A 43,822-nucleotide genomic window follows, 5' to 3' on the forward strand; every position below is an offset into this window, starting at 1 on the left:
TGGTATTTAGTTGTGAGTGTGGTAACTTCAACCGTATCAGGGGGTTTTTAATTTGTCAATCGCTCCAAACCCTTGGCTGGAGCCGAATTTAGCTCTATTTACTCCCTCACGTTATCCCTTATTCCTTCAAGTGAAGGCGGAAAATTAAACAAATCCACTCGTGTAGCCCTGACGAACTGAAAGATCGCTTCGCTCGATTAGGCGGTGGCTCTTACGGGCAGAAAAATTGTCGTGAGGATAACTAGTTCTCGCAAGCCCGCAAGAGCCACTCCGGCAACGCCCGCCTAATCGCTTCCAGTTCTCAGATCCTGGTTCATAAAAACAAAATTACTTGTCCTTGGAAGTCCACGGACAAAGAAAAATAATCAAAAGCTGTCAATACAGCTTGCCAGCAAAATATAAAATTCGATAACACTGATAACAACGTGATAAAAGTATAGATTTTAATCGAAAGTACTGTTATTATAACGTTATCGCTACATGATAACAATATGGTATCTAACCGCTTTTTTTCAGGCAGAATCCCCAATGAGCTATATGAACAAGCAGAAAAACATTGTGGAGAAACTGGGGATAGTAAAACCGAAGTATTAATTAAGGCTCTATCTACTTACCTAAACTTTCCAATAACAGTTCCTGGAAAAAATCTAATTGCTCCTGCCCCAGAAGTTACCAAAGAAATGTTTGAGACTCTAGAAGAGAAAATAAGAATTTTAGAGGATGCACTAAAAACTTTATCTGTAAATGTTATCAACAATAATAACGATGATAACAAAAGCAAAGATACTGAAGAAATTGGGGAAACTAATAATGATAACAATACAGAAACTTCTAATAACAAAACTGATAACCTCGATGTGGAAAGTAAAAGTCAAGATGTTATCATTTATGATAACAAAATTGATAATCAAGAAAGAAACGAAAGTGATAACACTTTAGAAAGTATTAATAACAAAAATGATAACAATAAGCCAAAAACGAACAAGCCCATTATCAGGCTTAATAACAAAAATAATAACAAGCCTTTACAAGCAGAAGTAAATAAAATTATAAGTGAGTCTAAAGTTTCGGAAGACTTACAAGAACTTCCAAAATTTGAGGAAATAATTACTGCTGAAGTTGTTAAAAAGACTAACTTATCACGAAGTCAAGTTGACTATTTAATGAGTAAAGCTATAGAAAAAATAAAACAGCAAGGTAAAGTGATAAAACCTAGAAAACTTTTAGAAGATCCTGTCGAAGTGATCAACAAATCTGGTATACAAATTGAGGGAAATCTTTATAGACTTTTTTATGCTGGAGAAAACTTTAAGGAGAAAGCCGTTTGGAATTTAATACCAGATAACATTAATTATCAGCAATTGATAACAGAACTTAATTATAAAGACAAAGTAAATGATAACATTAATTATCACAATGATAACAATATTATTCTTCAAGAAGATAACGATTAGCTATAGCCTCTCTAGAAGCTAGAAAAACTTCGTACATCTCTTCTTGCTTAGGGCTAATACGTTTTTCATTAGTAATTTCCAAAATATACTCGTTTAACTTTCCTTGTTCTTCATAAATTTGGCGAACTGCTCGTTTCCCAAATTTATCAACTAGATATTTAGGTAAGTTTTGAGGGATATATTTGTCTCTTAACCAAGCTTTAAAAACAGGAATTTCAATATATTCATAAGCATTACAAGGGCGCGGCCCTCTACGATCTCGAAATTTATGTATATACTCGCCTGATTGTTTTGCCCAATTTTTTAGCTCACCTTTACCTATAGATTCTTCAGTCCAACGATATTGCCCCCAGTGATGCCCAATACTTCCATCACACAAATCCATTTCATCTACAGGAACTTTATACTGTTTCTCAACTAAAAGTAATATCTCTGCCCCTTCTCGAAAAGTTGTCCATAAATTATCAGGAACCTGATGGTCAGCCATATTTTCCAAACGCCTGATATAAACACTAGTGTGTTGATGTACAACACCTCTTTGCCTAAGTAACTTTTTAGCTAAAGAAAACTTACGGACTAGCTCTAACTTAAGCTGAACTACCTCTGGAGTATTTCTACTAAGAGTCATGTAGAAAGTAGCTTGTTCTTCATTTAGCAAAACCCATTCAGGCTGAGTACCACCTTTATTACCGTCTTCTCGCGCTCCGATTTGAAATCGGAGCGCACCAAATGCTTGCTCCGCCTGGTTTCTATATTTATTAATAGTTCTCATAAAACTTTCATGCTGAATGTTTAAACCCTCGGCAATAATCCGAGAATCAACCACTAAGGCACCATCTTCATATTCAAAAACTACAATTTCAGACATTATCTTTAAAATCCTTACGCAGTATGACTTTGAACATTTTACCTAAACGTTCTGGCAATATCTCATAACCTAACTTTGCAACATCTTCTAAGTAAACAGCAGACTTACCATTGCAAACTCTAATACTTGTTCCAGATAAATCTAACACTTTTGATTGCGTTTCGTGTTCTATAATAACTCCACTATCTAGTTTCTGTGCATAATCCAAAATTTGCTCAACTAGTTCTTCTGGCACACGTATAGTTTTAGTCTTGCCATGCTTCCATTTAAAACGACCACCTGCACCTTCCCTAACCCCACCTCTTGGCATAATCAACCTCTGATTGTGTTACTATTTCAAATAGTACAAAAATACTATATCACTAGTGATAACGAGCGATAACAAAATAATAACATAACTGATAACAAAATATATTTTATGTTATCAAGCGTTATCAATACTAAAAACTATTAGGAATCAACGAGTTTGTATTTTTTCTGTTCTCGCTTCCATTCAAAATACAAATGCCCTTCATCAACATCGCAAGCATTATCCTCACCAATCAAATCTTTTGGCTCACGCTCTAATTCAGCTATATAAGACCGTAATACACCCCCAACTGCCACCGCCCTAGATTTGTGCAGCTGCTTGGTTAACTCCAAAAACCATTCCCGATTAGCAATTAAGTCTGACTCTTTAACTTGATATTTCAAAATCTCTGGAACAATCACCGTTGGGTCATGATGCTTAGCGATCGCCTTCACATGAGTTATTGGTTTATAGTCCAATTGTGCTGACTGCTGCCATAACTTTGTCCAGCGTTCTTGAGATAAATAGTTAGGGCCAAAATACCCTGACGCTACCATCAACAAACAATGAATATGTGGATGGGCTTTGCCATCTCTACCTCTGGTTACTTCAATAGACTTTATCCATCCAACACCAGGAAAATCTTTGAGCTTTGTTAGTCTTATAAAAGACTTATTCATCCAATTCAAAGAAGTTCGTAATTCTTGAACTGGGCAGTTTTTTACTGTTAACGTTACAAACAACCATCGATGTTTGGGGTAGTCCTCAACAACTTTTGGCAAAGCTTGATATGCTCTTGCCTTCCACATTAGACTCCGCCTCCATTGACATACTGGACAATAGCGTACTCGACAGAACTTTGCATTTGATAATTTGAGTTTGTAGACAGATGGTAATGCTTCTGGAACTAGACGAAAATCCAACCACTGAGAACAGTCGTTGATGCGCGAGGAATATTTTTGATAACGACTACGGGCATAATGCTCTGAAACCCTATCAGCATTACCCCGGTGTTTATCCCAGGGTTTATCCTGTTCGGAAAAATCACTTAGCCCTGGGGTCTGGTCAGACTCAGGGTGAAGCGATAAACTAGATTCAAAAGCATCGATGCTCGTGCCTGATTCGTAGTCAGACACGCTAAAAACCCTCTGGTATTTAGTTGTGAGTGTGGTAACTTCAACCGTATCAGGGGGTTTTTAATTTGTCAATCGCTCCAAACCCTTGGCTGGAGCCGAATTTAGCTCTATTTACTCCCTCACGTTATCCCTTATTCCTTTGAAACCTTTGCCAGAAAAGGAATTGGGTAAATCATACTTTCTCTTACTCAGTTGATTTTTCGTATTCACAAATCAAGCGTTGTCAGCAGCCTTTGACGGTAAAACTCATGCCGCAGTCCCGATAGCACCCCAAGCAAACCTAATTCCGACCACTCGCCCAAATCCTCAGAGTGCAGATATACCTGATAGTACCCACACGAAGCGCGGGAGCAAACAACAGGATAACCCGACTCGTGGCATTTCTCAATCAGACTCAAAACCTGGAGCGAATATGTTGCGCTCTGGGTTATTTTCGCGCCTGGGATGAGTGTCAGCTGTGGCTTTTGAGAAGTACCGATTTCTCCACCCCACTGTTCCGCTAGGTACTCTTGTACTATCGTACTTATGCTGAGAACCTCCGGCTTTTAGCCGGGGGATGAAAGCTATTCGCCTGATTTATCAGGCATTCTAGTTCTAATTACTTTTTTGATTTTCAATATATTTTCTCACAACTTCTGTGCTTGCTGCGCCAGTAGAGGCAACAAAGTAGCTAGGACTCCAGAGAGAAGGGAGTTTTTTTAGGTGTGGGAATTCGCGTCTGAGATGATGAGATGCCCTGCCTTTAATCCATCTAGCTACATCAGCAGGGGATTCATGGGTCGGGACATTTAAAAAACAGTGAACATGGTCTGGCATTATTTCTAAGGCGATAAGCTTCCACTCATGCTCAACTACTAACTCTAATATAATTTCCTGTAAACGCTGTGCTACTTCTTTTGTTAGGACAGCTTTTCGCCGTTTAGGAACAAATACAAAATGGTAGTTCAAAGATGAAACTGAGCCATTCGTGCGGTAATATGTGCGCTTAATAGTGCCAGCGTAGTGTGAAGTATAAATCAAGTTCCCACCTCCCACAGCAGAGGCTGAATAGAGCCATCACCATAAACCTCTGGTAGCAGCACATCACCAGTAGGTTCGGTTCCGTCCCAGCCATTGGGGTAAGTGCCAAGGCTGATTAACTCTCGAATCCTGGCTGATTCCTCTGCATTGAGAATATCCAAGCGTGGTCTGCCCAATTTATCAGATGCTAAATTAACCTCAGCTTGAATTGCTAGGACATCCTCCAACCCCTTCAATCGCGCCTCTAATGTCAGTGGCCCCTTCTGTGCCTGTCGCTTGCTGAAATCGTTCTTCTGGTGTCGGTTTGCGAAATTCCGCCACTCGGTGTAAAGCGATCGCAGACGGGAAACGGGTTTCAGGTAAGACCAATACTCAGTACTTAAAACATAATCAAGTGCGACATCCCGCGAAGCTAACGGACACCCCATACATCCAGTCCGCGCTGCTATCTCCAGTGCTTCATCACCACCGTAAGCATCAGCAAGCATTTCGGTGGAGTACCCCAGTGCTGGAGCTTCTACCATCAGCCAATCCCAAATATGACACAAACGCCAGTTTGACATCCTCACCGACCTGAAGGTGCGGTGATTCCAAGAATTACTTCTTGGGCTTCCTCTTTCCACGACTCGGCTTACTTAAAGGAGTTTCCCCACTTAAGCAGAGGTCGATGTCTCCAGAGGCGTTAAGCGTTCCCGTGTGCCCCACGGTACGAAGTCCAAGCTCAAGTATGTTCCGAGCGGCGTTCCAGTCTCTATCTAATACAAACCCACAATGGTGGCATTTATGAGTTCTTGTACTCAAAGACTTCTTGACGACTTCCCCACAGTTAGAGCAGTTCTGGCTAGTGTAGTGAGGTGGAACAGCAATCGTCACCACGCCAAACACTTTGCCGAAATACTCCAACCAATCACGGAAAGCCGACCATGCCGCGTCACTTATAGACTTGGACAGTTTTCTATTCTTAACCATGTTCCGCACCATCAAATCCTCATAAGCAACCAAGTCGTTAGACTGGATAACGCATCTTGCCAATTTCACAGCAAAATCTTTACGCTGCCTACTTACTTTGAGGTGTTTTCTGCTCAAGCGATTTCGTCGCTTGATTCTATTCTTACAACCCTTTTTAGTCGAGGACATTCGGCGTTGCAACCGTTTCAAAGACTTCTCGCTTTGGAGCAGGTGTCGGGGATTCTCAACGGTTTGACCATCAGAATCGGTGTAGAAATGAGCCAGACCAACATCCAACCCAGTAGTCTTACCCGTTGGCTCTCGCAACTCATGCCGTTCAACATCAAGGCAAAACTGAGCGTAGTACCCATCAGCACGACGAACAACCCGAACTCGCTTAATTTGATTCAACTGGTAGAAGTGCAAATCACGGGTTCCCCACAGACGGAAGCTTCCTGCTTTAAAACCATCGGTGAAGGTGATAATTTGCTTGTCATCCGAAAGCTTATAGCCTGTAGTTTTGTATTCCACAGAACCATGTGTTTGATGCTTCTTAAAGCGTGGGAAACCCTTCTTGGTTACATTCTTCTTGCAGTTGTCATAGAACCGAGTAATTGCCGACCAAGCCCGTTCAGAAGAAGCTTGTCGTGCCATCGAGTTAAGGTTATTAGCAAAAGGGAAATCATGTGCCAGAACAGCGCAATAAGCGCTCAACTCATACTTCCCGACTCCCTTGTTATCCATCCAGTAGCGAAGACAAGAATTACGGATAAAACGAGCAGTCCGAATTGCTTCATCAAGCTTTTCGTATTGCTCATTACTACCCTTAAGTTTTGCCTCAAATACAAGCATGGTTACGCCTTTACATCTAGCGTAATTATATGATGAATATGAGCAATAATTATGAAAAAGCCGTCGTAGAACGACGGGGCTTTAGACCCAATTTTTCGGTAAACTAGAAAAACGCTTTTACTACTTGCTTACTCCCGAAAGTGACAAAAGAGGGATAGATTCTGTCCAGAGCGGGTTGGCTGCTGTACTAGCCATGTTTATCGTAGAAGGCTTTGATGTCGTCTTTGTAGTCCTGTTCGACCTCCATCTCATGCACTGTGTGTCCCTCCTCCAGCACGGGCGTCACCGAGATCTCGTCGCCAACGGCTTTCTCAAACGTCGCGATAACCTTCCCGTTCTTGTCCTTGATGACATTGATTTTCATCGTTCTTCCTCCTATAGACGAATGGCACTAAGAAAAGCGGAAACGCTTACCAATTAAGCAGTTTGCAATTGTTTACGTAACTCATGCCGGGGCTTGGTCAATCTGGGGTAAGCTTTGGGGCGGCGTTTGGTGACTCGTGGTTCACTGCGACCTGGGCGGTCGGGAACGGCCTTGTGAGCAATAACTTTTAGCAAAGTACGATAAATTTGAAGACGTTTTGTTGAATGAGCAGCTAATAATTTGGAAAGAAAGTTAATTAAATGATGGCGAGTACCTTGTAGCGATAAGCGCAAGGGAGGAGTATTATAAGTAGTTCCAGCCTGCCACATTAAGTTACGAAGTAGATTGTAAGCGAGTAAATAAACATGAATTTCTTTGCGTACCATTGAAGGTGTTTTACATCGTAAAATATCCATACCCAAGGTAGTTTTGAGGTGTCTTAAATCTAGTTCAACATCCCAACGTTGACCGTAAAGTCCAACAATTTCCAGAGTAGAATAAGAAGATTTATCTAAAAGAGTAGTAATTAAACTAACTTGTTGAGTGCGAAAACCAGGAATAACAATGTAATAGTAAACCTCTCGGACAGTTATACTTTTAGGTAGAGCATCAAATTCATCTTTACTCAAACCTTTTGGACAACTTTTCGGCTTATACCAAGTAACTAACTTGTCACAATCTCCAACAATTTTACCTTTTCGCATAGCAGTTGTGCGAGATGAATGCTTACGAAATAGAGCATCACAATTAAGCTTTCTGATAGCAAACATATCAGCGTAAGCGCAAAACGCTCTATCCCCTACAAGCACATCATTTTGTTTGAGAAAACTGTACAGGTTTCTGGCTAATTTAATATCATGAGTGTTCAAAACGTCTATGCACAGAGCAACAGCGGCTCCCGTGACTAAACTGAATATCACCCCAATTTTGGCAATTGGGAATCCACATCCTGATTTTTGGGTACTAGGCTGGGGGTATTCTTTTTGGTTCTCTACAGTGTCAGGCATCGAGACAGTTGACCCATCTATTACTTTCACATTCCGACCACACCATAAGTTTTCTTCTGTCACTTTCTGTTCTATATTTTGTGCTGAATAATTGAAGAGGTTCTCCAATAACTTCTCTGGTAATCTTGCCCGTGCTTGGCAGTATGCACTCGTATCTGTTGACGGAATTTCTACTTCTGATTCTGCCAGATGTGCAATTATTTTACTTACAGCATTGTGGCAAGTTTTGTCTGTATCTAATACTTGAGATAAAAATGCCCATAAAGTTACGAATGGGTCAAACAACCGTTTTTTGTATTTAATTTTTAGCTCCGAGATTGCAAGTCTTATCACAGACTCTGGCAATAGTTCTTTAAAAGGTAGCCCCAAACTTTGGCTAAATTTATCCTTGAGGATTTGTACTCGTAGTGTCACAGTAGTATTTATGATCTTAGCTTGCTCGTCTCAGAAAAGTATTTCACGGACGAGTAAGCTTTTTATACCTCCAAAAATTTTTTAGGCAACTGTGCATCATCTCTTCATCAGCGGTAAGCGTTAGCCATGCCGTCAGGCTTATCGCACAAGTAGGTGCGATTAATTACTGCGCTCTTTGGCATTAAAAGCTGTAACCCTTATTCCGCATACCTTAGAGCTTTTCTTAGTGCCATTCGGCTACGCCCGCCGCAGGCATCGCACCTTTTTTTTTTAGCCGACCTCACAAAATCGCATTGCTCCCTATTCCCATAGTAAGACTGCTGGCAACACTTCTGGGTATGCCAGTCGTAACAATTCGTAGCCAATTCCTGCCGTCCCCTGGAAAAAACCAGGATTAAACAAGGAATTTGGCAAGTTATTAAAGAGTTGATACGCACTTATTTTATCTGCTTGCCCTACCACCCAAGCTGCCTTTTTCTGTGCAGTTTCTAGCAACTGGGGACGAGATAGTTTTTGGGCTGCCACCAATAAGACTTCTATACGACCAAAATTGCCGCAACAGATATGGTCTACACCTTGTAAGCCATACTTCTGAGTAGTCTGCAATGCAACTTCCACATCTTGATATATTTCATCCGTTTGGTATATTGACAAACCACCTAATCTTCCTAAACAAATACCGGGAGCGCCGTGACACCATGTTACCATAAACCCAGATTGGCGACGTAAGTCAGGCCAATTGGCAACTGCGGTTGAAAAAACACTGCGTTCATAGGCAATTCCCTCCTCAGCCGCTTGTAAATAAGCTTGGTCTTCAGTGACAGCATAAAGCCGTAATAAAGCATAGGCAATGCCAGCTGCCCCATGGGAGAAACCTGTTAACGGCTTTTGGGCTATAGTTTTCCAGGCTTTGGGTTGCTCTTGCTCACTGACGCGATGCACAAGTAAATGCTGAGCGCACTGAATAGCTTTATCTAAAATCCCTAATTCACCTGTTTGCTGATAAAGTGTCAATAACCCTAAAATTGCTCCTGCTGCTCCCCCCATTATGTCGAGTTGTTGGTCGGCGGCGATGAGTTCTGGTGTAATTAACTTAGTAACTAACTGAGCATCTTCTAGCAGTGCTGTATTTGATAAGAATTGGCTGATTTTGACTAAAGAATAAATAATGGAGCCAATTCCTGTCCCTCCACCAATCCCAATTCGCCGCGCAAATTTTTGGGCAAATAAATCATTGGATGTCTGCAATACTGTCCGCAAAGACTGTAAGGCATCCACAGCCAAGTTACCCCAATGGGTACTAGCCGTGACATGAGCAACTGCTGCTAAAAATAAAGCAACACCACAACTACCATCGTAGAGACTATAACCCAAAGGCTGGAATTGGAAGCGTTCAGCATTGGGTGCATAGCCAAAGCCAATCCAGTTGACATTGCCAGAGGTGTCACGCAGACATCTTGTTTCAATTTCCTGAGCAATGGCTTCAGCTTTCTGGAGTAATTTACAAGAAGTTAAAGGGGCAATTTGTGAAAAATCAGCTAATGAGTTGGGATCTGAGAATTCTTCAGTCACGGGAGATTGCACCACTCTGGCATAAAAAGACCCCCGGATAATCCCTACTTGGTTAGCCAAATCTGTTTGGTTGAGGTTTTGCAATCGAGTTAGAAATTGGTTGTAGCTGGGTTGTCTAAAATACTTTTCTAAAGGTTGTTCCAGCCCAACAGTGAGTGTATCGCTGCTGCAAGATGTACCAAAATAGGGAATATCTAACTGCTCCATTGCCTGAAGTTCCGATCGCAAAATCGGCCAAGCCTGCGGTTTATACTTAGATGTGAGAAAAGTTTGACTGAGAATGTCCAATTCAATACTACGTTCAATGCCATTACGGAGAAATTCTGGAGACAAAGACTTTTCTAAAAGGACTTGATAAACTTTGGTGGCGCGGAAAATAAACCGTACCTGCTGTGCTTGTAGTGCTTTCAAAAAGTCATGATTTGTCAGCAGTGCTTGTTGGCGATCGCTCAAAAAATGATACATTTGCCTAAACCCCACGACTATTTCTTCTAAGTAGTCGTTAGGCGAGAGCGCAACCCCATCCAACATCGGTACATTTGCCTGGACAACTAACTTAACTTCCTCATAAGCCAAGTGCATTTCGTCCGTATTGACAGCTTTCCAGCGCGGCGATCGCCAGGGTGCTTGCTGGGGGTTAACACTGCCTAAAGCACTGATATCGTAAGCAATTCGTCCGTCGGGGCTAAAATCCCAACGAGGTAAAAGTCCAGTACGCAACACAGAATCCTGGAACTGTCGTTCAATCTCAGTCATTTCTTCTATTGCTTGCACAGAACCTTCTATAGGCTCGGTTTGAGGATGCAATAAAGTTTCTGTATCAATTAGTACCGGATATTCGCCGCTAGCAATTAAATTCTCGTAGTGACAATCATTCCCTCCTACAATATACAAAAGGCACAACAGCATTCCAGCACGCTGATAAAATCGCTGTGCTGCTGCTTCATCCTCGCACGGCTGTTGTTCCACATAGTCCAAAACCCAACCATAGGTATGGCAATCTAGCAGTCTCATAACTTTAAACGGTAAAGGTGCGCCGTGTTGATTGCACCAATCTAATAACCGGTTATATATGACTTCTAAGCCTAAATTTTTGGGTTTGTAGACTAATTTTTGCCCAGATGCAAAAGTGAGAATCAAGACAGAACGACCGCGATTATGGAAGTCAGAAAGGGAGCTATAAATAACTGTAATTTTACCTAAAGAACTTTCTGGAAAATTTAAAATGCTCTCAATTTTTGCTTGATCAGCTTGCAAGCGTTGGAGAAATTCTGCTGTTGCTTCTACCCAAAAATCAACGGCTGTTGCTATTAGTCTACCTAAAACTGCATATTTTTGGAAAAACCCTAGTAACCCATCATGCCAAAGTTGATCAACAAAATCAATATAGTATTTAATACTAGGATTACTCGATTGCCCCTCTGCTAAAAAATTTAACTTTTCTAGCATTAAATTGAGAAGATTATAATCACGGGGACGAAAATTAGTAAATTCCAATTGTAGGGTGTTGGCACTGATATTTACCAACCTTTGTAATAAGCCGCGCTCTAATTGTAGATAAGCTTTTTCCGAAAGCAGTTTTAAAGGTAAACAGTCTGGTGATAGCAACTCCAAACAAGTGAGTAATTTCTGTCGCCCTACCAAAACAGCAGGTAGCAATACATCTTCAAAAGGTAATGGCTTTTCAGGATTAATGGGGAATTGGCTAGTGTTGGAACTTACTTTATTGAAAGCGACGGGAAACTCCACCCCCTCGTGGGTGTACCGTGATAGTCGCCCCGTCGCATGGGGCATTGGGCATTGGGCATTGGTAACTTCTTCCCCATGCCCCATGCCCCATTCCCCATGCCCAAAAACTCCATCCCCTTGTGGGTGGAGTTTTTCATCTAAATTGAATTTGCTAGCAGTTTGAATAATCTCTCTCAAAGTTTCTGCCCAAGTTGGTAGCGGCTTTGATTTTGCCAGATCCGTTGCCCTGAGTAACTGACGAACTGTATCAACGCTTAATTCATCCCATTGCAACCGCTTGTGGAAACTTTCCCAATTACCTTGAGCAACAACTTTACACCAATGCTCTAATAGCTCATCGTTTACTTGCTGTTCGCCAATTAAGTCTGATCTTTTGCTGAGGCGTTCTGATAAAGAAGTTGCTAAGGCAACAACTTCTACTATATTTTCATTTGTCATTTACCATTCTCTCTTTAAGAGGTTGTTTGAAAAGTCTAATTTATTACTCACCGGGCGACTAGAAGTCGCGGCTATACAGACAAAACCTGCCTCCGCAGGTTAAAACCCTTGATTTTGTAGGGAGCAACGCGAAAAAGTGAGATCGGGGTTTAATTCTCAATTACACCTCTATATTCTCAACAAAACCTGATTTTTTAGTTGCGATCGCATCCTGAAACAACCTATATACGTCGTAGGTTTCAGCACCTCACTGTTAGAGCGTTGCTCCCGATTTTGTATTAGTCCACGGAGGTGGACGAGAGTTTGTGTAGTAGCGAATTCTATTCGCCCCATACTTTTCAAACATCCTCTAAAGTAAAATTGCTTAATCCTCTTTCTTCCTCTGCGTTCTCTGCGCCTCTGCGGTTATTAAAACAATTAGCTCAGACAGCATTTCAACTTATCTGCCAGCACACGAACATGGGGTTCAGCCAGGATTGTCACATGATCGCCCGGTACTTCATGAATTTCTATCGGTTCAGTAGTCAATTCACCCCAACCCAAAGCAGGTTGGCGGAAGCTTTGAGCAAACACACCCCCAGAATCCTCAGCTAGCACTTCAAAGGCACGCAGAAGGGTAATTTTACCTGAATAAACTTGCGGTACGTAATTTATTAAAGCTTGGTGACTGGCTTTTTGAACTTCCAGAATGCGGCGAATCATATCATGTCCAGCATCGGGAGGAATGAGATTAACCCGTCTTAATTTCTCCAAAAAGTAGTTGAATTGCGCTTCTGGTGCTAACTGCTGGAGTTCTGCATAGTCAACTGACAGTTTTTTGCCAAAAAAGCGTTCTAGTACGTGCGATCGCTTCACCATCCATCTAGCATCATCTATCGGTTCGATAACTTCTCTGTGAATAGGTGCTGGTGTATCCATAATGACCAATAAGCCGATCTCTTGTCCTTGCTGTTGAAGTTGTTGAGCCATTTCAAAAGCTACAAGTCCACCAAAGGAGTGTCCGCCCAAAAAATATGGGCCAGACGGTTGTAAAACTTGCAGGGCTGTGATATAATGCTTTGCCAATTCGGTAATTTGGGTGTAAGGCTGTCGTTGTCCCTCAACCCCAGGAGCTTGCAGAGCGTAAAGCGGCTGGTCTGGACTTAGATAACGCCCTAAAGCAATGTATCCCAGAACGTTACCACCAATTGGATGGACACAGAATAAAGGTGGTTTGGAACCTGCGGTTTGAATTCCCACAAGCGCAGACCAATATCTGTCAGGCGTTTTGTCGCGGAGAATAGTCGCCAGTTGTTCGATTGTCCCGCCTTGGAAAAGAGTCGATAGGGCTAGCTCTCGTCCGAACTGCTGCTGAATCAAAGCCATGAGACGCACTGCAAGTAAAGAGTGACCGCCAAGGTCAAAGAAGTTATCTGTGACACCAATAGGGCGAACGTTGAGAACTTCTTCCCAAATCCTCACTAGTTCAAGTTCTAAGTTATCGCGGGGAATAACGAGAGTATCTGCTTCTGGGCTTCTGTCTGCATTGGGGGCGGGGAGGGCTTTGCGGTCTAGTTTACCGTTGGGTGTCAGGGGTAAACTGTCTAGGATGATCAGGGCGGAAGGCACCATGTAGTCTGGTAGGTGTTCCTTGAGATAGTCCTTTACCTGTTGCTGATTAATTGTGATGCCATTTTCAGGGACGAGATAAGCTACTAAACGCTTACCAAAGTGGTTTTCATCAGCGATCGCAATGCAGTTAAATACATCTGGGTGGTGGCGCAATACCGTCTCGACTTCCCCCAATTCGATGCGGAAACCGCGAATCTTCACTTGATGGTCGATGCGACCAAGAAACTCAATATTGCCATCGCTAAGATAGCGGGCTAAGTCTCCAGTTTTATATAGCTGTGACGATTTTGCCTTCTCAAAGGGATTAAAAATAAATTTCTCGTCAGTCAAGTCTGGAAGGTTGAGGTAGCCACGAGCAAGTCCAATGCCACCAATGTACAATTCTCCTGGCACTCCGATGGGGACGGGTTGGAGATGACGATCTAGAATATAGACTTGGGTATTGGCAATTGGACGACCGATGGGCGGTTGACTTTGGGTATCTGTGCATTCAGCAATGGTGGCGCAGACGGTTGCTTCGGTCGGGCCGTAAGCATTGAAGAAGCGGCGACCAGAAGCCCAACCTGCCACTAAGTCAGTAGGACAAGCTTCCCCAGCAACGATGATTGTCTGCAAAGCCGGAAGTTCCTCAGCAGCTAGCACAGCTAGTACAGATGGTGGTAATGTGACAGTTGTGATGGCGCGCTCGCGCAACAACCGCAACAAGTTTGTACCAGGTAGTAGGTCATCAGTGGTTGCCAAACAGAGTGTTCCTCCTGCTACTAGAGCGATGAAAATTTCACTGACTGAAGCATCAAAGCTGAGAGAGGCAAATTGAAGAACACGGCTATCAGGTCGAACATCGAAAGCCTTAATTTGGGCTGTGGCTAGATTGCACAAACCTCGATGCGCTAAAAGAACACCTTTAGGCTTGCCTGTAGAGCCGGATGTGTAGATGATGTAGGCTAGTTGATCAGGCGTGACAATTTGGTTAGGGTTAGTACTGCTGTATTGGGCTATGATTTCCCATTCTTGATCTAAGCAAACAACAGTTGTTCTTTGTTCTGATTCAATGTTTAATGATTGTTGGGTAAGCAACACCGACAATTTGGCATCTTCCATCATGAAAGCCAGACGTTCTTGAGGATAGGTCGGGTCTAGGGGTACATAAACACCGCCAGCTTTGAAAATAGCTAAGATGCTCACTATTGTTAAGGGCGATCGCTCCATACAAACTCCCACCCGCATCTCTGGTTTTATCCCCAGTGAACGCAAGTAATGAGCTAGCTGATTGGCTTGGGCGTTTAACTCCTGGTAGGTGAGTGTAGAGTCATTAAATATTAGTGCGATCGCGGAGCGTGCGTTAAGCGCAATCGCATCGGGCGATCGCTCAACTTGAGCCTCAAATAGCTGATGAACGCAGACATCAGCAACATACTGAGTTTGGGTATCGTTCCAATCCCACAGCAACTGCTGGCGCTCAGCTGTTGTCAATAAGGGCAACTCATGCAATCGTTGTTGTGGATTAGCAACAATGCCTTCTAGCAAGATTTGCAAATGAGTCAGCATCTGAGTAATTGTGGCAGCATCAAACAGTTCGGTTTTATACTCTAACCACCCCACTAATCCTGCTTCACTTTCTTTAAAAGACAAGGTTAAATCTAACTTGGCCGTGCCGCTATCTACGGAAAGAGAACTCAAAGTCAAGTCAGAAAGCTTCAGTTCTGCTTTGGGAGCATTATAGAAAGCGAACCCGACTTGGAATAGCGGCGAGTAACTCAGATCGCGTTCTGGCTGTAATTCCTCCACCAATTTCTCAAAGGGCAAGTCTTGATATTTGTATGCTTCCAGTGTCATGTCCCGCACCCGTTCTAGCAGCGTCAAAAAAGTCGGGTTGCCGGAAAGGTCAGTTCGTAGCACCAAGGTATTGACAAAACAGCCAATTAGCTGTTCTACTTCCTGTTGGCTACGACCTGCTGTAGCTGTGCCTACTAGCAAATCTTCCTCACCTGTGTAGCGGTAAAGTAAGGTCTTAAATGCTGCCAGCAGCATCATAAACAAAGTTACCCCTTGCTGTTGACTTAGCTTCTTCAGTGCCTCTGTTAAAGTTTTAGTCAATGTTAGCTGTTGCCTTGCTCCTTGAAAATTTGGCAATGGCGGACGTGGGCGATGCCTACGGCAAGCTTCGCTAACGCTAGGTAACTGCAACAATGGCAAGTAGCCACCCAGTTTCTGTTTCCAGTAGGCAAGGTGAGTGGAAAGCACCTGATCCTGTAACCACCGTCGCTGCCAAACCGCAAAGTCTGCATACTGGATAGACAGTTGGGGAAGTATATGCGGGATGCCACAAGAGTTGGCTTCGTAAAGTACCCCCAATTCCTCAATCAGCACACTCATAGACCAAGCATCAAAGATAATGTGATGAATGGTCAAAATTAGCACATAATGCACTTCATCCAATTGCAGCAGAGTTGCCCGCAGCAAAAGACCTGTAGACAAATCGAAAGGTTGTTGCGCTGACACTGTTGTAAGCCGCGTCACTTCAGCTTGCTGATGCTCTTTTGGCAGATATCTGATATCCACCTGCTTGAGCGTTAAGGTGAAGTTGGGAACAATAACTTGCATTGGTTCCCCGTCTACTAGCTTAAAAGTGGTGCGGCAGATTTCGTGACGGCGAACAATTTCATTCAAGCTCTGTTCTAATGCTGCTACGTTGAGTAAACCCTGAATTTCAACTGCTCCAGAAATGTTGTATACCGAGCTACCGGGCGTTAATTGGTCGAGAAACCACAACCGTTGTTGAGCAAAAGAAAGAGGAAGTTTGCCATCCCGTGGGGTGGGTAGCAATGGTTGACAAGTCGCAGGAGTAGCTGTAGCTTGACACAGAAAATCGAGGATTTCCGTTTTCCTCTGAGATAATTCGGCTTTTAAAGCAGGTGTCAGCGTTCCTTGGGGGGCGCTATAACGGAGGCGAAGCTCCTGCGGAGCCGCTGCGCTAACGCCTTCTACCCACAGTTTAATATTACTCCGGCGCAGATCAGACAAAAACTCGATAGTTGTCATAATTCTCCTTCCTCCAATGCGCCTTGAAGATGTGGACTTTCTTTTACCCAACGCAGAGTTTCAATGCTTTCGGCTTGAGTCGCTAATGTTGGGGACTCAAATAGCGATCGCAGAGGTAATTCTACCTGAAAGGCTCTGCCCATGCGAGAAACAAGCTGGGTGGCGTTAAGGGAGTGTCCGCCTAATTCAAAAAAATTGTCGTTTAATCCTACTCTGTCAAGATTCAAGACTTGTGACCAGATTTGCGCCAACTGTGTCTCGATGGGTGTCTGAGGGGGTACGAAAGTTCGGCTTTGCTGGCGGTTAGGTAATGGGAGCGATCGCCTATCCACTTTCCCACTGATGGTTTTCGGCAAGACATCCATCACCACAAACACCGAAGGAATCATCGATTCTGGCAGGGATTCTAATAAAAAATTTCTCAACTCACCTGATTCGAGTTCTTCTTTGAGAACAACGTAAGCACACAGATATATATTACCATTTGGATCATTGCGATCGATGACAGCTACATCTTTAACTAAGGGATGCGATCGCAGAGCATTTTCAATTTCCCCTAATTCTATTCTCACCCCTCTAATTTTTACTTGCCCATCTCTACGACCCAGGCATTCAAAATTTCCGTCTTCTAAAATTCGTCCTAAATCGCCTGTTTTATAGACAATATCATGGTGATTACTACTAAAAGGATTTTGAATAAATACTTTATTAGTGGACTCAGGCTGTTGATAATATCCCAAGGTGCGATAGGGAGTCCGAATATAAATTTCACCCACCATTCCCGGAGGACAGACTTTTCCTTGATCATCCACAACTAAAGCCGCAGCCCCATCCATTGGTTTACCAATAGGGATAGAATGCCGTTGTCGATCAGCAGATTTGACAAAATAAAAGAACTTCGTCATTGTCGTTTCCGAAGCACCATAAAGATTAACTAACTGAATTCTGTCACCGTATACGTCCATCCATCGGCTGATATCTGCGGATAGCAAAGGTTCACCAGATAAAAGAATATACTGTAAAGATGAAAATTTTTGCTGGTCTAAATCCTCATTCAGAATCGAACGAAATAACGAAGGCACACAATGAATCAGATTAATTTGCTGATTATCTATCCACTCAATCAACTTTCTCGCATCAAGAATAATATCAAGATTTTCTGGGATGCAAACTACACCGCCAGAACATAATGGTACAAAAATATCTCTTAAAAAAGCATCAAAAACAGGATTGATTAATTGGCTAACTTTGGTGAATTCATTAATTCCAAATATTTTGATTTCCCAATTGATAAAATGGGTAATAGCTTTGAGACGACCGGCAATTCCTTTGGGCTTTCCCGTCGAGCCAGAGGTGAAGTACAAATAACACATATCGTCCGGTTCTACCTGAATATTCGGTTTTTCGATTTTAGAATATTCTGCATACTCATTCAGGTAATAACTTTGCGAATTAAAATTATTAAAAACTTGATTTTCATCCAGACAAATAACTGGCGATCGCAAAAAGCCCGTTATTTTTTCATCGCTAATTTTCGTTAATCCTTTGGCATCGACGATTAACCATTGTGGAACTAATTCTGAAATGATGATATTAATTCGTTTTTCAGGTAAATCGGTAACTAGCGGTACAAAAACACAGCCGGCTTTTAAAATGCCAATGATGGCAATAATAACTTTGACAGAATCTTGAGCCAAAATTGCCACAAGCGAACCTTTAGCCGCACCATGCTCAATGAGAAAATTTGCCAATTTATTGGACTGCGTTTCAATCTCACCATAGGTAAATTTTTGCTCACCGCAATCAATAGCTGTATTATTGCTAAATTTTTCAGCAGTTTGGCTAAACCAGTCTTGAATATAAATTTGCGAACTCATATTATTTTAATTATATTTACCTATTTTTTGAGGAGTATTGAAGTCTTGCGAAAATATCTGAGAGATAAACCGGAAAGCTGCAATTGTATTTGGGAAATCGGTGTACTCTTGGAGGAGTGAGATATTCCATAATTCTTGAGCTATAATAGTCAATGGATCTAAAAAGATATCTTCTTTTCCATTTCCTCCAACCAAATTCAAGTGTTTATTTAACAAATGAATTTCTGTGCAGCCTGCAATAAAGTTTTGTACATTATACTTAGCTTGCAAAGCTTCCAAAATAGGTAGACATTTTTGTAATTCACCTTTAACTTTCAGATAATAAATCATCTGGTGAATTAGCTTTTGATCACTTTCATCAGGTAACACAATGTAATTATTAGTATACTGCCAGAGAATATGGTTTTGAAATATTTCTAACTTTTGCGTTCCGGTTGAGCAAATTAATAGATGCTTCTTCTGTTGGTCTAAAATCTTTTTTAAGATGATATCTACTAGAGATATAACTCGTTCCCTTAGCTGATAGGGGAGTTTGGGTAATAAGTAATGAGATGTTATACAACAGATGACAATGTTTGAGACATCTAATTTACACAGTTGATATAAAGCCTCTATTAAATTAGCAAGTAAAATTTGATCATTTCCCCTGAGCAAAGCCTCGGTTCTATCAGGAAAAGTGGGATCAGAATAAACAATAACTTTAGGTGATTGTTGTTCGCGTTGACCTAAGAGATTATATTCATATATTGTTTTCAAAAATTCAGCTGATGCCAAAGGCCCCATACCACCTATAATGCCTAGCATTTTCTGGTTACGACTTTCCATCATATAAGGTAAAAAGATTTCACGAATGATATAGGGCTGCGATGATTCTCTTTTGTAAAAATGGGGTAAAACATTGAGTTTTAGTCGGCTAAAACGGCATGATTTTGTGGAAATCTAGCGAAGTAAGAAAAGAGGGATAATTACTAATCGTAAGTTAATTGATGGTCAGCAAGAATTAGCAAGATTCGAGGTCAACATTGAAGCTATTGATTAGCTGCTGAGTTTCAGCTACATCAGTCAGGGAGATTTGAGATAGAAGATGGGCACAATTGAGTGGAATATTTTCCAGCAAAACTTGAATTTGTTTCAGCATTTGGCGAATAGTGGGAGCATCAAATTGGTCGGGAGCATAAGTAATCTGTAATAACAATGTCGCTCCCATTTCTACTGTGACGCTGAGAGGAAAGTTTGTTCTTGAAAAAGAACGAACATCGAGAATTTTCAACTTGTCATTTCCCTCCAGTAAAGAAGCATCTACAGGGTAGTTTTCAAAAGTCACCAAGCTTTCAAATAAAGGCATTTCTTTGGGTACTTCACTCCACGCTTGAACCTGTAGCAATGGGCTGTACTGGTACTCAAGCAACTCAGCTTGTTGTTGTTGTAACTGCTTGAGCCAACAGAGGAGAGAGACATGAGGAGAAACCTGCACCCGCACAGGTAAGGTGTTGATTAATAGTCCCACCATTGACTCAACCCCCTCTAGTTCTGGCGGACGACCGGAAACAGTAGCGCCGAAAACAACATCTTCCTCACCACTATATCGGCTGAGGAGCAAAGCCCAAACGCCCTGAATTAAAGTGTTAAGCGTCAGATGATGCTGTCTGGCAAAGGACTGTAGAGCAGATGTCACATCGGCTGATAGTTGGATTCGCTCTTGAGCATGTTGCTGCTCAAGATTAAGCAAGCTACCAGACACGCTTACCTTTACCTGGGTTGGGGCGCGTAGTCCCCTAAGCATTTGCCGCCAGAAAGTTTCTGCCCCAGACCAGTCCTGCTGTTGCAACCAAGCAATATAGTTGCGGTAAGCAGGGCTGTCTTCTAAGTATAAATCCTGACCATTACACAATGCTTCATAGAAGTTGAAGACCTCTTTCAAAATAATGGAATTGCACCAACCATCCAGTATCAAATGGTGGTGGCTCCAGAGGAGTTGATGAATGTCTTTAGCAGTTTGGATCAGCGCCAATCGGATTGGGGGTGTGTCGCTTAGAGAAAAGCCCTGATGTAAATCTGCTTGGAGATAAGCTTGCAACTGTTCTTCTTGCTCGCTTGTGGACAAGTGACACCAGTCTTGCTGCTCCCAAGGTACTTCTAAGTTCTTTAGCACCACTTGTAGCGGTTCGTCCAAATCCTTCCAGATAAAAGCCGATCGCAAGCTAGGATAACGATTAAAGACTTTTTGCCATGCTTGCTTAAAAGCAGAAACGTTCAAATTTCCTTGCAGAGTGAAGATTTTTTGCTGGAAATAAGGTTTAGACTCTGGTGTGTATAGGCTATGGAAGAGTAAGCCTTGCTGCAAATGCGAGAGGCAGTAGATATCTTCAATCGCAAATTTCGCGCTTAGTCGATCAATCTGTTGCTGGTTCAACTTAGCCAACGGAAAATCAGAAGGCGTGTAGCCTCCACGAGAAAAGAGGCAGTGACGGATGATTCCCTCTAGTGCGGCGATAAAATTCTCAGCTAGATTTTCAATTGTCGATCGCTTATGTACATTCTCGCTATAAGTCCAATTTAGTTGCAGTTTACCTTCAAGTGCGATCGCATCGATCGCAATTAAATGAGTCCGGGTTCCTTGCAAGCTCCGCTCGGCTCCTGTAGACTCCTTAGCTAACCGAAATAGTGTTGATTCCGATAGGACTCGATCAAACTGTCCCAGGTAGTTAAAGTTAACTTCCGGTTGAGGAAGAACTTGAAGTTTCTTGGTGATTTCTGGGTTTCCACTCAGATAGCGCAGCAATCCATAACCGATCCCCCGGTTAGGAATCTGGCGCAGTTGCTCCTTGACCGATTTCAAAGCCAAGTCAGTAGTACTAGACACCTCGTCGCTTGCTTGTGTACTTCCCAAGTCCAGCCGGACGGGGAAACGGGTGGTGAACCAGCCAATGGTACGGGAAACATCCACATCATTAAAAAGTGCCTCCCGCCCGTGACCTTCTAAATCAACTAATAAAGTGTTTTCTCCTGTCCACTGCCTAAAGGCTAGTGCTAAAGCTGTCAATAACAAATCGTTGATTTTGCTTTGATAGGCGGCTGGAACTTCCTGCAACAGGGCTTGGGTATCTTCCCGACTGAGCGATACGCAGACAGTACGGGCAGAGGCAACGGTGTTGGGCTGCTCAAAATCATCTCTAGGCAATCGGGGGACTTGATCGAGGGAATTCCTCAGCCAATAATCAGACTCTGGCTCAAGGGCTGTAGACTGAGCATATATGCTCAGACGCTCTGCCCAATGCTTGAAAGAAGTCGTTTTGGCGGGAAGTTGGATGGCTGCACCCTGACTTAGCTGCTGGTAAGCTTTGTGGAAATCTTCTAACCAGATGCGCCAAGAGATGCCATCCATGATTAAATGGTGGATGGCGATCGCCAAACGCCCTGATTGATGAGTACCGAGATCAAATAAAGCAACTCGCATCATCGGTGCGGTTGACAAATTCAGCGTTACCTGCATTTTGCCAACCTCTGTCTCCATCGCACTAGTTTGCTCTAGTTCTGGGAGAGCCGACAAATCTATCCGAGAGAATGGAACAACATCGGCATTGCTGTGAATTTGCCGTAAGCCCCCTCCCCCTTGCTCAAAGCGCAAGCGCAGAGCATCGTGATGTTTGTTCAAGTGTTGTATGGCTTGCTCCAACCAGTTGGGGTTCACATTTGATGGAGTTTCCAGCAGAATCGACACATTCCAGTGATGAGGCTCAGGTAGATTCTGCTCAAAGAACCATTGCTGAATGGCTGTCAGAGGTACTTCGCCAGTGACCAACCCCTGATCTGTTTGTAGTTCAGGTGTCTTAGTTGCTACTGCTATCAACTGTGCGATCGTTTGATGTTGAAATAGCTGCATGGGCGTCAGACAAAGCCCCGCTTCCTTGGCTCTGGCGACAATCTGAATGCTGAGGATAGAATCTCCACCCAACTCAAAGAAGTTGTCTTGCACTCCCACTCGTTCGACACCCAATACTTGGGCCCAGATATTAGCCAATAGTTGTTCTTCTGGAGTGCGAGGTGCAATAAAGGATGCTTCTAGTTCGGGGCGTGTCCAGTCTGGTGCTGGTAGTGCCCGACGATCTAGTTTGCCGCTAATGCTTAACGGCAAGGCGTCCAGCATCACGAAGGCGGAGGGTACCATGTATTCGGGTAGTTGCTTCTGCAAAAAGCTGCGTAGTTCACTGATTGTCAGTGACAGCGAACGTTGTGGAACGATATAAGCGACTAAGCGCTTCGTACCCAGACCGTCATCCACGGCTATAACTACAGTTTCTCTTACCTCTGGGTGCTTACGCAGCGCCGTATCAATCTCTCCCAACTCGATGCGGAAGCCGCGAATCTTGACTTGATTGTCAATACGACCGAGAAATTCAATATTACCGTCCAGTAGATAGCGGGCTAAATCCCCTGTTTTGTAGAGCCGCGCTTCTGGTACATCGCTCAAGGGATTGGGGATGAACTTTTGTGCCGTCAAGATAGGTTCGTGGAAATACCCACAAGCAAGACATTCTCCACCAATATACAACTCCCCAGGTACACCAATTGGGCAAGGATTGAGATAAGAGTCAAGGATATAATATTGTGCGTTCTGGATTGGTTTTCCATAGGGAATGCTAATCCAATGCGGTTCTACTTGTCCAATTGGATAATAATTAGACCAAACTGTTGCTTCAGTTGCCCCACCCAGACTAATGATCTCAACCCCTGGGAAAGCTGTTCTAACTATATCTGGTAGCGTTACTGGTATCCAATCACCGCTCAAAAAGGCCAGACGCAGTTGGCTATTTTGATTGATAGATTTTATTGTCGGGAAAAAGGGTAGTAGTTGTTGAAGTGCAGCAGGAGCAGAGTCCCACAAGGTAATCGGCTCGTTGCAAAGCAGATGCAACAATTTTTCTGGATCTCTAAGATCACGGCTAGATACTAGCTGAATCGACCCTCCCGCAGCTAGTAATCCGAAGATGTCGTACACAGACAAATCGAAACATAAGGAAGTGATAAATAGAACTCTATCAGCTGAACTAATATTAAACCTGCTGTTAACCCAGTTAATGAGATTAATCACGGGTTGATGACGAACAAAAACTCCCTTCGGAGTCCCTGTAGAACCAGATGTAAAAATGACATAGGCAACGTTATCAGAGCTAACTATATCTGGCAAGTTTTCAATTGGTAACTGCTCCAGATAGGAAGACATCCAAATTTGTTGATGTTCAAATGAGTGGTCAATTAAATCAGGTTTTTGATATTTATCCAAACAAATTAAGTGTTTTAAAGCAGGTAGTTGCTGTTGTAGCTCATTTATCTGCGGCAAAAGCGAAGTCTGCGTGACTAGATAGTTAATTTTGAGATCGCAAAGGAGCAGTTGAACGCGGACTTTAGGAAAGCTAGGTTCAACGGGCACATACGCACCTCCTGCTTTCAAAATGCCTAACACCGCCGTAATCATCTGGAGCGATCGCTCCAGATAAACTGCCACCAGTACCCCTGGTTTTACTCCCAATTGCTGCAAATGATGTGCCAACTGATTAGCTCGACAGTTCAGTTCTCGGTAAGTAATTTGCTGTTCTTCAAAAACTACAGCAATAGCATCCGGTGTTTGTTCTACCTGAGACTCAAATAGTTGATGGATACACAAATGCTTGGGGTAATCAGTCTTAGTATCATTAACCTCAAGCAACAACTGTCGCTCTATGTCACTCAGAATTTCTAATTCACCAATCTCAGATGTTGAGTTTTCAATTACATATTTTACTAAGTTGTAAAATTGACTTGCCAATATTTGTATCTCTTGAGTAGAAAACAAAGTATTGTCATAAAACAACTTGGCTTTCAGAGATTCATTTATATGTAAAAGAGAAAGTTGAACTTTAAATTTATCAATGCAACTATAAAAATCAAGATGAGAAAATGATATCTGACCTAAGTTAAAATTTAATAAATCTTCGTCTTGAGATTCTCTAAAATTAAATTGAAAATGATAATATGAATCTGTTGCTTTTTTGCTTATTTCAACTTCTTTCCAGTCAAAAAAATATTGCCATTTGTATGCCTCTCTAGTAGATTCATCTACTAGACATAGTAATTTGTGGAATTGGATATTTTTTTCTATATGCGAATGAATAGGTAAGTATTTTTCGAGGAGTCCTATAGCGTCCACCAGTTCCTCATACTTACGACAATCATAACTAGTACCTACAATAATATCTGCCTGACCAGACAGACGAAACAGAAGTATTTGCCAGCACGTCAGGAAGAAGCAAGAAACCGAAGTTTCATATTTTTGGGTAATTTCTTCAATTTTATTAACTAGATTAGATTCAATTTCCAGACTTAAACTTTTGGGTGTAAATTCTTCTGCTTTACCGAATTTGCATTCAAAAGGAAGCGAAAAAGTAGGAATATTAGCTCTATTAATTTTCTGCCAAAACAATTTTCCTGTTTGTTCATCTTCTGACTCAAGTAAGTCATTTTGCCATTCAGAAATATCAGCATATTGAAGGGATTCACTTGAAATATCTTGCCCATCTAAGCAGGCGGTGTAACACAAAATAATTTCACGTAACAAATTATTGAGTGTTGCTGTATCACCATAAATACTTGGCAAGCTGACAATCAGGATATGCTTAGTTGATGAGAGAGCAACTAATGATAGATGCAAAGGAATATCTTGCTCAAAATTGAAAGGTAAATTTTTCAATTCATTAACAAGTAAATCAATTTTTGTTGTTTGTTCCTTGGGTTTTAAATTAATTAAATTGTGTTCGTGGATTGATAAAAGCTTTTGATCAGATATGACCTGGACTGGTATTTTCATGCCAGGTAAGTAATGAAAGTTAGTCCGCAAGATATCATATCGATTGACCACTTTTTCTAAGGCAGCTTTTAACACCCCTTTATTGATACTTCCCTCAATCAAAATAGTACATTGAGAGCGGAAAGGTAAGTTATAAATACCTTGCTGCAATAGCCACAAATGTTTTTGTTGAGGAGAAAGCTGAAACCCCTCAATTGATTTCACTTGCATATTGATACCTCTATTTTCTTAACATCATTGAATGTCTGACCAAAAAAATCAAAATTGAAGATTAAGAAATCAACAATTTTGAATTCTCCAAAGGGGTTGACTATATATTCTCTAATCCCGGTGTGTGGTTTTTATTACAGGACTTACGCAAGTGTCACAAAAATCTCAATTTTTTGTTTGTAGTGAGGACTTTAGTCCTTACTACGAACTTAAAATAATATGCCAGTTGCGTAAGTCCTGTATTATTCAAGCGCAACCTGACTATAACTAAACGGTTCAGACATTCCGACTAATACTTCTTGGTGTCCGACAAATGGTGTACGTCCATGAGCCACTAGCATATTGTCTAACATTAGTATGTCCCCTTTATTGCCAGGAAAAATGACTGTTTCTTGCCGATATGCTTGGCTAATTTCATCTATTACAGAAGTTTCAATGGGAGAGCCGTCACCATAATAGGTGTTGTTGGGTAGGTCTTCTTCTGGAAATGCTAGCAAAGCTTCTCGAAGCAATGGTTCCAAAGTGGAAATGTGGAAAAAAGCAACTTGATTAAACCAAATTAGTTCATCAGTTTCAGGATGTTGAGCAATAATCGGAAGAACCGTGCGAGTTCTCAAACGATTATTATCTTTCCATTCAAATTCAATATTGTTACTAAGGCAATACTTTTCGACTACCGACTTGTCTGTAGTTTTAAAAACCCTTTGCCAAGTCTGGCTAAAATTACCGCCAAAGTTTCTAACTAACATCCACTTCTTTTGGAGAAATTGCTCTTTTATCCTAGAGTTAATATGATCAATAACTCGCCGACAATCTGCAAGCGGTATTTCTCCTCCCTGCTGTGCAGGTTCAATACAGAAAAAGAAGATTTTTAGAGGCCAGGAACTCTTATCTGAATACTCGTTATGGAAAAATATATTTTGTTTGGGAGATGCTTCTTCATTGTGTATGTTCTGCTCAGTGGGTTCTTCTAGTAAATCACCAGAAATTGACTTGATTAACTTCTCAAATTGAGTCGAGCCATCAATACTGAAGTTTCTGAACAGAATACCTCCATACTGTAGTAACTTAGCCCTAATAAAATCTCGATTATCGCTTGCCCATTCAGCTAAATCTAACCCGTCTAAATTAGGTTTTAATACTAAAGGAAGATGAGATTGAGGGAAAATATGCTCTACTTTCACTAAGTCTTCTGGGAAAATGCTGATAGTTTTTCTAGGTAACAACCTAAATCTATCTATGTTTCTAGAATCAGAAAAATTTGAGCTTTTCATCTGAACTTTTGAGATGGCAATTGATGATTTATTCGGTGATAACCGTAAGGGAAGGAAAGCTTGGAGGGCTTTGGTAGAAAAACTAACTATAGATATCACCTGTGCTGAAATGATTGTTTAAGAACCCTCAATCATTTCCTCCTGCATACCTACACCTCCGTAAAGTCTTAGGGCTAATTAACTCCAATAGAAGACTTTTTGATCATCTTTGGAAATCGCTACGAAGCCACCGATAGTAATCCGTTCCTTGTTACCCTGGACATCAGCAACTGCATGGAAAATACTGCCACCCTGGAAAAGAATCATATCTCCAATGTCGGGATTCAGATATCGTTTGTTGCATTTATCTAAATCCAAATCTTTTTTAGGAGTTGTCAATTGTTCGGGTAACAGATCGTAAAGAACTAGTTCTCCACCTTGTTCTGCTTTGTCGATAACTATAAAATAACTCAGGCCATTTACTATTTTGGCAATTTGATTCATGTAATCATAAGCCCCGTCTCCCAGAAATTCATTGCCTCTATGCAATTTGATTCCGCCTTTGTTGGGATGCACAAATCTGATAGTAGCCGGTGTATAAATCTTCTGTGCATCCTCTTTGGGTATCTCAACTGTTCTGCCTCCTGACATCTTAGTCAAAATGGCTTCAACTCTTGCTTCATAGTTAGTTTTGAAAAGATTTTTTAAATCCTCTCTCAATATAGTCGCATCTTGAAAGTATTGTGTTCTGTCGCTTCCCTTTGCTACCAGAATAGCGCCTTGAATTGCTCCGTAGTATAAAGGGTCTCTTACCTCTTTTTTGCTATTAAGTTTATTCTGGACACTGAGCATTTCTTCTTTCGAGAAAACTCCTTTGATCAGCATCCCATCAATTTCGCATTTATAGATTTGATTCACTCCATCTGGATAATTGGTTATTGATTCAGCATCAATCGTGAGCCAATTTTTGATAGCTAAATTAAAAGTCATGATTCCAGCCTTGATTAACCCCAATAGTGTATTTTATGCTCGTCGTTTGATAAAGTGGCAAAGCCTCCTATGGTGATCCGAGTCTTTTGACCTTTGACTTCAGAAATTGCGTGCCATATAACGCCTTCGTGAAAAAGAACTAGATCGCCAATATCTGGGTTATAGGATCTTTTTTGAGATTTCTCTAAATCCCAATACTTTTTATCCTTTGCTGTTTGTTCTGGCAACAGATCGTAAAGAAACAGTTCTCCACCTTGCTCTGGTTTATCGATGACTATATAATAGCCAAGACAGTCTTTGATTTTAGCAATTTGCCTTAAGTGGTCAAATGCTGGGTTAGAAATAAATTCATTACCTCGATGTAATTTGATGCCGCCTTGATTGGGATGTACAAATCTGATTTGAGCCGGAGCATATACCTGCTGGGCATTTTTTCGAGCTAACTCGACTGTTCTACCTCCTGAAATCTTAGTCAGTATCGCTTCAACAGTTGCTTCATAGCCGCTTTCAAAAAAATTTTTCAACTCATCTCTCAAGATAGCTGCATCTTGGAAGTATTTTGTTGTGTCGCTCTGGTTTTCCACCAGAAGAGCTCCTAGTAATTGCCCATAGCCTTGAGTACGACGTTGAAGTGTCAGTGCATCTTTTTGGCTCTCAAGTTTATGTTTAACTTTGAGCATTTCTTCTTTTGAGAAAACTCCTTTGATAAGCATTCCATCGATCTCGCCTTTGTAGATCTGGTTAACGCCATCGGGATAATCAGTTACTGATTCCGCGTCAAGAGTAAGCCACAAATCGTTTTGAACGTGTGCCACAACTGAATTTTTCAGAACTAAAATTTTTTCGTTTCTAGTTGTACCACAAAATAAAGCTAACGTGATAGCCCCATATTAAATCTATTTTGTACAGAGCCTTATGCTTATTGATGAAATTTTTATCTGTCTTAACGCTTTTCTATAACTCTCACGAGATAAAAACCAGAAGCCTTTGTTTTCATTAAGTTTTCTAAATCTAGGGGGAAGTTGGGTTAATGAACGAAACTCAAAACCAAGAATTCTTGATTTTATTGGGTTTTACTTTGTTCAACCCAATTTACAAATATTTTCTTCTTTCAGAGCAATATAAGACAGTTAAGACAGTTAAGACATTTAAGGTGATATATAATTATTTCTTAATCAAGAATTATCTAGAACTTTGATAAACTAAAAACCCTTGTAGAGACGTGGCATGGCACATCTCCGCATTCCTTAAACGAGCAATATTTTAAATAGAACATTTAATGTTATGGTACTAACGTGGTTAAATTTCAGATTCCATATTTGCTATTGAAATTAGCTAATAAATATGAAATAATCTGATTCAAAGGCTAATCTGCCCCATCCAAAATCCTAGATATCTGAATTTTTGGTAGACAGCGGATTTCTCTGCACAAGTTCTATAAATTTGAGTAGAGACCATATCTTGCACTACTCTTATTCACCGTAGGTAAGCACTGTCCATAGCTTAGAAGTACAAAGACTTACCGAAGAAGAGTTCAGAAGTAAAAAGCCAAAATTAAGTATGAATTATGTGCTGGTCAGTGGTAAATTACGGTTTCAAGCCCCCAGATTTATTCAGTGGAGAAAAAGAAAAAAATTCTTTATTGAAACCCCTGACTTTAGGCATGGAGCACTCTGATTTCTGGCTTCTGAATCTTTTTTATTTTTTGGTAACGCTAACCAGGGTCTACCATACAAAATTACGATATATAAGACTTGCAATCAAGCAGTGGTGAAAGGTATGAGCCTCTTGCGTGTGCGTTTTTCGCTCGTGCAGCCATAAATAAGAAACACATTTAAATTGAAAACCTTGACTAAGCAAGGGTTGGAGATGTGTTTCTTAGTAACAGAGAGCAAAATTACAAACAATCAATTAGGAGAGACCAAATGTCACTAGCAAAATTCACTGAATTTGTAAAACAAATTACAACAGAAAGTACAGATCCAGCTAAAAACTCAGATTTGAAAACTGCTTTTAGTGGGCTGACAAACGTTAATGGAGAAGCCAGAGTAGACGCTACAGCAAAAAAACTTGCTGAAGTGGCAAAATCTAGAGGCTTTGATGTTTCTGAGACGGATGTGAAAGAGTATTTCAATTCGCTGAAAAGCCAATATGACCTCAACCCCATGATGGCTTCGATGATGGACAGCTATTGCAGCAGCACTTGCCATCTTGGAAGTGCAGTTGGTAAGAGCTGAAATCTGGCTTTTCCAACTCTAATCAGAAATTTGATACATCTCAGCTTTTGAAAAACCCGCTGTTCAAAAAAACAGGATTGGTAATGCTTTGTCAGCTAACTCTGCCAAAGTATATCTACTGAAGCTGAGATGTAAGCTGATGCACGTTTAGGCTGTCCAAGGTCAAGAGTTGGAAGTCCAAGCCAGCCTTTGACTTTTGACTCTTGACAATCTAAGCGCAAAATATACAAGTTTATTTGCGTAACAGCTTATCTACTTTAAGCCTCCTCTAACTGAAATCTTGCACCTTTCTCAATAAGCATAGGGTGGGCAAGTTTGATCGAACCCTAAGAGGTTGTTTGAAAAGTCCTCGGCGAATAGAATTCGCTACTACACAACCAAAGTCTACAGAGGTGGATTAACACCAAATCAAGGGTTTGTTAACCTGCAAAAGCAGGTTTGGTCTCGTGTAGCCAAGCCACTGCGACTGGTGCAAGACATGAACTATAATGAGTTTTTTGGAAAATCATGCTTTATTCACCTATAGCCAAGTCTCTATACAATTTTGTTGAACTGGATGTCAGTGAAATCGGTAAGTATCCAGAGGGGATTAGAGATATTTGCGATCGCCAAATTCATGGTGTGGTGGTCAAGAATTTCTTTTCCCAGGAAGATATTACCAAAGTCGTCAGTCAACTAACGCGCAAAGGCCCATTTCCCGGCTCGCCTTTTGGAGATGTTCTGATTTATGGCCCGGCATTATACGTATGCGATGCCGACATAACTCAGTATTGTAACGAAGCGGTTGATTTTCGTAAATATTGCCGCCAACTCTTCAGTGAAGGAGCAGATTTCGAGACGCGGTTTACAGAAGTGATTGGTGCTATGTCTGGTGGTCGTCCGGTGGAACTTCCTGTGACTCCTGATGGTTACGCCTATACTCCAACGACAATTCGAGTTTTAGAGCCAGGTCAAGACATGGGCTGGCACTTTGAAAATCAGTTTCTGCATTGCACACCAGGATATCGTCATCTAGAAACCATAGTCGAACCCGAAGATCATCTCAGCTATTTTGTAGTATTGAGTGCTGCGGATGCTGGGGGAGAATTAGTTCTTTATGATTTAGAGTGGTCACAAACAGAGTGGCCGGATAAAGAGCATGGTGGAACCAGGAAAAATGGTCTAGTGAACGGTAAGCTGATCGCCTCAGTTATGGAAGATTACGACCAAATGTTCCTCAGTCCGCAAGCTGGTTCTCTGGTGGTGTTTGATGCGGGGAGAATTTTGCACCGCGTTTCTGCGGTTGAAGGTTCTCGTCGTCGGATCACCGTTGGTGGATTTCTTGCCTTTTCAAAGCATCGTGAAAAAGTTTTCTACTGGAGTTAGCCGATTGATAGGGCAATAATGTCATGGAATTTTCTACTTTAGTAGATGCTTTGGGAAAAAGAGCGCGACACCAGCCTGACAAGAAAGCTTATACCTTTCTTAAGGATGGAGAAATAGAGACAGATACCTTAAACTATCAAGAATTAGAGCAATTGGCACGGGCGATCGCAGCTCAACTTCAGAGTTTTAACGCCAGTGGTCAACGAGCTTTACTACTATATCAGCCGGGTTTAGAATTTATTGCCGCCTTTTTCGGATGTCTCTACGCCGGGGTGATCGCTGTTCCCGTCTATCCCCCCCGTGCAAATCAATTAATGTCTAGGTTGTTGGCGATCGCAACCGATGCAGAAGCGACCTTTGCCCTAACAACCACATCAGTCCTGGCTAATACTCAGCATTGGTTGCTACAAAACCCAGAGCTAGGACAGTTGCACTGGCTAGCGACCGATGGTATCAATGTAGACATGGCACAATCGTGGGATGAACCAATTGTCAGCAGCGACACCTTAGCGTTCCTCCAGTACACCTCTGGTTCTACAGGCACTCCCAAGGGAGTAATGGTCAGCCACGGCAATTTGCTATCTAACTGTGCAGACCTTGACCTGGGATGGAATCACACACCAGACAGCATCATTGTCACTTGGCTACCAACCTTTCATGATATGGGGCTAATCTATGGAGTTATAGAACCTTTGTATAAAGGGTGTTCTTGCTACATGATGCCCCCTGTGTCCTTTCTGCATAAACCAGTGCGATGGCTACAGGCAATTTCGATTTACAAAGGGACTCATAGCGGCGCTCCGAATTTTGCCTACGATCTGTGCGTGCGTAAAATAACCTCAGAACAAAAAGCTACTCTGGATCTCCGTAGTTGGCAGATGGCTTTAAATGGTGCTGAACCAGTTAGAGCAGATGTTCTACAACGATTCGCCGAAACCTTTAAACCTTGTGGATTTGATTTAACTGCCTTCTGTCCCGGTTATGGTTTAGCAGAAGCTACCCTGAAAGTGGCTGCGGCGCGCCAGCAAGATGCGCCTGTGTTTTTGCAAGTTGATGCAGATGCACTAGCACAAAATCGGGTAATGGAGGCTAGATCAGATTCGCAAAATGTGCAAACCTTAGTGGGATGTGGACGTAGCGAGATTGATACAGAAATTGCGATCGTTCATCCCGAATCTTTCACAAAATGCCAAGCTGCGGAAGTGGGTGAGATTTGGATCTCAGGTTCCACCGTTGCTGTTGGCTATTGGAGGAAATCCCAACAGACACAAGAAACCTTTCAAGCAACCCTAAAAGACACTGATTCTAGAACGTTTCTACGTACAGGCGACTTAGGATTTATTAAGGATGGCGAGTTATTTGTTACAGGGCGACTCAAGGATGCGATTATTATCGAAGGTCGCAACCATTATCCCCAGGATATTGAACTGACTGTTGAGAATAGTCATCCAGCATTGCGAAAAAGTTGCACAGCAGCGTTTGCAGTGGAAGTCAAAGGCAGGGAGCAATTGGTAGTAGTTCAGGAAGTCGAGCGGAGTTATCTGCGACGGCTAGATGTAAATGAAGTCGTGGGTAACATCCGTCAAGCAGTGTCAGTGGAGCATGACATCCGAATTCATACTGTTGTATTAGTCAAAACAGGAACTATTCTTAAGACCTCCAGTGGTAAAATTCAACGTCAAGCTTGCCGTCAAAAGTTTTTGAATCATACATTAGATGTGTTGACCTCAGAAAAAACGCAAAAATTAGCAGTAATTTTATAAAAAGAGAGATAAGTTTGTGTTAGATCAAGCTCAAATTCAACATTTTAAAGAAAAAGGGTGGGTTGGCCCACTCGATATTTTTTCTGCACCAGAAATTGCCGCAGTTAAAGAGTGTTTAGAAACCAATAGTCGCACCATCAAAGAAGCAGATGGTCAGCAAATAATCACCTTCTATAATAATGTTATTAACCTAGAAACACCCCGGGATCATCATCTATTTCATCAACCAATAGTAGAAATATTTAAGAATTCAAACTTAATTCAGCGATTAAACCAAATTGCTGGGGAGAATTTATTGCTTTGGTATACTAATGTCTTTTGTAAGATGCCCGGACAAGGAGAAATAAAATGGCATCAAGCGAAAGAATTCTATACATCAAGTGACATTGATTTTGAAAAGAAAACTTTAGTTTATTCTCTCGATGAAAACCCTGTAAATTTAACTGTCTGGGTAGCACTTGAAGATGCCGACCTTGAAAATGGCTGTATGCGTTTCGCCAATGGTTCGCAGCAGCAAATATTTAAAATATTAAAAGGGAGTGTTCCAGCATCTGAAGGTGTGTTTGCTGGCATCAGTGCTCACAAAACAGTTTGGCAAAAAGAGCAACAATACTCCTTGTCTTATGAATTTGATGAAAATGACTGGGAAGTAGAAGCAGTACCAGTCAAGGCGGGTCAAGCGATCATCTTTACTGAAAGTACCATGCATTGTTCGCTGCCCAACAACTCGAATCGCCGCCGTTTGGCAATTATTGGGCGTTATGTACGTCCGAGTACTCAAGTTTATCCTTATCGCTGGAAAGGAGATTTTATTGATGAAAATGCACATAATATTAAAAGGCATTTTTGTATTTTAGTTTCAGGACGTGATGATTACGGACATAACGTAGTTAGAAATTCGCATGATTTAGATGAGACGGAAGTGCAATTTCAACTCATGTCTAATTTGGTTCGCTTTGCTCACGTAAATATTCCTGAAGACAAACTACAATTAGAGATTTACGGTTTAGAAAAACAGGCGTTAGAAGGAGATTGTCAAGAACAAGAACCGAATCCAATTTTGCATCCCCGCAAATACATTCAATGGCAAGCGTGGCATCAATATCAAGGGATGAATTCTACCGAAGCGATGAAGCGTTATAGCCAATTGGTAGCGACTCTGCCACGTAAGAATAACAAAGATTCTACCAGCAGCATCATCAATACTGGAACGGTAAATAAAGGATTATTAAAAGCTGCGGATATTCAAAATTGGTTAATCTCTTATTTAGCTGAACTATTGGAAATGCAGCCAGATGAAATCGAAGTGGAGATTCCCTTTGAACGTTATGGTTTGTCATCGGCAGAAGGAACGGTTCTAATTGGGGATATTGAGGCTTGGGTGGGATATGAACTTGCTCCAACTCTAGTGTACGAATACCCCACTATTGAGGCTTTAGCCCAGCACATAGCAGAGGAAATGCAAGTCTTGGCGTAAGCTTCTGTAGGTAAAGAAAAATGATGTTGTGATATAGATAACCAAAGGTCAAAAGTGGAACCTATAGCGATTATCGGCATCGGTTGCCGTTTTCCCAATGCTAACAATCCTGAGTCATTCTGGAAGCTTTTGCATAACGGCATTGATGCGATCGCCCAAGTGCCCAAAGACCGATGGGATATTGATGCTTTTTACGATCCCAATGTAGGTACTCCAGGAAAAATGAATACTCGCTGGGGTGGTTTCTTAGACATGGTGGATCAATTTGATCCTGGCTTTTTTGGGATTTCTCCCCGCGAAGCCGAACGCATGGATCCCCAGCAAAGACTAGTTTTAGAAGTAGCTTGGGAGGCTTTAGAAGATGCTGGCGTTGTACCAAAGCATCTAGCAGGTAGCCAAACTGGGGTTTTCATTGGGATTGGCAACTACGACTACGGTAGGTTTTTATGTAGCGACTTAGCCAACATCAATAGTCATAATGGCGTTGGTCTGACTCTTAGCATTGCTGCCAATCGCTTATCTTATTTTCTGGATCTGCATGGGCCAAGTATGGCCATAGAAACAGCCTGCTCTTCATCCTTGGTAGCCGTTCACTCTGCTTGTCAGAGTTTGCGAACTGGCGAGTCCAACTTGGCCATTACTGGCGGCGTGAGTTTGATGCTATCGCCAGATATGACGATTACCTTCTCCCAAGCCCGAATGATGTCACCTGATGGCCGATGTAAAACCTTTGACGCAAGTGCTAATGGCTATGTGCGGGGAGAGGGTTGCGGGATTGTGATTCTCAAGCGCCTCAGTGATGCCATTCAGGATGAAGACCGCATTTTAGCAGTAATTAGAGGTTCGGCAGTTAATCACGATGGACTCAGCAACGGCATTACAGCACCCAATGGCTTGGCTCAACAGGCGTTGATTCGCCAAGCTTTAAAAAATGCCCTCGTTTCACCAGCAGAAATTAGCTATGTAGAAGCGCACGGGACTGGGACTCCTTTAGGAGATCCCATTGAGATTAGAGCTATAAAGGCAGTATTGATGCAGGGTCGCTCCTCAGAACAACACTGTGGGATTGGGTCGGTAAAAACAAACATTGGGCATTTGGAAAATGCTGCCGGGATAGCAGGTTTAATAAAGGTGGTGTTATCGCTACAACATGGGGAAATTCCTCCCCACCTCCACTTGCAAAAGTTAAATCCCCATCTGGGTTTAGATGGAACGCCGTTTTTTATTCCCAGAGAATGTCAACCTTGGCCTGTAACTACTAGCGATCGCCATTTGGCTGGTGTAAGTGGGTTTAGCTTCGGTGGTACAAATTGTCATGTGATTTTAGAAGCAGCACCAGAGGGAAGTCAAGAGTCAAAAGTCAAGAGTCAAAAGAAAGAAGTTGTAGAGCGATCTTTGCACCTACTGACGTTATCGGCTAAAAATGAGGCGGCTTTGAAAGAACTGGCGCAACGTTATGCAGATTTCTTAGCGTCTCATCCCCAGGTATCCCTGGCAGATATTTGCTTTACTGCCAACACGGGACGGTCAAATTTTGCCCATCGGCTGGCAATTGTCGCTGAGTCACATCAACAGTTGGGCGATCGCCTCCGTAATTTTACGGTAGGCAAGGAAACATCTGGACTGTTAAATGGCAAGGTTGCCAGCCGCAAAACCCCAAAAATAGCCTTTTTATTTACAGGACAGGGTTCCCAGTACGTAGGTATGGGTCGTCAACTTTACGAACAAGCACCCACCTTCCGAAAAACCCTCGAACGCTGTGATCAAATTCTACGTCCTTATATAGAAAAGCCCTTGCTGGAAATTCTTTATTCAGCTGGGGGTGAAAGTTCTCTTCTAGACGAAACCGCCTACACCCAACCCGCTTTATTTGCCCTAGAATATGCCCTCGCAGAATTATGGCAGTCCTGGGGTATAATACCGGATATCGTGATTGGTCATAGTTTGGGTGAGTATGTCGCCGCTTGTGTAGCCGGTGTATTTAGCCTGGAAGAAGGTCTGAAGCTAGTTGCTGGGCGTGCTAGATTAATGCAGGTTTTGTCTCAAAATGGTGAGATGGTAGCTGTATTTGCGTCCCAAAGCAAAGTGCAAGCGGCAATTCAACCATACTCACAAGAAATTTCCATTGCCGCAATTAACGGCCCGGAAAATATTGTAATTTCCGGTGTGCGATCGCCAATCCGGGCAGTGGTTGCCACCTTGGAAGCAGAAGGAATCAAAACTCAACAGTTACGAGTCTCTCACGCCTTTCACTCGCCACTGATTGAACCGATGCTAGATGCCTTTGAAACCGAGGCCAGCCAAGTACAGTTTCAAACTCCACGCTTACCCCTGATTTCTAACTTGACGGGCGAAATGCTGCCTTCCGAATATATCCCTGATGCGAACTACTGGCGACGCCATACCAGAGAGCCAGTCAAATTTATGGCGGGGATAAATACTTTATTTGAACAGGGTTATAACCTATTTTTAGAAATCGGTTCCCAGCCCATACTGGCAAGAATGGGTCAAAAATGCCAGCCAACTCCTGCAACTTGGCTCTCAACACTTAGCCAAAGGCAAGAGGATTGGCAAGTAATGCTTTCGAGTTTATCTGCTTTATACGTCCAGGGAATAAATGTCAACTGGATGGCATTTGATCAAGATTATTCCAGAAATCGGCGATCGCTTCCTACCTATCCCTTCCAACGTCAACGTTACTGGATTAAATCGGCGGCTGGAGTAGTGATGAATTTTAACGGAGATTCCAACCCCACACCAATTGAGCAAGACAGTCTTTCCCCAGTACCTAGGGTTCCAAACAATAGAGATGAAAAACTCTACCCACAAGGGAAATCGGGGATGGGGCACGGGGAAGAGTCACCAATGCCCAATGCCCAATGCCCCAAGTCGGCGGGCGGCTATCCCTCTACAGACACCTGGGGATGGAGTTTACCGCCGACTTTCGATGAAATAACGAACCGCAAAGACGCAAAGCAGGAGTATTCACAGATGGAGAGCAATCAAAATCATTCCCCAAAGCCGCCACAGCAGATTTTGGTAACATTGCGTTCTCTAGTAGGGAATTTACTGCAAGTAGTCCCTGAACAAGTAGATATTTATACACCTTTTCTAGAAATGGGGGCTGATTCGCTCATCCTCATTGATGCGGTGGCAAAAATTGAAAACACCTATGGCATCAAAATTGCTATTAGCCAGCTATTTGAAGAGTATCGAACCATTGAGGCGCTGGCAACTTACATTGCTGAAAATATACCCCCAGAATTGCCACAATCATTGTCTCAGCCTGCACAGCCAAAGGAACTGCCTATAATTGATAGTACACCGATTTCGACTTCAGCAGGAGCGTTGCCTGAGACAGCATTAGAGCGAATTATGAGCCAGCAGCTGCAAGTGATGTCTCAACAGCTAGAAATCTTACAGGGGAAGCAGGAGACTAGAACCCAGGTGCCATCTTCTTCTACATCTGCCGGAGGTGCGATCGCATCCGCCGTTAATTCTGGCCAAAACAGCAAACAAAACCAAAAACCAGTTGCAGAAAATCAAGTTAAACAACTGAACCCGCAGCAACAGCGCCACTTAGAAGCACTAATCGCCCGATATACCAAACGGACGCAAAAATCCAAGCAACGAGCACAAGCCAGCCGCTCGGTTCTTGCCGATAGCAGATCTGTGGCTGGATTCCGCCCTTCGATCAAGGAAATGGTTTATCCCATCGTTGGAGAACGAGCAAAAGGCTCTAAATTTTGGGATATTGACGGTAACAAGTATATCGACATCACGATGGGGTTTGGGGTGTTGCTGTTTGGTCATGGCGCACCATTTATTACTCAAGCCTTGTCAGAACAGCTTCACCAAGGAATACAACTCGGCCCTCAGTCAAATCTAGCAATAGAGGTAGCTGAGTTAATCTGCGAACTAACTAATATGGAGCGAGTCACTTTCTGTAATTCAGGTACAGAAGCGGTGATGACGGCGCTGCGGTTGGCACGGACGACGACGAGTCGAAATAAAATTGCTTTATTTACTAATTCTTATCACGGTCATTTCGATGGGGTTTTAGCTAGGGCAGCTAGTGGTGAAACCACTGCTGTACCAACGACTGTAGGTATATCACCACTAGCCATAGCAGATGTGCTGGTGCTGGATTATGGAAATCCCCAATCCTTGGAGATTTTGCAAACTCATGCTGGTGAATTGGCTGCCGTATTGGTTGAACCGGTGCAAAGTCGCCACCCTAATTTACAGCCTCAGCAGTTTTTACAGCAGTTGAGGCAATTGACACAAGCCGCAGGAATTGCCTTGATTTTCGATGAAGTAATTACAGGTTTCCGCATTCATCCAGGCGGCTTTCAGGCGTATTCTGGCATTGATGCAGATTTAGTCATCTATGGCAAGATTATCGGCGGCGGGCAACCGATGGGAGTCATCGCTGGCAAGGCAACCTACATGAATGGCATCGACGGCGGGAAGTGGAACTATGGAGATGCCTCCTATCCTCAAGCGGAAAAGACCTTTTTCGCTGGCACGTTTAACAAAAATCATCTGGCAATGGCTGGCGCAAAGGCAGTATTGCAATATCTCAAACAGGAAGGTGTCGCCCTTCAGCAGCAGTTGAACCAGCGCACTACCCAGTTAGCTGCCATGCTAAATGCTTACTTTCAAGGAGAGAATGTACCGATAGAGTTAGCGCATTTTGGCTCCCTATTTCGGTTTGCCTCCACAGAAAATATAGATTTACTGTTCTATCATTTACTAGAAAAAGGCATCTACATTTGGGAAGGGCGTAACTGTTTTTTGTCTACGGCACATACAGATGAAGATGTTGATGATCTGATTCAGGCTGTCAAGGATAGTGTAGAAGAACTGCGGGAAGGGGGATTTTGGCTCAAATCGACCGGTAAGCAGCAAGAGGATGAGAAAGTTGTAAATTTAACATCAGCCTTGTCTACCACGCCAGCAGAAAAAAGAGGAACTACTAATAAAGCCAAAAAAGCAGCAATTGATTTGCCAACCCCTAAAGAAATTAGCGATCGCCTCACACCCCAATTCAATCAATTAATTGTCCAGCAAGACTTAGAAGCTTATCAACAAGGATTAATTCAATTGGAGGCTTTGAGTCTTACCTATGTTCTCAAAGCCTTCCAGCAAATGGGTTGGGAGTTTCACCTTGGTAAGCAATTTACATTCGCATTGATCGCTGAACAGTTGAGCGTGGTTAACCAACATCAACGGCTACTACGTCGGCTATTGGAGATGCTGGAGGAAGAAGGAATACTTCGTCAAGTTAATGATCAGTGGGAAGTGCTGCGAGTACCGGAAATTCCAGACTCACAGTTGCAGGAAAGGGCAATTTTAATTAAATACTCCGCTTTAGAAGTGGAGTTATCTTTGCTACAGCGCTGCGGACAAGAACTAGCACAGGTATTGCAAGGAAAACGCCATCCGCTACAGTTGTTGTTTCCCAATGGGGATGCAACAAGCTTAACCAAGTTGTATCAGGATTCACCCGTAGCTCGGATCATGAATGCTCTGGTGCAAAAGACAATTGCGATCGCATTAGAAGATTCGCCCAAGCATAGTAAAGTGCGAATCCTCGAAATTGGTGCTGGGACTGGGGGAACAACTGCCCATATCCTACCTCACCTAAGAGCCGAACAAACAGAATATGTATTTACCGATTTGTCCTCTTTATTCATAGGTAAAGCTAGGCAGAAGTTTGATGATTATCCATACATACAATATCAGGTTTTAGATATAGAACAAGAGCCGGAAATCCAAGGCTTTGCTGCTCATCAGTATGATGTAATTGTGGCATCAAACGTACTGCACGCTACTAAGTATCTGCGGCAATCACTGAAGCACGTATTACAATTGTTGGCTCCAGGAGGATTGCTAGTGCTGATGGAAGGAACGGTTCCTCAGCGTTGGTTAGATTTAATATTTGGGCTAACCGAGGGGTGGTGGAAGTTCTGCGATCGCGATTTGCGACCATCTTACCCATTACTTTCTAGTTGCCAATGGGAAGAACTGTTGCACTCAAGCGGATTTAGAGAAGCTGTGTCCATTCCCTGTGCCTCAAAGCTACCCCAACAGTCCGTAATTGTGGCTGAAGCAGCACACAAAATTCCCCTAACTGAGGCTCAAAAGCAACTCTGGGTTCTAGCGCAGATGAGTCAGGAGGGTTTAATTGCCTATAACGAATCTGTAAGTCTGCAATTACAGGGGTTTCTTGACTTAAAGGTGATGCATCAGGCTATACAAAAAGTTGTGCATCGTCACGAAGCATTACGAACTATAATCAGCAGTCAGGGCGATTTTCAGCAGATATTGCCCTCTGTGAACATAGATGTTTCTGTAATTGATTTCTCAACTTTGGATAAATGCGATTGTGCAGAGCACAGCGCCAAAGGCGATCGCGAAATTCAAGTAGCTGAGTGGCTGCAAAAAGAGGGACGCAAACCTTTCAATCTCAGCGTTGGGCCTCTATTGCGCGTCCATATTCTCAAACTAGAGTCACAACTCCATCTGTTAGTGCTGACTGCTCATCACATCATTATTGATGGCTGGTCAATTGATGTCATTTTCAAGGAATTAGGCACGATATATTCAGCAGAATGTCAGAGTGTTCCCTATGAACTTGAAGAACCTATGCAATTCCGAGAATATATAAACTGGCAAGAACAGCAAAGCCAGGGAGAGAAAATGCTAGGAGATGAAGCTTACTGGTTAGCGCAATTTGCTGATGCAATTCCCGTTTTAGAGTTGCCTACAGATTATCCCCGACCCCCTGTACAAACTTACGCTGGGGTTGAACAAACTATGATTATTGATACTGACTGCTTTTGTGAAATCAAAAGTTTCAGTAGTCAACATGGATGTACCTTGTTGATGACCTTAATAGCAGTGGTTAATCTGTTATTATATCATTTGTCAGGCCAAGATGACATAGTGATTGGTGTTCCTACTACTGGGCAATCCTGTGTAGGACGTAAAGACCTAGTTGGTTATTGTGTTAATGTGTTGCCATTGCGGTTTTCAGTCAAAAACCAAAGGTTTATCGACTATCTTACTACTATTAAAAAAATGCTTTTGAATGGATATGAGCATCAAAATTATCCTCTTAGCCGATTGCTCAAGCAACTTAAAATCAAGCGCGATCCCAGTCGTTCACCTTTAATTTCAACACTAGTTGGGATGGATAAATTTGGCAGTGATCTCAATTTTTTGGGGCTGGAAGTTGAGGGATTTACAAATTACATTGGCATCACTCACCGGGAACTAACTTGGAATATGCTTGAGATAGACGGTCAAATGTCATTGAAGTGTAATTACAATTCAGATATTTATAGTGCCTCTACAATTCAGCATTGGATGCAGCAATTTGAAACAATTTTACGCACTGTGATTAAACAGCCTGATATTTTGATAGATGCGATCGCAGAAAGACTTACTCAATCAGACAAACGAAAACAGATTGCAGAAGAACAAAATTTAGAAGCAGCTAGTATCCGAAAGTTAAAGAACTTGAAGCGGAAAGCGAGATGATATGAAAAATTTGGTTAATCATGACACAAATAATCAAATCCAACTAGAAAACTTTCAAGTTTTGCCAAAATTTGTTGGTACTTGGGAAGGTAAGTGGACTCGTCTAGACCAAGATGGTAATGAAATTGAGCGATTTACATCAGTTTTACACCAAAACATTGTTAACAATCAATGGGTACAAACTAATCAGAATAAATATCCTAATGGCCAAATTGTTAACATAAGTTTTTTTGGCAAGGCTGTGGGAAAGGGTCAGGTACTTTTTGAAAGTCCCGATTATCCTTATTGTAACTTCCAGATGCTTGTAGACGAATATAGTGATCATGTAATCATCATTAACGTATCAGATAAAATAGCGGGTTTTCCATTAGCAATTGAAACTATCAACTTAATTAATGATCACCAGAGAATCAGAACTTTACAACAGTTTAAACCACCCGATGGAAAATTCTCTGGGTTCATGATTGTTGTTGAACACAAGATTATTTAGCTGATAAAATTTGTACCCGTTCAGGGCAGGGCTATTTCATTCTAAAAAGTGGTTCTACCGATCCCCTTATGAAAAAAAAGTATTTTAAACGAGAAAAAAGAGCTAAACCTCATCCATCTTGAGAACTGGAGTTTTGCCAGAAGAAATATTACTCTGAAGAAGTAGGTGTAGTAGAGAACAAAACGAGGATGCTTAAAGTAGAGTGCGATCGTTGGAATCGGGAGCATCCCAGTTTTTTGCAAAGAAAGCGAAAATCAGTCAGGATAAGTAAGACGAGTGTATTTACTTACTGGAGTTTAGACTAAACGCATGACAAAGTAACTCAGGATAACTGAGTCACAAGCTTTACACTCCAAAATTGAAAATCGAAGAGTTAAGCAGATTGTGGCGTTTGTTTTTTGGGTTTTGTGGTGCTTTTTTTGACGGTTGGATAACGAATTCTACGAGTGCGAGTTTGACCTTCTGGCCATCCAGGAGACTTTCCACGGGGTTTGGGAACCTGAGCTGGTGTCCCAATTGCCGCGAAAACTTCTCCCATTGCTTGAGCCACTCGTCCGGGACTCAGCTTGGGTTTTGGTTTTTGCCAAGGTAGAGGGTTGTCGGTAACAAAATCGCGTGCTAACCATAATTCCCAGGTCATGAGTGGTAAAAGATCGCTCCATCGCTCACACTGTTCTGGAGTGCTGAGATTTGGAAGCGTCCAATGTAGTCGTTGTTTGGCAAATCTATACCAGTGGTCAATCGCAAATCGGCGAAAGTAAAGTCGCCATAACTCAGACAGAGGAGACATTTCAATTCCAACCCACACCAACCATAAAGGTTTAGTTTTTGGCTGCCCTAATTCATCCAAGCGTTGAATTTGAATTAGATTCATGGAGTGTTGAGAAGACTGTTGAAAATGGAGATTACACCACAGGTGGATGGACATCCGCCCCATTTTTGAATCATTGACCTCTAATTTTTGGTCAGGTATCCACCATGTAGTGGAGTCATTTAGCTTGAAC

The 43,822-nt window shown here is 42.2% G+C and carries 25 protein-coding genes and 1 pseudogene; 8 read left to right on the forward strand and 18 right to left on the reverse strand.

What is annotated here, in order from left to right; genetic code table 11:
- The first annotated feature begins 491 nt into the window (after window positions 1-491).
- On the forward strand, window positions 492-1,454 hold the full coding sequence (locus IQ246_RS12515) for a hypothetical protein (protein WP_194003449.1): 963 nt from the start codon (window positions 492-494) through the stop codon (window positions 1,452-1,454).
- On the opposite strand, the gene IQ246_RS12520 is transcribed toward IQ246_RS12515, so the two are convergent.
- The 3 genes from IQ246_RS12520 to IQ246_RS12530 form a co-directional block, all read right to left on the reverse strand.
- The gene (locus IQ246_RS12520) at window positions 1,429-2,322 is read right to left on the reverse strand and encodes a Rha family transcriptional regulator (RefSeq protein WP_194003451.1); all 894 of its coding nucleotides are present in this window, start codon (window positions 2,320-2,322) and stop codon (window positions 1,429-1,431) included. The two genes, IQ246_RS12515 and IQ246_RS12520, sit on opposite strands and share 26 nt — an antisense overlap.
- Complete coding sequence (locus IQ246_RS12525) at window positions 2,315-2,632, reverse strand: hypothetical protein (RefSeq protein ID WP_194003453.1); 318 nt, start codon at window positions 2,630-2,632, stop codon at window positions 2,315-2,317. Before IQ246_RS12525 ends, IQ246_RS12520 begins: the two co-directional genes overlap by 8 nt.
- Before the next feature lie 140 nt (window positions 2,633-2,772).
- Entirely contained in the window at window positions 2,773-3,747 is a 975-nt protein-coding gene (locus IQ246_RS12530; protein WP_194003455.1) for a protein rep, read from the reverse strand.
- A 220-nt stretch (window positions 3,748-3,967) separates the two neighbouring features.
- Here IQ246_RS12530 and IQ246_RS12535 point away from each other — a divergent pair, with 220 nt between their 5' ends.
- A complete protein-coding gene (locus IQ246_RS12535) occupies window positions 3,968-4,195 on the forward strand; it encodes a hypothetical protein (RefSeq protein ID WP_194003457.1) in 228 nt (75 codons plus the stop codon).
- Window positions 4,196-4,341: 146 nt separating this feature from the next.
- Here the strand turns inward: IQ246_RS12535 and tnpA are convergent, their stop codons facing one another.
- The 14 genes from tnpA to IQ246_RS12605 form a co-directional block, all read right to left on the reverse strand.
- Window positions 4,342-4,737: an IS200/IS605 family transposase gene (gene tnpA, locus IQ246_RS12540; RefSeq protein WP_194003495.1), complete on the reverse strand. Its 396-nt coding sequence runs from the start codon at window positions 4,735-4,737 to the stop codon at window positions 4,342-4,344.
- A 26-nt stretch (window positions 4,738-4,763) separates the two neighbouring features.
- Window positions 4,764-5,330 carry a hypothetical protein gene (locus tag IQ246_RS12545; RefSeq protein ID WP_194003459.1) on the reverse strand — a complete coding sequence of 189 codons (567 nt, stop codon included), beginning with the start codon at window positions 5,328-5,330 and terminating at the stop codon, window positions 4,764-4,766.
- 34 nt (window positions 5,331-5,364) lie between these two features.
- The gene (locus IQ246_RS12550) at window positions 5,365-6,567 is read right to left on the reverse strand and encodes an RNA-guided endonuclease TnpB family protein (RefSeq protein WP_194003461.1); all 1,203 of its coding nucleotides are present in this window, start codon (window positions 6,565-6,567) and stop codon (window positions 5,365-5,367) included.
- Between the two features lie 187 nt (window positions 6,568-6,754).
- On the reverse strand, window positions 6,755-6,931 hold the full coding sequence (locus IQ246_RS12555; RefSeq protein WP_194003463.1) for a hypothetical protein: 177 nt from the start codon (window positions 6,929-6,931) through the stop codon (window positions 6,755-6,757).
- A 53-nt stretch (window positions 6,932-6,984) separates the two neighbouring features.
- Window positions 6,985-8,352 carry an IS4 family transposase gene (locus IQ246_RS12560; RefSeq protein WP_339379271.1) on the reverse strand — a complete coding sequence of 456 codons (1,368 nt, stop codon included), beginning with the start codon at window positions 8,350-8,352 and terminating at the stop codon, window positions 6,985-6,987.
- Between the two features lie 300 nt (window positions 8,353-8,652).
- Window positions 8,653-12,111, reverse strand: coding sequence for a type 2 lanthipeptide synthetase LanM family protein (locus IQ246_RS12565; RefSeq protein ID WP_194003465.1), 3,459 nt, complete (start codon window positions 12,109-12,111; stop codon window positions 8,653-8,655).
- Between the two features lie 168 nt (window positions 12,112-12,279).
- Window positions 12,280-12,444: a hypothetical protein gene (locus IQ246_RS12570; protein ID WP_194003467.1), complete on the reverse strand. Its 165-nt coding sequence runs from the start codon at window positions 12,442-12,444 to the stop codon at window positions 12,280-12,282.
- A gap of 84 nt (window positions 12,445-12,528) precedes the next feature.
- Window positions 12,529-16,764 (reverse strand): non-ribosomal peptide synthetase, encoded by a 4,236-nt coding sequence (locus IQ246_RS12575; protein ID WP_194003469.1) that lies wholly within the window; start codon window positions 16,762-16,764, stop codon window positions 12,529-12,531.
- Window positions 16,761-18,641 carry a non-ribosomal peptide synthetase gene (locus tag IQ246_RS12580; protein WP_194003471.1) on the reverse strand — a complete coding sequence of 627 codons (1,881 nt, stop codon included), beginning with the start codon at window positions 18,639-18,641 and terminating at the stop codon, window positions 16,761-16,763. Before IQ246_RS12580 ends, IQ246_RS12575 begins: the two co-directional genes overlap by 4 nt.
- A 6-nt stretch (window positions 18,642-18,647) precedes the next feature.
- Window positions 18,648-19,469 (reverse strand): aspartate/glutamate racemase family protein, encoded by an 822-nt coding sequence (locus tag IQ246_RS12585; protein WP_194003473.1) that lies wholly within the window; start codon window positions 19,467-19,469, stop codon window positions 18,648-18,650.
- A 172-nt stretch (window positions 19,470-19,641) separates the two neighbouring features.
- Window positions 19,642-25,695, reverse strand: a complete 6,054-nt coding sequence (locus tag IQ246_RS12590) for a non-ribosomal peptide synthetase (RefSeq protein WP_194003475.1) — start codon at window positions 25,693-25,695, stop codon at window positions 19,642-19,644.
- A 242-nt stretch (window positions 25,696-25,937) separates the two neighbouring features.
- Window positions 25,938-26,969 carry a TauD/TfdA family dioxygenase gene (locus IQ246_RS12595; protein WP_194003477.1) on the reverse strand — a complete coding sequence of 344 codons (1,032 nt, stop codon included), beginning with the start codon at window positions 26,967-26,969 and terminating at the stop codon, window positions 25,938-25,940.
- A gap of 177 nt (window positions 26,970-27,146) precedes the next feature.
- A complete protein-coding gene (locus IQ246_RS12600; protein WP_194003479.1) occupies window positions 27,147-27,938 on the reverse strand; it encodes a 2OG-Fe(II) oxygenase in 792 nt (263 codons plus the stop codon).
- A 14-nt stretch (window positions 27,939-27,952) separates the two neighbouring features.
- Entirely contained in the window at window positions 27,953-28,753 is an 801-nt protein-coding gene (locus IQ246_RS12605; protein ID WP_194003481.1) for a 2OG-Fe(II) oxygenase, read from the reverse strand.
- Between the two features lie 1,110 nt (window positions 28,754-29,863).
- Here IQ246_RS12605 and IQ246_RS12610 point away from each other — a divergent pair.
- The 6 genes from IQ246_RS12610 to IQ246_RS12635 all read left to right on the forward strand — a co-directional run bounded on the left by IQ246_RS12610 (window position 29,864) and on the right by IQ246_RS12635 (window position 42,818).
- A complete protein-coding gene (locus tag IQ246_RS12610) occupies window positions 29,864-30,175 on the forward strand; it encodes a hypothetical protein (protein WP_194003483.1) in 312 nt (103 codons plus the stop codon).
- Window positions 30,176-30,682: 507 nt separating this feature from the next.
- Window positions 30,683-31,540, forward strand: a complete 858-nt coding sequence (locus tag IQ246_RS12615; RefSeq protein ID WP_194003485.1) for a 2OG-Fe(II) oxygenase — start codon at window positions 30,683-30,685, stop codon at window positions 31,538-31,540.
- Between the two features lie 23 nt (window positions 31,541-31,563).
- Window positions 31,564-33,303, forward strand: a complete 1,740-nt coding sequence (locus tag IQ246_RS12620) for a fatty acyl-AMP ligase (RefSeq protein ID WP_194003487.1) — start codon at window positions 31,564-31,566, stop codon at window positions 33,301-33,303.
- A gap of 16 nt (window positions 33,304-33,319) precedes the next feature.
- Window positions 33,320-34,780 carry an acyl-CoA-binding protein gene (locus tag IQ246_RS12625; protein ID WP_194003489.1) on the forward strand — a complete coding sequence of 487 codons (1,461 nt, stop codon included), beginning with the start codon at window positions 33,320-33,322 and terminating at the stop codon, window positions 34,778-34,780.
- A 54-nt stretch (window positions 34,781-34,834) separates the two neighbouring features.
- Window positions 34,835-42,328, forward strand: coding sequence for a type I polyketide synthase (locus tag IQ246_RS31275; RefSeq protein ID WP_194003491.1), 7,494 nt, complete (start codon window positions 34,835-34,837; stop codon window positions 42,326-42,328).
- A 1-nt stretch (window position 42,329) separates the two neighbouring features.
- On the forward strand, window positions 42,330-42,818 hold the full coding sequence (locus IQ246_RS12635) for a DUF3598 family protein (RefSeq protein ID WP_194003493.1): 489 nt from the start codon (window positions 42,330-42,332) through the stop codon (window positions 42,816-42,818).
- Window positions 42,819-43,191: 373 nt separating this feature from the next.
- Here the strand turns inward: IQ246_RS12635 and IQ246_RS30360 are convergent.
- A pseudogene (locus tag IQ246_RS30360) lies at window positions 43,192-43,822 on the reverse strand (transposase); the annotation flags it as partial.

The organism is aff. Roholtiella sp. LEGE 12411, from assembly GCF_015206995.1.
Classification (GTDB): domain Bacteria; phylum Cyanobacteriota; class Cyanobacteriia; order Cyanobacteriales; family Nostocaceae; genus Komarekiella.

Excerpts from the sequence above, each read along its gene's own strand:
- IQ246_RS12520 (WP_194003451.1), bottom strand. The coding sequence starts at position 2,322 with ATGTCTGAAATTGTAGTTTTTGAATATGAAGATGGTGCCTTAGTGGTT.
- IQ246_RS12585 (WP_194003473.1), bottom strand. The coding sequence starts at position 19,469 with ATGATGGAAAGTCGTAACCAGAAAATGCTAGGCATTATAGGTGGTATG.
- IQ246_RS12570 (WP_194003467.1), bottom strand. The coding sequence starts at position 12,444 with ATGGGGCGAATAGAATTCGCTACTACACAAACTCTCGTCCACCTCCGT.
- IQ246_RS12555 (WP_194003463.1), bottom strand. The coding sequence starts at position 6,931 with ATGAAAATCAATGTCATCAAGGACAAGAACGGGAAGGTTATCGCGACG.
- IQ246_RS12600 (WP_194003479.1), bottom strand. The coding sequence starts at position 27,938 with ATGACTTTTAATTTAGCTATCAAAAATTGGCTCACGATTGATGCTGAA.
- IQ246_RS12575 (WP_194003469.1), bottom strand. The coding sequence starts at position 16,764 with ATGACAACTATCGAGTTTTTGTCTGATCTGCGCCGGAGTAATATTAAA.
- IQ246_RS12635 (WP_194003493.1), top strand. The coding sequence starts at position 42,330 with ATGAAAAATTTGGTTAATCATGACACAAATAATCAAATCCAACTAGAA.
- IQ246_RS12525 (WP_194003453.1), bottom strand. The coding sequence starts at position 2,632 with ATGCCAAGAGGTGGGGTTAGGGAAGGTGCAGGTGGTCGTTTTAAATGG.
- IQ246_RS12565 (WP_194003465.1), bottom strand. The coding sequence starts at position 12,111 with ATGACAAATGAAAATATAGTAGAAGTTGTTGCCTTAGCAACTTCTTTA.
- IQ246_RS12550 (WP_194003461.1), bottom strand. The coding sequence starts at position 6,567 with ATGCTTGTATTTGAGGCAAAACTTAAGGGTAGTAATGAGCAATACGAA.
- IQ246_RS12615 (WP_194003485.1), top strand. The coding sequence starts at position 30,683 with ATGCTTTATTCACCTATAGCCAAGTCTCTATACAATTTTGTTGAACTG.
- IQ246_RS12595 (WP_194003477.1), bottom strand. The coding sequence starts at position 26,969 with ATGAAAAGCTCAAATTTTTCTGATTCTAGAAACATAGATAGATTTAGG.
- IQ246_RS12545 (WP_194003459.1), bottom strand. The coding sequence starts at position 5,330 with ATGTCAAACTGGCGTTTGTGTCATATTTGGGATTGGCTGATGGTAGAA.
- IQ246_RS12515 (WP_194003449.1), top strand. The coding sequence starts at position 492 with ATGGTATCTAACCGCTTTTTTTCAGGCAGAATCCCCAATGAGCTATAT.
- IQ246_RS12590 (WP_194003475.1), bottom strand. The coding sequence starts at position 25,695 with ATGCAAGTGAAATCAATTGAGGGGTTTCAGCTTTCTCCTCAACAAAAA.
- IQ246_RS12610 (WP_194003483.1), top strand. The coding sequence starts at position 29,864 with ATGTCACTAGCAAAATTCACTGAATTTGTAAAACAAATTACAACAGAA.
- IQ246_RS12580 (WP_194003471.1), bottom strand. The coding sequence starts at position 18,641 with ATGAGTTCGCAAATTTATATTCAAGACTGGTTTAGCCAAACTGCTGAA.
- IQ246_RS12620 (WP_194003487.1), top strand. The coding sequence starts at position 31,564 with ATGGAATTTTCTACTTTAGTAGATGCTTTGGGAAAAAGAGCGCGACAC.